The organism is Nocardioides sp. P5_E3 (genome assembly GCF_054049275.1).
Map to the genome: position 1 here is coordinate 1 of NZ_JBFUMR010000034.1, position 53,956 is coordinate 53,956.

The 53,956-nt window shown below is 72.6% G+C and carries 46 protein-coding genes; 38 read left to right on the forward strand and 8 right to left on the reverse strand.

Annotation, left to right across the window (positions count from 1 at the left end):
* The 10 genes from ACXJKB_RS18900 to ACXJKB_RS18945 all read left to right on the forward strand — a co-directional run.
* Positions 1–1,113: DAK2 domain-containing protein (locus ACXJKB_RS18900; protein ID WP_457191104.1), on the forward strand; the 1,113-nt coding region annotated here is incomplete at its 5' end.
* 16 nt (positions 1,114–1,129) lie between these two features.
* Positions 1,130–3,337, forward strand: coding sequence for an ATP-dependent DNA helicase RecG (locus ACXJKB_RS18905; RefSeq protein ID WP_457191106.1), 2,208 nt, complete (start codon positions 1,130–1,132; stop codon positions 3,335–3,337).
* Between the two features lie 10 nt (positions 3,338–3,347).
* A complete protein-coding gene (gene rsmD / locus ACXJKB_RS18910; protein ID WP_457191107.1) occupies positions 3,348–3,917 on the forward strand; it encodes a 16S rRNA (guanine(966)-N(2))-methyltransferase RsmD in 570 nt (189 codons plus the stop codon).
* A gap of 50 nt (positions 3,918–3,967) precedes the next feature.
* On the forward strand, positions 3,968–4,453 hold the full coding sequence (gene coaD, locus ACXJKB_RS18915; protein ID WP_300045828.1) for a pantetheine-phosphate adenylyltransferase: 486 nt from the start codon (positions 3,968–3,970) through the stop codon (positions 4,451–4,453).
* A 134-nt stretch (positions 4,454–4,587) separates the two neighbouring features.
* Positions 4,588–5,187: a YceD family protein gene (locus tag ACXJKB_RS18920; protein ID WP_457191109.1), complete on the forward strand. Its 600-nt coding sequence runs from the start codon at positions 4,588–4,590 to the stop codon at positions 5,185–5,187.
* A gap of 59 nt (positions 5,188–5,246) precedes the next feature.
* Positions 5,247–5,432, forward strand: coding sequence for a 50S ribosomal protein L32 (gene rpmF / locus ACXJKB_RS18925; protein ID WP_179617666.1), 186 nt, complete (start codon positions 5,247–5,249; stop codon positions 5,430–5,432).
* The gene (rnc, locus tag ACXJKB_RS18930; RefSeq protein ID WP_457191111.1) at positions 5,387–6,187 is read left to right on the forward strand and encodes a ribonuclease III; all 801 of its coding nucleotides are present in this window, start codon (positions 5,387–5,389) and stop codon (positions 6,185–6,187) included. The genes rpmF and rnc overlap by 46 nt, the downstream gene beginning before the upstream one ends.
* Positions 6,188–6,190: 3 nt before the next feature.
* Entirely contained in the window at positions 6,191–7,093 is a 903-nt protein-coding gene (mutM, locus tag ACXJKB_RS18935; protein WP_457191113.1) for a bifunctional DNA-formamidopyrimidine glycosylase/DNA-(apurinic or apyrimidinic site) lyase, read from the forward strand.
* An 89-nt stretch (positions 7,094–7,182) separates the two neighbouring features.
* The gene (locus ACXJKB_RS18940; RefSeq protein WP_457191115.1) at positions 7,183–7,359 is read left to right on the forward strand and encodes a hypothetical protein; all 177 of its coding nucleotides are present in this window, start codon (positions 7,183–7,185) and stop codon (positions 7,357–7,359) included.
* A 68-nt stretch (positions 7,360–7,427) separates the two neighbouring features.
* Positions 7,428–8,672 (forward strand): MFS transporter, encoded by a 1,245-nt coding sequence (locus ACXJKB_RS18945; protein ID WP_457191117.1) that lies wholly within the window; start codon positions 7,428–7,430, stop codon positions 8,670–8,672.
* 27 nt (positions 8,673–8,699) lie between these two features.
* Here the strand turns inward: ACXJKB_RS18945 and ACXJKB_RS18950 are convergent, their stop codons facing one another.
* Positions 8,700–9,770: a class I SAM-dependent methyltransferase gene (locus tag ACXJKB_RS18950; RefSeq protein WP_457191119.1), complete on the reverse strand. Its 1,071-nt coding sequence runs from the start codon at positions 9,768–9,770 to the stop codon at positions 8,700–8,702.
* 60 nt (positions 9,771–9,830) lie between these two features.
* Here ACXJKB_RS18950 and ACXJKB_RS18955 point away from each other — a divergent pair, with 60 nt between their 5' ends.
* From ACXJKB_RS18955 to ACXJKB_RS18965, 3 genes are read left to right on the forward strand one after another with little or no spacing between them, the layout of a single operon-like run.
* A complete protein-coding gene (locus ACXJKB_RS18955) occupies positions 9,831–11,192 on the forward strand; it encodes an FAD-binding oxidoreductase (protein ID WP_457191121.1) in 1,362 nt (453 codons plus the stop codon).
* A 39-nt stretch (positions 11,193–11,231) separates the two neighbouring features.
* Entirely contained in the window at positions 11,232–12,326 is a 1,095-nt protein-coding gene (locus ACXJKB_RS18960) for a pyridoxal-phosphate-dependent aminotransferase family protein (protein ID WP_457191123.1), read from the forward strand.
* The gene (locus tag ACXJKB_RS18965) at positions 12,319–12,792 is read left to right on the forward strand and encodes an N-acetyltransferase family protein (RefSeq protein ID WP_457191124.1); all 474 of its coding nucleotides are present in this window, start codon (positions 12,319–12,321) and stop codon (positions 12,790–12,792) included. The genes ACXJKB_RS18960 and ACXJKB_RS18965 overlap by 8 nt, the downstream gene beginning before the upstream one ends.
* A gap of 15 nt (positions 12,793–12,807) precedes the next feature.
* Here ACXJKB_RS18965 and ACXJKB_RS18970 read toward each other — a convergent pair whose 3' ends face one another.
* Complete coding sequence (locus tag ACXJKB_RS18970; RefSeq protein ID WP_457191126.1) at positions 12,808–13,446, reverse strand: hypothetical protein; 639 nt, start codon at positions 13,444–13,446, stop codon at positions 12,808–12,810.
* A 125-nt stretch (positions 13,447–13,571) separates the two neighbouring features.
* Here ACXJKB_RS18970 and smc point away from each other — a divergent pair, with 125 nt between their 5' ends.
* The 5 genes from smc (at position 13,572) to ftsY (ending at position 20,047) form a co-directional block, all read left to right on the forward strand.
* A complete protein-coding gene (gene smc, locus ACXJKB_RS18975; RefSeq protein ID WP_457191128.1) occupies positions 13,572–17,126 on the forward strand; it encodes a chromosome segregation protein SMC in 3,555 nt (1,184 codons plus the stop codon).
* Positions 17,123–17,626, forward strand: coding sequence for an acyl-CoA thioesterase (locus ACXJKB_RS18980; protein WP_457191130.1), 504 nt, complete (start codon positions 17,123–17,125; stop codon positions 17,624–17,626). Before smc ends, ACXJKB_RS18980 begins: the two co-directional genes overlap by 4 nt.
* 103 nt (positions 17,627–17,729) lie before the next feature.
* On the forward strand, positions 17,730–17,906 hold the full coding sequence (locus ACXJKB_RS18985; protein ID WP_457191132.1) for a hypothetical protein: 177 nt from the start codon (positions 17,730–17,732) through the stop codon (positions 17,904–17,906).
* Between the two features lie 68 nt (positions 17,907–17,974).
* Positions 17,975–18,889, forward strand: a complete 915-nt coding sequence (locus tag ACXJKB_RS18990) for a class I SAM-dependent methyltransferase (protein WP_457191134.1) — start codon at positions 17,975–17,977, stop codon at positions 18,887–18,889.
* Between the two features lie 12 nt (positions 18,890–18,901).
* Entirely contained in the window at positions 18,902–20,047 is a 1,146-nt protein-coding gene (gene ftsY / locus ACXJKB_RS18995; RefSeq protein WP_457191136.1) for a signal recognition particle-docking protein FtsY, read from the forward strand.
* Between the two features lie 141 nt (positions 20,048–20,188).
* Here the strand turns inward: ftsY and ACXJKB_RS19000 are convergent, their stop codons facing one another.
* Positions 20,189–23,179: a glycosyltransferase family protein gene (locus tag ACXJKB_RS19000; RefSeq protein WP_457191138.1), complete on the reverse strand. Its 2,991-nt coding sequence runs from the start codon at positions 23,177–23,179 to the stop codon at positions 20,189–20,191.
* Positions 23,169–24,113, reverse strand: a complete 945-nt coding sequence (locus ACXJKB_RS19005; RefSeq protein ID WP_457191140.1) for a rhamnan synthesis F family protein — start codon at positions 24,111–24,113, stop codon at positions 23,169–23,171. Before ACXJKB_RS19005 ends, ACXJKB_RS19000 begins: the two co-directional genes overlap by 11 nt.
* A gap of 212 nt (positions 24,114–24,325) precedes the next feature.
* On the opposite strand from ACXJKB_RS19005, the gene ACXJKB_RS19010 reads away from it, so the two are divergent.
* The 5 genes from ACXJKB_RS19010 (at position 24,326) to ACXJKB_RS19030 (ending at position 30,283) form a co-directional block, all read left to right on the forward strand.
* Positions 24,326–25,654 (forward strand): ammonium transporter, encoded by a 1,329-nt coding sequence (locus tag ACXJKB_RS19010; RefSeq protein ID WP_457191142.1) that lies wholly within the window; start codon positions 24,326–24,328, stop codon positions 25,652–25,654.
* Positions 25,651–25,989, forward strand: a complete 339-nt coding sequence (locus ACXJKB_RS19015; RefSeq protein WP_172259157.1) for a P-II family nitrogen regulator — start codon at positions 25,651–25,653, stop codon at positions 25,987–25,989. The genes ACXJKB_RS19010 and ACXJKB_RS19015 overlap by 4 nt, the downstream gene beginning before the upstream one ends.
* A gap of 37 nt (positions 25,990–26,026) precedes the next feature.
* Positions 26,027–28,249: a [protein-PII] uridylyltransferase gene (locus ACXJKB_RS19020; protein WP_457191145.1), complete on the forward strand. Its 2,223-nt coding sequence runs from the start codon at positions 26,027–26,029 to the stop codon at positions 28,247–28,249.
* Between the two features lie 103 nt (positions 28,250–28,352).
* Entirely contained in the window at positions 28,353–29,924 is a 1,572-nt protein-coding gene (gene ffh, locus ACXJKB_RS19025; protein ID WP_457191147.1) for a signal recognition particle protein, read from the forward strand.
* Complete coding sequence (locus ACXJKB_RS19030; protein ID WP_457191149.1) at positions 29,924–30,283, forward strand: hypothetical protein; 360 nt, start codon at positions 29,924–29,926, stop codon at positions 30,281–30,283. Before ffh ends, ACXJKB_RS19030 begins: the two co-directional genes overlap by 1 nt.
* A gap of 45 nt (positions 30,284–30,328) precedes the next feature.
* Here ACXJKB_RS19030 and ACXJKB_RS19035 read toward each other — a convergent pair whose 3' ends face one another.
* Together ACXJKB_RS19035 and ACXJKB_RS19040 are read right to left on the reverse strand one after the other, a co-directional pair.
* A complete protein-coding gene (locus ACXJKB_RS19035) occupies positions 30,329–31,402 on the reverse strand; it encodes a ScyD/ScyE family protein (protein WP_457191151.1) in 1,074 nt (357 codons plus the stop codon).
* 217 nt (positions 31,403–31,619) lie between these two features.
* Positions 31,620–39,347 (reverse strand): DUF4082 domain-containing protein, encoded by a 7,728-nt coding sequence (locus tag ACXJKB_RS19040; RefSeq protein ID WP_457191153.1) that lies wholly within the window; start codon positions 39,345–39,347, stop codon positions 31,620–31,622.
* 158 nt (positions 39,348–39,505) lie between these two features.
* Between ACXJKB_RS19040 and ACXJKB_RS19045 the strand changes: the two genes are divergently transcribed.
* On the forward strand, positions 39,506–40,591 hold the full coding sequence (locus ACXJKB_RS19045; RefSeq protein ID WP_457191155.1) for an amidohydrolase family protein: 1,086 nt from the start codon (positions 39,506–39,508) through the stop codon (positions 40,589–40,591).
* On the opposite strand, the gene ACXJKB_RS19050 is transcribed toward ACXJKB_RS19045, so the two are convergent.
* Positions 40,584–41,465, reverse strand: a complete 882-nt coding sequence (locus ACXJKB_RS19050) for a VanW family protein (protein ID WP_457191157.1) — start codon at positions 41,463–41,465, stop codon at positions 40,584–40,586. The two genes, ACXJKB_RS19045 and ACXJKB_RS19050, sit on opposite strands and share 8 nt — an antisense overlap.
* Before the next feature lie 101 nt (positions 41,466–41,566).
* Here ACXJKB_RS19050 and ACXJKB_RS19055 point away from each other — a divergent pair, with 101 nt between their 5' ends.
* From ACXJKB_RS19055 to ACXJKB_RS19115, 13 genes are all read left to right on the forward strand, one after another.
* Complete coding sequence (locus ACXJKB_RS19055; RefSeq protein WP_457191159.1) at positions 41,567–42,223, forward strand: GNAT family N-acetyltransferase; 657 nt, start codon at positions 41,567–41,569, stop codon at positions 42,221–42,223.
* A gap of 191 nt (positions 42,224–42,414) precedes the next feature.
* Positions 42,415–42,954: a 30S ribosomal protein S16 gene (gene rpsP, locus ACXJKB_RS19060; protein WP_457191161.1), complete on the forward strand. Its 540-nt coding sequence runs from the start codon at positions 42,415–42,417 to the stop codon at positions 42,952–42,954.
* A 5-nt stretch (positions 42,955–42,959) separates the two neighbouring features.
* Entirely contained in the window at positions 42,960–43,202 is a 243-nt protein-coding gene (locus ACXJKB_RS19065) for an RNA-binding protein (RefSeq protein WP_457191184.1), read from the forward strand.
* 120 nt (positions 43,203–43,322) lie between these two features.
* Positions 43,323–43,937: a ribosome maturation factor RimM gene (gene rimM / locus ACXJKB_RS19070; RefSeq protein ID WP_457191163.1), complete on the forward strand. Its 615-nt coding sequence runs from the start codon at positions 43,323–43,325 to the stop codon at positions 43,935–43,937.
* Positions 43,934–45,112 (forward strand): tRNA (guanosine(37)-N1)-methyltransferase TrmD, encoded by a 1,179-nt coding sequence (trmD, locus tag ACXJKB_RS19075; RefSeq protein WP_457191165.1) that lies wholly within the window; start codon positions 43,934–43,936, stop codon positions 45,110–45,112. The genes rimM and trmD overlap by 4 nt, the downstream gene beginning before the upstream one ends.
* Positions 45,113–45,309: 197 nt before the next feature.
* Complete coding sequence (rplS, locus tag ACXJKB_RS19080) at positions 45,310–45,660, forward strand: 50S ribosomal protein L19 (protein WP_300045758.1); 351 nt, start codon at positions 45,310–45,312, stop codon at positions 45,658–45,660.
* A gap of 147 nt (positions 45,661–45,807) precedes the next feature.
* Complete coding sequence (gene lepB, locus ACXJKB_RS19085; protein ID WP_457191168.1) at positions 45,808–46,575, forward strand: signal peptidase I; 768 nt, start codon at positions 45,808–45,810, stop codon at positions 46,573–46,575.
* Positions 46,576–46,616: 41 nt separating this feature from the next.
* Positions 46,617–47,318 (forward strand): ribonuclease HII, encoded by a 702-nt coding sequence (locus ACXJKB_RS19090; RefSeq protein WP_457191170.1) that lies wholly within the window; start codon positions 46,617–46,619, stop codon positions 47,316–47,318.
* Positions 47,315–47,623: a DUF2469 domain-containing protein gene (locus ACXJKB_RS19095; protein ID WP_172259171.1), complete on the forward strand. Its 309-nt coding sequence runs from the start codon at positions 47,315–47,317 to the stop codon at positions 47,621–47,623. Before ACXJKB_RS19090 ends, ACXJKB_RS19095 begins: the two co-directional genes overlap by 4 nt.
* 145 nt (positions 47,624–47,768) lie before the next feature.
* A complete protein-coding gene (locus ACXJKB_RS19100; RefSeq protein WP_457191172.1) occupies positions 47,769–48,170 on the forward strand; it encodes a YraN family protein in 402 nt (133 codons plus the stop codon).
* Positions 48,170–49,771 carry a YifB family Mg chelatase-like AAA ATPase gene (locus ACXJKB_RS19105; protein WP_457191174.1) on the forward strand — a complete coding sequence of 534 codons (1,602 nt, stop codon included), beginning with the start codon at positions 48,170–48,172 and terminating at the stop codon, positions 49,769–49,771. Before ACXJKB_RS19100 ends, ACXJKB_RS19105 begins: the two co-directional genes overlap by 1 nt.
* Positions 49,768–50,943, forward strand: a complete 1,176-nt coding sequence (gene dprA / locus ACXJKB_RS19110) for a DNA-processing protein DprA (RefSeq protein WP_457191176.1) — start codon at positions 49,768–49,770, stop codon at positions 50,941–50,943. Before ACXJKB_RS19105 ends, dprA begins: the two co-directional genes overlap by 4 nt.
* A 28-nt stretch (positions 50,944–50,971) precedes the next feature.
* Entirely contained in the window at positions 50,972–51,925 is a 954-nt protein-coding gene (locus ACXJKB_RS19115; protein WP_457191178.1) for a tyrosine recombinase XerC, read from the forward strand.
* Positions 51,926–52,054: 129 nt separating this feature from the next.
* Here ACXJKB_RS19115 and ACXJKB_RS19120 read toward each other — a convergent pair whose 3' ends face one another.
* Positions 52,055–52,642 (reverse strand): peptidoglycan DD-metalloendopeptidase family protein, encoded by a 588-nt coding sequence (locus ACXJKB_RS19120; protein WP_457191180.1) that lies wholly within the window; start codon positions 52,640–52,642, stop codon positions 52,055–52,057.
* A 430-nt stretch (positions 52,643–53,072) separates the two neighbouring features.
* Between ACXJKB_RS19120 and rpsB the strand changes: the two genes are divergently transcribed.
* The coding region (gene rpsB, locus ACXJKB_RS19125) for a 30S ribosomal protein S2 (RefSeq protein ID WP_457191182.1) at positions 53,073–53,956 on the forward strand (884 nt) is incomplete at its 3' end.

Sequence of the window (53,956 nt, forward strand, 5' to 3'; positions counted from 1 at the left end):
CCGGAGCAGCTCGCCGTGCTGGCCCAGGCCGGGGTCGTCGACGCCGGCGGCCGAGGCCTGTGCGTCGTGCTCGACGCGGTCGAGACGACGGCCACCGGGCGCCGGCCCACGCCGTGGTCGGCGCCGATCGGCACCCACCTCATCCCGGTCGCGGCAGCGCCCCCGGGCGACGACCTCACCGAGGACGGCCCGGGCTACGAGGTGATGTACCTCCTCGACGCCGACGACCAGCACGTCGCCGACCTCCGCGCGACGCTCGCCACGCTCGGTGACAGCCTCGTCGTGGTCGGCGGCGACGGCCTGTGGAACGTCCACGTGCACGTCGACGACGTCGGCGCCGCCATCGAGGCCGGGATCACCGCCGGTCGCCCGCACCGCGTCCGGGTCACCCACTTCGCCGACCAGGTCGCCGCAGGCCCGCAGCCCGGCTCGACCCGCGCCTCGACCCGCGTCGGTCGCAAGGTCGTCGCGGTCGCCGCGGGTCCGGGCCTGGCCGCGCTGTTCGAGTCGGCGGGCGCGGTCGTGGTGACCGGTGGGCCGGGGCAGCGTCCGTCCACCGGCCAGCTGCTCGAGGCCATCACCGGCTGCGGTGCGGCCGAGGTCGTGGTGCTCCCCAACGACGGCGACACCGTGCGCGCCGCGGAGATCGCGGCCCGCACGGCCGAGGTCGAGCACGACGTCTCCGTCGAGGTGATCCCGACCCAGGCGCAGGTGCAGGGCCTGGCCGCCGTCTCCGTGCACGAGCCCGGTCGCGCGTTCGACGCCGACGTCCGGGAGATGACCGCGACCGCCCGCCACGCCCGTCACGGCGCCGTCACCGTCGCCGCCCGCCGCGCGATCACGATGGCCGGTGCGTGCGAGCCCGGCGACGCGCTCGGCGTGATCGCCGGCGACTTCGCCGTCGTCGGCTCCGACCTCGAGGAGGTCGCCACCGACGTGCTCGAGCGGCTCCTGGCCGGTGGCGGCGAGCTGGTGACGATCGTGTCGGGCGAGGACGGCGTGGACCTCGCCCAGCGGGTCGCCGCCCACGTCGAGCGGCGCCATCCCCACGTCGACGTCGCCGTCCACGACGGCGGCCAGCCGCGCTACCCGCTGCTCGTCAGCGTCGAGTGACCGGCAGGATCTCCGCATGGTCGCGATCACCCCGGACAGCCCGATCGGCGTGGTGTTCGGCAACAGCCACAAGAAGCGCAAGCTCGCCGAGGAGGGCCTCGGACTGACGACGGTCGGTGACCTGCTGCGCCACTTCCCCCGTCGCTACGTCGCCGCCACCGAGCTCACCGAGGTCGCCACGCCCGTCGTCGGCGACCAGCTGACGATCGTCGGCGAGATCCGCTCGTGCGAGAGCGCCCCGTTCTTCAGCGGCAACCGCCGACAGTTCCGTACGACGGTGCGCGTCCGCACCGACGGCCCCGACTTCTCCATCACGCTGTTCAGCCCCTACGCCAGCCTGGCCGAGCGCCACGAGGCCGAGTTCCGTCCGGGCAGCCGGGCGATCTTCACCGGCAAGGTCAAGCAGTACCGCGGGAGCTGGCAGCTCGAGCAGCCCCACGGCTTCGCCCTCGACGGCGACGAGGCGGTCTCGATGAGCAAGCTCATCCCGATCTACCCCCTCACCGCCAAGCTCTACTCCTGGGACCTGCAGAAGGTCGTCGCCGCCGCGCTCGACCTGGTCACCGGCGTGCCCGACGTGCTCACCCCCGAGCTGCGCGAGCGGTTCGAGGTGCTCGACGTCATGCAGGCGCTGCGCTGGGTCCACGCCCCCGACGACTGGAAGCAGGTCGGCGCCGCTCTCAAGCGCTTCCGCTTCGAGGAGGCGCTGGTGCTCCAGCTCGTCCTCGCCCGGCGCCGTGCGGCGCACCGCGCCCAGGGAGCCCGTGCCCGCACCCGCCGCGACGACGGGCTGCTGGCCGCCTTCGACGCGCGGCTGCCGTTCGAGCTGACCGGTGGTCAGCGCGAGATCGGCGACCTGGTCGCCGACGAGCTGGGCGGGGACCATCCGATGAACCGCCTCCTGCAGGGCGAGGTGGGCTCGGGCAAGACGCTCGTCGCACTCCGCGCGATGCTCCAGGTGGTCGACGCCGGGGGGCAGGCCGCGCTGCTCGCCCCGACCGAGGTGCTCGCCCAGCAGCACCACCGCTCGATCTCCGCGATGCTCGGCGACCTCGCCCAGGGCGGCATGCTCGGCGGCGACGCCGACGCCACCCAGGTCGTCCTGCTGACGGGCTCGATGGGCAAGGCGGCCCGTCAGGAGGCGATGCTGCGCATCGTCACCGGCGAGGCCGGCGTCGTCATCGGCACCCACGCCCTCCTCGAGGACAAGGTGGAGTTCGCCGACCTGGGCCTGGTCGTCGTCGACGAGCAGCACCGCTTCGGCGTGGAGCAGCGTGCCGCTCTGACCGACAAGGCCGGCACGCCGCCCCACGTGCTCGTCATGACCGCAACCCCGATCCCGCGCACCGTCGCGATGACCGTCTTCGGCGACCTCGAGACGTCCGTCCTCGCCGAGCTGCCAGCCGGGCGGGCGCCCATCCAGACCAACGTCGTCCCGCTGGCCGACCAGCCGACGTGGATCGACCGCGTCTGGCAGCGGGTGCGGGAGGAGGTCGAGCAGGGCCACCAGGCCTACGTCGTGTGCCCGCGGATCTCGGGCGACGCGGGGGAGGAGGGCGAGACCGACCAGCTCGACTTCGACGAGGACGGCGCCGACATCACCCCCCGGCGCCCGCTCGCGGCCGTGGAGGACGTCCACGCCGAGCTGGTGGCGGGCCCCCTCGCCGGGCTCCGCACCGCCGTCCTGCACGGACGCATGGCGCCCGACGACAAGGACCGCACGATGCGTGCCTTCGCCGCCGGCGACATCGACGTGCTCGTGTCGACCACGGTCATCGAGGTCGGGGTCGACGTCCACAACGCCACCACGATGGTGCTCCTCGACGCCGACCGGTTCGGCGTCTCGCAGCTCCACCAGCTGCGCGGTCGTGTCGGCCGGGGCGGCCTCCCCGGGCTCTGCCTGCTGGTCTCCCACGCCGACCTCGGCACGCCCGCCCGCGAGCGGCTCGACGCCGTGGCGGCGACCACCGACGGCTTCGAGCTCAGCCGCGTCGACCTCGAGCAGCGTCGCGAGGGCGACGTGCTGGGCGCCAACCAGTCGGGCTTCCGCTCAGGTCTCGTCACACTTCGGGTATTGCGCGACGAGAAGACGATCGTCCGTGCCCGGAACGCCGCGGAGGCGCTACTCTCCGAGGATCCGGCGCTCGCACAGGCGCCCGCCCTGGCCGACGTCGTCGCCGAGGTGGAGCGCTCCGCGGCGTCGGAGTTCATGGAGAAGGGCTGACCACGGGGACATGACTCGCATCATCGGGGGCACGGCGGGGGGCCGCCGTCTGGAGACGCCGCGCGGTCAGACGACCCGTCCCACGAGCGACCGGGTGCGCGAGGCGTTGTTCTCGGCGATCGAGTCCCGCACCGGATCGCTCGACGGGCTGCGCTTCCTCGACCTGTACGCCGGATCCGGCGCCGTGGGGCTGGAGGCGTGGTCGCGGGGGGCCGGTGTCGTGACGATGGTCGAGCAGGACCGGCGCACCGCGGCGTTGATCGCCCGCAACGCCGCCACCCTCGGCTTCTCGCGCGCCCGGGTGGTCGCGACCTCCGTGGCGTCGTTCCTCGCCTCGCCGCCCGCCGCGCCCTACGACGTGGTCTTCGCCGACCCGCCCTACCCGATGTCCGACCAGGACGTCGACGCCGACCTTTTGGCGCTGGTGGACCACGGCTGGCTCGTGCCGGGTGCCTTGGTGGTCGTCGAACGGGCGGCCAAGCGCACCGTCGTCACGTGGCCGCCCGGCCTCGAGGAGGACCGCACGCGGCGCTACGGCGAGACCACGCTTTGGTACGGTCACGCCACCCCGGCCCCCTGATCCCGAGACGGGACCAGAGCCCCCAGTCCCAGCCTGAAGGAAGGACGCCCGTGCGTCGCGCTGTCTGCCCCGGGTCGTTCGACCCGGTGACCAACGGCCACCTCGACATCGTCGGTCGTGCCGCCAGGCTCTTCGACGAGGTCGTCATCGCCGTCGGCGTCAACATGAGCAAGAACCGGCTGTTCACGCCCGACGAACGGATCGCGATGCTGCGCGAGGCCACCTCGGGCATCGCCAACGTGCGCGTGTCCGGCTTCGACGGCCTCATCGTCGACTTCTGCCGCGAGATCGAGGCCGTGGCGATCGTCAAGGGTCTGCGCGGTGCCGGCGACTACGAGTACGAGCTGCCGATGGCGCAGATGAACTCGCACCTCACCGCGGTCGAGACCGTCTTCCTCCCCGGTGCCGTCGGCAACGCGTTCGTCTCCTCGAGCCTGATCAAGGAGGTCGCGGCGCTCGGGGGCGACGTACGCGGCCTGGTCCCCGAGCCCGTGCGCGAGCAGCTCGTCGCGCGGCTCGCCGAGCGCCGGGCCTGACGCCGTCTGACGCTGGGCCCGAGGCCCGCTCAGACCCCCCGGGGGAGACCCCACCCGTCACTCGTTTTGCCCCGTCGGTGGGGCGACGGATACGATTCCGAGGTTGTGTTGGTGTCCAGATGTGGGAGTTCGACGTGAGCAGCCTGGACCCGAAGGCGCCGCTTGTGCTTGATACGCGCGAGCTCGGCCGCCGTCCGGGGTCCCAGCGTGAGCTCGAGCTCTCCGTTCCGGCGCCAGCAGAACTTGGCATCGAAGTCCTCGCTGTCCCCGAAGGATCGCCGGTCGAGCTCGACCTGCGGCTGGAGGCGGTCATGGAGGGCGTGCTGCTCACGGGCACGGCCACGGCCGCGCTCGAGGGGGAGTGCGTACGCTGCCTGCAGCAGATCGAGGACGAGATCCACGTGACGCTGCAGGAGCTCTACGTCTACCCCGACCAGCACGACAAGGCCGCGGAGCACGACGACCGCGACCTCGACGACGAGACCAGCCGGCTCGAGGACGACCTGCTCGACCTCGAGCCCCTGCTGCGGGACGCGGTGGTGCTCGCACTACCGTTCCAGCCGCTGTGCATGGACGATTGCCCGGGATTGTGCACCGAGTGCGGTGCGCGACTCGCGGACGACCCGGACCACGCGCACGACGCGGCGATCGACCCGCGCTGGGCAGGGCTCCAGCAGCTCAGGCCGGACACGGCAGCAGACCCAGCACCGAAACAGCAGGACACCCAGAACTGAACTCCACCGGAAATCCCCGGCGGAGAAGCAAGCAAGCCACACGTTAGTAGGAGACCACCATGGCTGTTCCGAAGCGGAAGATGTCGCGCAGCAACACGCGTCACCGCCGTTCGCAGTGGAAGGCCGTCGCGCCGACCCTCGCGACGTGCGCCAACCCCGCCTGCGGCGCCAAGCACCTCCCGCACCGCGCGTGCGGCCAGTGCGGCCAGTACGGCGCCAAGGCCGACCGTCGCCAGGTCCTCTGACCACCGACGAGCTCCGCGCAGCGCTCGGTGATCCGGTCCTGGATCCCGAGCTGCTGCAGCGTGCCCTGACCCACCGCTCGTTCGCCTACGAGAACGGGCAGCTCCCGACCAACGAGCGCCTGGAGTTCCTCGGGGACTCCGTGCTCGGGGTCGTGGTCACGGAGACGCTCTACCGCGTCCACCCGGACTTCAGCGAGGGCCGCCTGGCCAAGCTGCGGGCCGCGGTGGTCAACGCGCGCGCCCTCGCCGACGTGGCCCGGCAGATCGGGCTCGGCCAGCACATCAAGCTCGGTCGCGGCGAGGAGACCACCGGCGGCCGCGACAAGGCCTCGATCCTGTCCGACACCGTCGAGGCGGTCATCGGGGCGATCCACCTCAGCGGTGGCATCGACGAGGCCGCCAAGGTCGTCCACCTCCTCTTCGACCCGGTGATGGAGGCCGCGGCGTCCATGGGCGCCGGCCTCGACTGGAAGACCTCGCTGCAGGAGCTCTCGGCCGACCTCGGGCTGGGCGTCCCCGAGTACCTCATCGAGGACGACGGCCCCGACCACATGAAGACCTTCGTCGCGCGCGTGCGCGTCGGCCAGCAGCTCCTCGGCAACGGCACCGGCCGCTCCAAGAAGGAGGCCGAGCAGGGCGCCGCCGAGACCGCCTACCGCGAGATCAAGGCTGCCCACGCCAACGGCCAGCCCGTGCCGGAGGCCGTTCCCGCGCCTGCCGTGGCACCGGCCACGGCCACCGGCCCCGACGCCTGAGACGTGCCCGAGCTCCCCGAGGTCGAGGTCGTCCGCGCCGGCCTCGAGCGTCACGTCGTCGGCGCGACCATCGAGGCCGTCGAGGTGCTCCACCCGCGGCCTGTGCGCCGCGACCACCGCGGGCCGACCGGCTTCGCCGCCGCCCTGACGGGCCAGCGCATCGAGGCCGTCCGCCGTCGCGGCAAGTACTTCTGGCTCGCCCTCGCCAACGGTGACGCACTGCTGGGCCACCTCGGCATGAGCGGGCAGATGCTCCTCCACGAGCCGGGTGCGCTCGACGAGCGCCACCTGCGGGTCCGGTTCACGCTCGCCGCCCCCGCACCCCTGGTCGAGGGCGCCCCGGCGCCCGGCACCAGACCCCTCGAGATGCGCTTCGTCGACCAGCGCATGTTCGGCGGCCTCGTGGTCTCGGCGGGCGGGGCCGAGCTGCCGTCCGAGATCGTGCACATCGCCCGCGACCCGATCGACCCGGACTTCGATGACGACGAGTTCGTGCGCCGCGCGCGGCGTCGTACGTCCGCGATCAAGCGGCTGCTGCTCGACCAGGGCCTCGTCTCGGGCGTGGGCAACATCTATGCCGACGAGGCGCTGTGGCGCGCCCGGCTGCACGGCGAGCGGCCGGGGGACCGGCTCACCGGTCCGGTGCTGCGCGACCTGCTCGGCCACGTCCGCGACGTGATGGGCCAGGCGCTCGCGCAGGGCGGCACGTCCTTCGACGCCCTCTACGTCAACGTCAACGGCGAGTCCGGCTACTTCGACCGCTCCCTCGACGCCTACGGCCAGGAGGGGGAGCCGTGCCGACGCTGCGGCACCCCCATCCGCCGCGTGGCCTTCATGAACCGCTCGTCCTTCTTCTGCCCGACCTGCCAGCGGCCGCCGCGTGCACGGCGCGCCGGTAGGCGTTGACCGGCCGCCACCTCGGTGGGACGCTTGGAGACGGCCGCTACGCGGTCCAGTACCCCCTTCTGGAAAGGCACCCCATGGCGAAGGCGCTGATGGGTCATGTGAACAACGACGTACGGACCGCCTCGGTCCTGGCAGTCGAGAACAGCCGGCTCCGCCGCCGGGTCGGGGACCTCGAGTCGCTCGTCCTCCGGCTGCAGGCCGAGAACGACCGCTTGGCCGCGGCCGCTCGTGACGAGCTGAAGGTGGAGGACCTCCAGCCCGCCTGACGCGACCCGCGTCACGTCACCGAAAACCTGCTGCACCCCGCCGACCCCCGGCGTAGGGTCTCGCGCTTGTGAGCCGCTTCGTCGAGACCGTCCTGCCGGCACGCCTCGGCCGGCGATTCCGGTGGCTGCTCGTCTCGTCGTGGACGACCAACATCGGCGACGGGGTCGCGATGGCGGCCGGGCCGCTGCTCGTCGCCTCGCAGACCGACGACGCACGCCTGGTCGCGATGGCCGGTCTGCTGCGCGGGCTGCCGTGGCTGCTGATCGGGCTGCACGCGGGCGCCATGGCCGACCGCCTCGACCGGCGTACGGTCGTGGTGACCGCGAACCTCGTGCGCACCGTCGTCCTCGCGCTGCTCTGCGCCTCGATCGCCACCGGTCACGTGTCCATCACGGTCGTGCTGGTCTCGGTCTTCGCGCTGGGAGTGGCCGAGGTGTTCGCCGACTCGACCTCGAGCACGCTCACCCCGATGTTCGTCGACAAGGCCGACCTCGGCATCGCGAACTCCCGGATGCAGGCCGGTCTCCTGACGGCCAACCAGCTCGTCGGACCGCCGGTCGGGGCGTTCCTGTTCGCTGCCGGGATGGTGTGGCCGTTCGTCAGCCAGCTCGTCTGCGTCCTGCTCGGCGTGGTCCTGGTGTCGCGCATCGGCTCGACCCGCGACCAGGTGCGCGACTCGGTGGACACCCACGTGCGCCAGGACATCGTCGAGGGGATCCGGTGGCTCTGGGGGCACGCGGCGATCCGCACCCTGGCCATCGTCATCCTGACCTTCAACATCACCTGGGGCGCCGCGTGGTCGATCCTCGTGCTCTGGTCCCTCGACCGGGTGCACATGGGGGAGGTGGGCTTCGGCCTGCTGACCACCGCCTCGGCGCTCGGCGGGATGGTCGGCACGTTCCTCTACGGTCGCCTCGAGCGCCGCTTCGACCTCGCGACGCTGATGAAGACCTGCCTCCTCCTGGAGGTCCTCATGCACCTGGCGCTGGCGCTCACCACCGTTCCGTGGGTCGCCCTGCTGATCATGTTCGGCTTCGGCGCCTACGCGTTCGTGTGGTTCAACGTCTCGCAGGTCGTGCGGCAGCGGGCCGTGCCGATGGAGTTCCAGGGCCGGGTGGGCTCGGTCTACCTGATCTTCGTCTTCGGCGGGATGGTCATCGGGCAGGGCATCGGCGGCGTGATCGCCCAGCACTGGGGGCTGGCCGCGCCGTTCTGGTTCGCCTTCGTCGGTTCGGGCCTCACCCTCGCGCTCGTGTGGTCGCGCTTGCCGAGCATCGCCCACGCCGACGAGCCCGCGACCGCGACCGCCTGACCGGCGTACGACGGCTCCGGAGCGACGTCAGGACCGCAGCCGGCGTCCCAGCCGAGCCACCAGACCGGTGCCGTCCCGTGGGGCCGGCTCCGTCGCCCCGGCACGCGCCCGGTCGCGCTCGCGGCGTGCCCGGTCGCGGGCCGACCGCACCTTCGCGAGACGTTCTCGCGTCTCCGCGAGCTGTTGCTCGAGGTCGGCGACGACGTGGGCCGGCACCAGGTCCGCGTCGCCGGACTGCGGCGACGGCGACTCGTCCGGGAGCTCGGCCCGGAGTCGTGCGAGGGCGGCTCGCGCCTCCTCGGTGGCCACCGCCGGTTCGCGCCGGCGGTCGAGCCGTCGCAGGGTCGCGTAGAACTCCTGGTCGCCCACCCGCGTCGCCGTGATCCGCTCGACGGCGAAGTCGACGTGGCCGAGGGCGAGCAGGTCGTCCAGCAGGCCGGCGAAGACCTGCGGCGTCAGGGGCCAGACGTGGCAGTCGACATAGTCGCCGGCCTGTTGCCGGGCGACGTGCCGGCGCACGTCGTCGATCGGGTGCGACCCCTGCGTCGGGGGCTCCTCCCCGGCCCATGCCTGCTCGGCGGAGTAGTCGACGGCCCGCATGAAGTGGTCGAGCACCGCGCGGATCGACGGCGTGCGGTCGCCGTCCAGGTGCGCCTGCACCACCTGGCCCACGGTCGCCGGGGTGCGGTGCACGTCGAAGCAGTAGCGGCGGTCCGGGACGGCCAGGAGCAGGGCGCCGTCCCAGGTGAGCACCTGGGCGACGTCGCGCAGCCAGCCGACCATGTCGGGCACGTGCTCGATGACGTGGCTGGCCACCACGTGCTGGTAGGGCGCGTCGGCCGCGACCGCCTCGGCGAGCGTCGACACGGTTCCGTCGGGCCGGGTGAGCCAGAAGTGCTGCTCGGGGATCGCGTCGGGGTCGACGGCCGGGTTGCCCTCGTAGTGGGCGACCAGCCCGGTCCGGTCGACGACGTCGACGTAGCGGACGTCGGCCACCTCGGCGCGGACGACGGGGTTGGCCAGTGGACCGATCTCGAGGCAACGCCCCTGTCGGAGGTCGGCGTCCCCCACGATCCGGGCACGGCGTGCGGCTCTCATGCCTGCCGACCCTAGGTCGTCACCCGGCCGGCGCCCCGCACCCCGTGCCACGATGGGCACGTGGATGCCCTCGCAGAGCTCGTGGAGTCCCTGCCCGCCGGTGTCGTCGCGACGGACCCCGCGACCGTCGAGACCTACCGCCACGACTGGTCGCGCGACGTCGGCGCCGGCACCCCGGTGGCGGTGGTCCGCGTCGAGGACGCCGAGCAGGTGCAGGTCGCGGTCCGCTGGGCGGCCCGGCACGGCGTACCGGTCGTGCCGCGCGGGGCCGGGTCCGGTCTCTCGGGCGGCGCCAGCGCCGTCGACGGCGGCATCGTGCTCAGCCTCGAGCGGATGCGCGCGATCGAGATCGACACCAGCTGCCAGGTCGCCGTCGTCGAGCCTGGCGCCTTCAACGCCGAGGTGAAGGCCGCGTCGCGCGAGCACGGCCTCTGGTACCCGCCGGACCCGTCGTCCTACGAGATCTGCTCGATCGGCGGCAACGTCGCCACCAACGCCGGCGGCCTGTGCTGCGTGAAGTACGGCGTCACCACCGACTACGTCCTCGGCCTCGACGTCGTCCTCGCCGACGGCACCCTCATCACGCTAGGCGGCAAGCGGATCAAGGACGTCGCCGGGTTCTCGCTGCTCAAGCTGTTCGTCGGGTCCGAGGGCACGCTCGGCATCGTCACCAGGGCGATCCTGCGGCTGGTGCCGCTGCCGCTCCCGCCCGCGACGCTGGTGGCGTCGTTCCCGTCGGTGGTGGCCGCGGCCGAGGCGGTCGTCGTCGTACGACGCTCGCTGCGGCCCTCGATGATGGAGCTGATGGACCGGGCCACCATCAACGCCGTCGAGGACTTCAGCCCGCGCGGCCTCGACCGCACGGCCGGCGCGCTGCTGGTCGCCCAGTCCGACGCACCGGGCGATGCCAGGACCGCGGAGATCGCCACCGTCGAGGCGGCCTGCGTGGCCGCCGGTGCGACCGAGGTCGTGGTCACCGACGACCCGGCCGAGGGCGAGATGTTCGTCGAGGCCCGGCGGATGGCCTTCCCTGCCGTGGAGGCGCGCGGCAGCCTGCTGCTGGAGGACGTCGGCGCCGCGGTGCCGCTGCTGCCCGACCTCCTCGCCGCGGTCGCGGAGATCGCCGAGCGCCACGACGTCGAGATCCCCACCGTCGCCCACGCGGGCGACGGCAACACCCACCCGATCATCGTCTACGACGCCGCCGACGCGGACTCCGAGCGCCGGGCCCGCGCCGCGTTCGACGACATCCTCCAGGCGGCGATCCGCCTCGGCGGGACCATCACCGGCGAGCACGGGGTGGGGCGCACCAAGAAGGCGGCGCTGCCCGACCAGCTCGGCGAGGACGTGATGGCGCTGTCGCGGCGGATCAAGGACGCCCTCGACCCGGCCGGCATCCTCAACCCCGGTGCTGTCCTGTGAAGCCGCGAGCTGCCGGGGTGGTCGTCTAACGTCGGTGCCATGATCCGCGAGCGCCACCTCTTCGGTCCCGGTCCCTCCAACCCCTACCCGGAGGCCACGCGTGCACTCGCCGAGCCGCTGCTCGGGCACCTCGACCCGGAGTTCCTCCGGATCATGGACGAGACATGCGACATGCTCCGCACCGTCTGGGGCACCGACAACGCCCGCACGCTGCCGCTCAGCGCGACCGGCTCGGCCGGCATGGAGGCGGCGTTCGTCAACACCGTGCACCCCGGCGACGTCGTCGTGGTCGCGGTCAACGGGCTCTTCGGTCAGCGCATGACCGACGTCGCGGCCCGGTGCGGCGCCGAGGTCGTCGCGGTCGAGCACGACTGGGGGCAGCCGGTCGACATCGACCGCGTGCTCTCCGCGCACCCGTCGCCCGCGATCATCGCCGCGGTCCATGCCGAGACCTCGACCGGCGTCCGCTCCGACATCGCCGCGCTGGGGGCCGGGAAGGGTGACGCCCTTCTTCTCACAGACGCCGTGACCTCGATCGGCGGCATCGAGCTGCGCGCCGACGACTGGGGCGTCGACATCGGCTACGCCGGCACCCAGAAGTGCCTCGGCGTCGCCCCCGGCCTGGCGCCGTTCACCATCAACGACCGCGCCTTCGAGCGCCGCGTCGAGACGCCGCGCTCGTGGTACCTCGACCTCGGCATGCTCGGCGGCTACGTCGGCGAGGCCGGCGTCAAGGGCGGCCAGCGGACCTACCACCACACCGCACCCACGGCGATGGTCGCCAGCCTCCACGGCGGTCTCAGCCGGATCCTCGAGGAGGGGCTCGAGGCCGTGTGGACGCGCCACCAGGAGGCCGGCGACGCGCTGCAGGCGGGGCTCCAGGAGATGGGCCTCGAGCTGTTCGCCGCCGAGGGCAGCCGGCTGCCGGAGCTCACGACGGTCAACGTGCCTGACGGCGTCGACTCCGCGGCCGTCCGCAAGCAGCTGCTCGACCGCCACGGCATCGAGATCGGCGCGGGCGCGGGGGCCTACGCCGCCACCGTGTGGCGCATCGGCCTGATGGGCCGCAACGCCCGCCCCGACGCCGTGCTGCTCGTGCTCGCGGCGCTGCGGGACGTCCTGGGTCGTGCCTGACGGCCTGGGGCTGCGTCCGATGACGCAGCAGGAGTACGACTCCTACCGCGCGCGGTCGGTGCAGGACTACGCCCGCGAGATCGCCGAGGCGCGCGGCCTGGACGACGCTGACGCCGTCGCCACCGCCGAGGGGGAGTTCGCCGAGCTGCTTCCCGACGGGCTGACCAGCCCGGGCATGCACCTGTGGACAGCCCACGTCGGCGACGAGGCGGTCGGCCTGGGCTGGCTCGAGCTGCGCCGCAAGACCTCCGCGGTGTCGGCCTGGGTCTACGACGTGCACCTCGACGCCGACCGACGTGGTCAGGGACTGGGCCGCCAGCTGATGGAGGCGCTGCACGAGCAGGCGCGCGACCTTGGCGCCACGACGATCGCCCTCAACGTCTTCGGGCACAACACCGCGGCGATCCGGCTCTACGACTCGCTCGGCTACGCCGTCACGGCGCAGCAGATGCGCCGCGACCTCTGACCTCGCCGAGGGGGCTCAGTCCAGCCGCGCGACCGCCAGCCGACCGAGCGCCAGCACGCCGCGCATGGGCGGGCGTACGTCGGTGAAGCCGACGTCCAGGACCGAGACCGTGCGGCCCGTCCGCACCACCAGCACCCGCCGCCAGTCGGCGAAGTCCGACTGGAACCACCCGATCAGCATCCCGGCTGACTCGTCACCGACGAGCGGCGGGAACCACGCGCGGTTCTTGAGGCGGACGTCGCCGCCCTCACCGTCGTCGGTGTCGACATCGCCCACGCAGCGCTTGCTGAAGTCGCGGTAGCGCTGCAGGAGGGCGCGGGCCTTGCGCACCGAGTCGAACCGGACGAGGTTCTGGTCGATGAGCGACACCGAGCGGCGCCGGCCGTCGGGCGAGACGCTGCCCTCGATCGCGCTGCTGCCGCGGACCGCGATGCCTTGGTCCTCGCATCCCCGCGGCGCGAAGACGGGGGACCGCATCACGGTCCGCAGCGGATCGCGCATGTCGGGGTAGACGACGACGTGGTCCTCGAGCGTGAGGAGGTGCGCCCGGGTCAGCCGCTCGGGCGGTGCCGGAGCGGCGACTGACGGTGACGGCGCGAGGAGCGCGGCGAGGACGGCCAGGGCCGCGGCAAGGGGGATGAGCGGGCTCCGCATCGCCCCAGCATGGCCCGGTGCCACGCCGCGTGCAACGGCCGCGAGCGGCGGCGGGTGTCGTAGGGTGAGCCGCGCTGAGCTTCCCCAGTTGTCAGTGGCCGTCTCGACCCGGTGAGGAGCCCGCGTTGTACCTGAAGAGCCTGACCCTCAAGGGGTTCAAGTCCTTCGCGTCCTCGACGACCATGCAGCTCGAGCCGGGCATCACCTGCATCGTCGGTCCCAACGGATCGGGCAAGTCCAACGTCGTCGACGCCCTCGCCTGGGTGATGGGCGAGCAGGGCGCCAAGAGCCTGCGCGGCGGCAAGATGGAGGACGTCATCTTCGCCGGCACGTCCGGCCGCCCTCCGCTGGGCCGCGCCGAGGTGCAGCTGACCATCGACAACTCCGACGGCGCGCTGCCGATCGACTACGCCGAGGTCACGATCAGCCGCACGATGTTCCGCAACGGCGGCTCGGAGTACGCCATCAACGGCACCGGGTGCCGGCTGCTCGACGTGCAGGAGCTGCTCAGCGACTCCGGCATCGGCCGCGAGATGCACGTGATCGTCGGGCAGGGACAGCTCGACTCGATCCTGCACGCCACCCCCGAGGACCGCCGCGGCTTCATCGAGGAGGCCGCCGGCGTCCTCAAGCACCGCAAGCGCAAGGAGAAGGCGCTCCGCAAGCTCGACGCCACCGACGGCAACCTGACCCGCCTCGCAGACCTGCTCTCCGAGATCCGTCGCCAGCTCAAGCCGCTCGGCCGGCAGGCCGAGGTCGCCCGGCAGGCGCAGACGGTGCAGGCCGACGTGCGCGACGCCCGCGCCCGCCTCCTCGCCGACGACCTCGTCACCGCGCGCACGGCGCTCGAGTCCGAGATGGCCGACGAGTCGCTGCTCGTGCAGCGGCGCGAGGAGGTCGAGGCGCAGGTCGCCGCCGGGCGCGAGCGGGAGTCCCGGCTCGAGGCCACCCTGCGTGACGACCTGCCCCGCCTGGCCGCGGCGCAGGAGACCTGGTTCGCCCTGTCCGGGCTCAAGGAGCGGCTGCGCGGCACCGCGTCCCTGGCCGACGAGCGGATCCGCAACGCGGCGGGCGCCGCCGAGGGCGACACGGTCGACTCCGGCCGCGACCCCGACGACCTCGAGGCCCAGGCCGAGCGCGTGCGCCGCCAGGAGGCCGAGATCGCCGAGCAGGTCGAGCATCAGCGCGCGGACCTCGACGCCGCCGTGGTCGCCAAGCGCGCGGCCGAGGAGGCCGCTGCCGAGGAGGACAAGCGCATCGCGGGGCTCCAGCGAGCAGCCGCCGACCGGCGCGAGGGGCTGGCGCGGCTCACCGGCCAGGTCAACGCCCTGACGTCCCGCTCCGAGGCTGCCGACGCCGAGATCCAGCGGCTCACCGACGCCCGCGAGGAGGCCGTGACTCGCGCGGAGCGGGCGCAGCGCGACTTCACCGCGCTCGAGACCCGGGTCGCCGGGCTCGACGCCGGCGAGGAGGGCCTCGACTCCGAGCACGAGGACGCCGTGGCGGACCTCGACGAGATCGACGAACAGCTCGCCCGGGCCCGTGAGGACGCCCAGCGGGCCGAGCGCGAGCGCGCCGGCCTCGTGGCGCGTCGCGACGCGCTCGAGATCGGCCTCAACCGCAAGGACGGCGCGGGTGCGCTGCTCGCCGCGACCGACGAGGTCGGCGGCCTGCTCGGTTCGGTGGCCGCGCTCCTCGACGTCGACCACGGCTACGAGACCGCGGTCGCCGCCGCGCTCGGTGCCGCCGCCGACGCGGTCGTCGTCTCCGACGCCGCCTCGGCCGTCGAGGCGATCGCCCACCTCAAGCACGACGACCTCGGTCGCGCCGGGATGCTGCTCGGCGGCGCACCGGCCGCCGACCGCCACTGGCCCGCGCTCCCCGACGGAGCGGCCTACGCCGTCGACGTCGTGTCCGCGCCCGACGACGTACGCCCTGCGGTGGCGCGGCTGCTCCACCAGGTCGCCGTCGTCGACGACCTCCCTGCCGCCCGGCGGCTTGTCGACGAGCACCCCGACGTCGTCGCCGTGACCCGCGAGGGTGACCTGCTCGGCGCCCACTTCGCGGCTGGCGGATCCACCAGCCAGCCCAGCCTGATCGAGATCCAGGCAGCCGTCGACGAGGCCGGCGCCAAGCTGGCCGAGGCGACCGCGTCCGCGGAACGGCTGGGCTTCGAGATCTCCGGCCTCGAGGCCGCCCGCCACGACGCCCTCAAGCGCGTCGACGTCGCCCTCGCCAAGCTGCACGAGTCCGACGCCACCCTGGCCGCGGTGGCCGAGGAGCTCGGGCAGTACGGCTCGCAGGCCCGCGCCGCCAAGGGCGAGGCCGATCGGCTCGAGCGCGCCATCACCACCGCCCGCGAGGCCCGGGAGGCCGACCTCGCCGGGCTGGTCGAACTCGAGGCCCGCCTCGCCGCGGCCCATGAGGTCACCGACGAGGAGCCCGACACCGCCGACCGCGAGCGCCTGGCCGAGGCGGCCCGGGAAGCACGGCAGGCGGAGATGGACGCGCGTCTCGCCCTGCGCACCGCCGAGGAGCGGGCACGGGCGCTCAACGGTCGCGCCGACTCCCTCCTGCGCGCCGCCCAGGCCGAGCGCGAGTCGCGCGCCCGCGCGGCCGAGCGCCGTGAGCGGCTGATCCGCGAGGGGGCCGCTGCGAAGGCGGTGTCCTCCGCGGTCCGCATCGTCCTCCACCAGCTCGAGCGCTCCGTCATGCTCGCCGCCGACGAGCGCGCCGCGGTGGAGGAGTCCCGCCGGGGGAGCGAGCAGGAGCTCATGGCCGTACGCACCCAGCTGCGCGACCTCGGCCGCGAGCACGACGAGCTCGTCAGCTCCGTCCACCGCGACGAGATGGCCCGCACCCAGCAGAAGATGCGCATCGAGCAGCTCGAGGAGCGCGCGCTCGAGGAGCTCGGCCTCGACCCCTCCGGCCTGGTCGACGACTACGGCCCGGCCACGCTCATCCCCTTCAGCGGAGAGGTGCCCGACGGCGAGGAGCCGCCGGAACCCACGCCGTTCGTGCGCGAGGAGCAGGCCAAGCGCCTGCGCGCCGCCGAGCGTGCCCTGTCGATGCTCGGCCGGGTGAACCCGCTCGCGCTGGAGGAGTTCTCCGCGATGGAGGAGCGGCACAAGTTCCTCACCGAGCAGCTCGAGGACCTCAAGCGCACCCGCAAGGACCTCCTCGACATCGTCCGCGAGGTCGACGCCCGTGTGGAGCAGGTCTTCACCGAGGCCTACGCCGACGTGGAGAAGGCCTTCGACTCCACCTTCGCGCGCCTCTTCCCGGGCGGTGAGGGGCGGCTGGTGCTCACGGCTCCCGACGACATGCTCAACACCGGCATCGAGGTCGAGGCGCGACCGGCCGGCAAGAAGGTCAAGCGACTCTCGCTGCTGTCCGGCGGCGAGCGCTCGCTGGTGGCCGTCGCGTTCCTGGTGTCGCTCTTCAAGGCGCGGCCCTCGCCGTTCTACATCCTCGACGAGGTCGAGGCAGCCCTCGACGACACCAACCTCGGCCGCCTGCTGGAGATCTACGAGGAGCTGCGCGAGAACTCCCAGCTGCTCGTGATCACCCACCAGAAGCGCACCATGGAGGTCGGCGACGCGCTCTACGGCGTCACCATGCGCGGCGACGGCGTCTCCGCCGTCATCAGCCAGCGCCTCCGCGACGCCGAGAGCGCATGAGCGACGAGTCGAGTGCGCAACCGGTCGTAGCCGACACGGGGCCGCGCACTCGACCTGCCCGACCCACGCGGGCCGACTACGTCGCGTGGCGCACCGCGACGACGCGGTGGCGCGACGACGACGCCTACGGCCACCTCAACAACGCGACCTACTACGAGCTGTTCGACACCGCGGTCAACGCCTACCTCTACGAGGCCACCGGTGTCGACGTCCGGGCGCTGCCGCAGATCGGCGTCGTCGCCGAGACGAGCTGCCGCTACTTCCGCGAGATCGGCTTCCCGGAGCCGATCGAGATGGGTCTCGTGGTCGACAAGGTGGGCACCAGCTCGATCGTCTACCGCATCGGCCTGTTCCAGGGAGCCTCGGACGAGGCGGCGGCCGAGGGCCGCTTCGTCCACGTGTACGTCGACAACGCGAACGGCGCCGGCGAGCGGCCGGTCACCCCGATGCCCGACGCCGTGCGCGCGGCCGTCGTACCCCTGCTCCGCCCGGAGGGGTGAGCGTCCTCACCCCGACGCGCCGGCGGCGGCCGTCGATGCGTGGGCGCCACCCGTCGTGTGCCACCGTGGAGGAGACCCGACCGGCCCACCTCGGAGGAACCCCGTGCTCGTGATCGTCCTGATGATGTCCCTCGGCGTGCTCGTCGCCGCGGCCGTGGCTGTCTACGTCGCCTACCCCCACCGTGGCGAGGAGATGCCCGTCGCGCCGCAGCTCGGTGACGCCATGCGCAAGGGCGTCGACGCCCTCCCGACCCTCGAGGACTCGGAGTCCCGCGTCTGATCCCACCGGGCGGGTAGCTCCCGGCGTGGCGCCTCGCGCCGACCCGCGCGCGCACTAGCGTGCGAGAGGTGACCGGCACCCGCCACGACGTCGCCAAGGGCTACTGCGCCGCCTGCGGCGCGACGGTGTCCCGCCAGTTCCGGCCCGGACCCGACGGCCGCCCCGACGCGGCCTGTCCCAGGTGCGGGAGCCTGGAGCGGCACCGGTTCCTCTCGCTGCTGCTCGGCGGACTCTCGCCCGAGCTGCGCGACCTCGACACCGTGGTCGAGATCGCGCCGTCGCGCCAGTCGAAGGTGCTGCTCGACCGGCTCGAGGCCCGGCGCCGGATCAGCCTGGACGCCGGCTACGACGCCCGCGACGTCGACGCGCTGGCCAGCCTGACCCACCTCCCGCTGCGGGACGGCTCGGTCGACCTCCTCGTCTGCTACCACGTGCTCGAGCACGTCCCGGACGACTGCGCGGCGATGCGCGAGATCGCGCGGGTGCTCAGCCCGCGCGGCATCGCGCTCCTCGAGGTGCCGATCAAGATGGGCGTGGCGACCGAGGAGGACCCGTCGGCGACCCCGGAGGAGCGCCTCCGTCGCTTCGGCCAGGTCGACCACGTGCGCTGGTACGGCGACGACTTCGATGCGCGCCTCGCGGACGCCGGCCTCGCCTCGGTGCGCGTCACGCCGCCGGCGCTCGTGGGGGAGTCCGCGGTGCGGTGGTTCCGGCTCATGCCCCACGAGGTCGTGTGGGTGGTGCACCCCGGCCGGGGGAGCGCGTCCCCGATGCTGGCGGGCGGCGCCGGCTCGGGCCTCACCGCCGCCTTCGACGCCGTGCTCGCCGACCTCGCGAAGGCGCAGGGCCGCCTGGCACGCGAGCGCGAGCGGGCCACCCGACTCGTCGCCCAGCGCGACGACCTGCGTGCCCGGCTGGCCGAGGAGCAGGCCCGCCGAGCGGCCGGGGTGCTCACCCGGCTTCGCCGCGCTGTGCCCCTCTGATTGGATTGGCCCATGGGTGACTGGCTGTATCTGATCATCGCCATTGCGGCCGTGGGGCTCCTCACGCTCGCCGGGCTGCTGACCTCCGGACGACGGCGGAAGGAGGTGCCGCCGCCGAGCGGCCGCACCGACGTCATCGCACCGCCCCCGACCGAGGGCGAGGTCGCGACCGAGGCGCCGCCGGAGCCGGCGGTCGACACCGCCGAGCCGGTCGTCGAGGCCCCGACGGTCGAGAAGCCCGAGGGCACGGCGTCGCGCCTCGTGCGCCTGCGGCAGCGGCTCTCCCTCTCCCAGGGCGGCCTCGGCAAGGGCCTGCTGGCCCTGCTCAGCCGCGAGCGCCTCGACGAGGACACGTGGGAGGAGATCGAGGACACCCTCCTGACCGCCGACATCGGCGTGGCACCGACCCAGGCGCTCGTGGAGCGACTCCGCACCCGCCTGCGGGTCGAGGGTGGCCAGCCGTCCGACGTACGAACGGTGCTGCGCGAGGAGCTGATCGAGCTCGTCGGCACCGACCTCGACCGACGCGTCCAGGTGACCGGCACCGACGGCAAGCCCGGCGTGGTCCTCGTGGTCGGCGTCAACGGCGCCGGCAAGACCACCACCGTCGGCAAGATCGCCCGGATCCTCGTCGCCGAGGACCTCTCGGTCACGCTCGGTGCCGCCGACACCTTCCGCGCCGCCGCCGTCGACCAGCTCGCCACGTGGGGTGAGCGCGTGGGTGTCGAGGTCGTGCGCGGCCCCGAGGGCGGCGACCCCGCCAGCGTCGCGTTCGAGGCCGTCAAGCACGGCGTCGACAACGGCGTCGACACGGTGCTCGTCGACACCGCCGGCCGCCTGCAGAACAAGGCCGGGCTGATGGACGAGCTCGGCAAGATCAAGCGCGTCATCGAGAAGCAGGCCGACGTCACGGAGGTGCTGCTCGTCCTCGACGCCACCACCGGCCAGAACGGCCTCATCCAGGCCCGCGTCTTCAGCGAGATCGTCGACGTCACCGGCATCGTGCTCACCAAGCTCGACGGCTCCGCCAAGGGCGGCATCGTGGTGCAGGTGCAGCGCGAGCTCGGCGTCCCGGTCAAGCTCGTCGGCCTTGGCGAGGGACCCGACGACATGGCGCCGTTCGACGCGGCCGCCTTCGTCGACGCGCTCCTCGGCTGAGCCTCTCGGGCCGCGCCCGGGCCGACATCTTCGGGAATCCCCGGCTGGCCGGGGATCGCTGAGCTTGTCAGGCCGTGCATGGGCCGACAAGCTCAGCGAGAGCCTGACAACCCCGTCCGGGGCGCGAGCACTTACGGCCGGTCAGCGGCGGGCGAGAAGGGCGCGCACGGCGTCGTCGATGAGGGTCTCGGCCCGCTTGTCGAAGCTGTGCTCGGCGATGATGCGCGTCGCGATCTCGCGGCGGGTCGCGTCGTCGGGGAAGGCGTCGTAGGGCGGCGTCACCAGGCGCGCGAGCTCGTGCTCGTTGTCGAAGGGGAGCACGAGGCCCGAGAAGATCTCCTCCAGGCCGTCGATGCGGTCGCTGAGGATGCGAGCCCCGCAGGCCGCCGCGTCGAAGAGCCGGTTGGAGGCGAAGCTGTCACGGCGCATGTCGAGGTGGTGGTCGTTGAGCACGATCCCCGCCGAGGCGTAGAGCGCGCCGACCTCGCGGTTGTCGACGCCGCCCGAGGCGATCTGGTCGCGCTCGACGAAGTCGGTCCAGTCGTTGCCGTGGAGGGTCAGGTCGGCGCCGATCGCGAGGGCGCTGCGGACGGCGTAGCGGTAGATCCCGCGTGAGTTGCCGACGAAGAGGAGCGCGGGCCCGGTGTCGGGCTCGGCCCGGTCGGGGTGGAACCAGCGCGTGTCGGTGCACTGCAGGAGCTGCGTGACGGGGGTGCCCCACTCGCGGCTCACCCGCTCCGACCAGCTGGTGCTGGCGGCGTAGACGAGGTCGAATCCGGCCACCTCGTCGGGCGTGATCATGTCGGGGTGGCTGATGATCCACTCCACGTTGAGCAGCCCCGGCCGGGGGGTGACGCGGTCGAGTCCGCGCAGCACCAGCAGCACGTCGTCGTGGTCACGCGAGTCACGGTGGCGGGCGTCGCGACGGTCGATGGCCACGTGCTGGCCGCGTCGTTCGAGGGCGTCGGCCAGGGACCGCGCGAAGTAGGTGTCGCCCCACCGGTCGCCGCGCTGGGCGGCGGGTGCGGCGATGTCGACGGCCCACCGCAGCCGCGGGGGCGACTCGCGGATGCCCTCGACGGCCCGCAGGACGAGCTCGGGCACCAGGACCGCCGCCGCGCTCCGGTCGGCGGGGTCGGCGCTCACCATCCGGCTGCGCTCGTCGGTCACCTCGAGCCCGGCAGCCCCGAGGTGCGCGTGGGAGTGGTCGGCGGGGGGCTGGGGGCCGGCGAGCACGGTCGCGCGCAGGGACGACATCGCGCCGATCAACGCCTCGGCGTCTGCGTAGGCGGTGCGGGAGGTGATCACCGCGCCGGGCACCAGCACCGATCCGCCGAGGCCGGCCCGCTGCGCCCGAAGGCCGAGGTCGGTCTCGGCGAGGACCGAGTGGTAGCGCGAGTCGAGACCGTGGAGCGCGAGCGCGGTCTCGGTGCGGAGCGCCACCAGGGGCGAGGCGGGCGCTGCGACCGCGCACTGGCCGATCCGTACGGCGTCGCTGGTGGGCAGGCCGGCGAGGAACAGCTCGGGGTGCGGGTTGTCGCTGGTGAAGCGGGCGCCGGCGCTGAGCACCACGCCGTCCAGGTCGACGACGAGCGGCTGCGCCACCCCCACCCCGGGCTCACGCAGCACCCCGGCGAGCTGCTCGGCGATCGGCTGGCGCGGCGGCATCGCCTCGGGCCGGACCAGCACCACGGTGCTCCCGGCGGCCTCCACGACGCCGACGTTGGTGGCGACCGACATCGAGACCGGCGCGGGGACCGAGACGAAGCGGGCGCCCGAGATGACCGAGGCGATGGAGGCGGCCAGGACGTGGTGCGCCCGGCGCATCCGGACGCCGACCAGCACCAGCTCCGAGCCCTCGCGCGGCACCGAGCCGAGCCACTCCACCGTCCGGCGGGGCTCCGGCCCCAGCGGCATGACGTGGCTGACCAGCGACTCGTCGGTCTCCCGGCGCGCGGCGGCGTCCCAGTCGACGAGCTGGCGCTCGAGGACGACGGAGTCCCAGTCGTCGTCGAAGCCCGGCGGCGGCGTGTCGGGCCGACGCAGGACGGGTACGTCGACGGCGAGCGGCTCGTGGTCGCGGGTGAGCCGCAGCAGCAGGTCGCGCTCCACCGCCCCGTCGAGGCCCTCGTCGAAGCCCCCGACGTCCTTGACGGCGTCTCGTCGCAGGAGCGCGGTCGCGAGGTCGACCGGGCGCCCGCCGAGCAGCTCGTGGCGCGATCGGCCGACAGCACCTGCGCCCGCCACCACGGCGGCAGCCCCGCTGTGGTGGGCGTGCGCCAGCAGGTCGCCGAGCATCTCAGGGAGCCACTCGCGCCCGAGCGGCAGGAAGGCCACGTGCTCCCCGGTGCCGTGCTCGAGGGCCACGTTGAGCGCGCGGGCGAGCCCGCACCGCGACTCGCGCACGACGGTGACACGGTCGTCGAAGGCCGCGACGCCCTGCAGCACGGCTGCGGTGTCGTCGACCGACCCGCGGTCGACGGCGACGAGGTGCCAGTCGGTGAAGGACTGGGCCTGCAGCGACGCCACCGTCTGGTGGACGAGCGGTCCGGCGTCCTGCGCGGCCATGACGACGGTCACCGCCGGGGAGGTGCCCAGCGAGGCGGGGAGCGCCGGCGTGGGGCCGACCAGCTGCGGACGCTCGCGGACGACCTCCTCGCGCCACTCGGTCGCGGCGGCGATGGCGGCGGCGCGGTAGGTGGACCAGGACACCTTGCGGGGCAGGATCCGCGTCGGCAGGGGGGTGCCCGGCCCGGAGGCCGAGAGCCAGTAGGACAGCGCACCGTAGGGGTGGTGCCGGGCCTCGGGGTAGGCCGCGAAGATGATCCGCGGGTCGACGAGCGGGTGCGGCGCGATGCGGTTGCGCCGCCGACGCTCGGAGACGTACCAGAGCACGGGGTGCTGGCCGACCCGCTGCCAGGAGCGGCGCCGCCCGATCCACTGGGCCTCGAAGAGCGGGTGGGGGGACACGTCGCCGGCGTCGACGACCGCGCGCGCCGCCTCGAGGGTCGACTCGAAGGTGGTGCCGAGCTGGGCGGCGACGTAGTCGGCGTCGACGAGGCCGGAGGCGACCATGACCTCGGCGGCGTCGTCGAGCCTCACCTGGCCCGGCCGCCGACGCTCACCGCGCATCGGAGTACCTCACCCGCGGGAAGAGGGGCTCGAGGGCCAGCGGCGTGGGCAGCAGCCGCTCGGTGTCGCGGAGGGGGTAGTACTGCGCGGTCTCCTCGAGGAACTCGCGCACGCCGTCGAAGCGCTGCGGGAAGCGCCGCTCGCACAGCTCGAGCAGCCGCTTGGCGTCGAGGTTGTAGGGGTCGTAGCGCAGGGTGTCGATCTTGACGTAGGGGAGCCGGGCGTTGTCGAGCACCCGGTCGGCCAGGCTCCGGGCGGGGTTCCACGGCTCGTTGGCCCGCTCGCGCCACTCGCGTACCTCGGCGCGGGTGCGCGGGAAGTGGGAGCGGTGGGCGGCCCACCAGCGCATCCGCTCGCGGGCGATGCGCCGGTCCTCGGGGGTCTCGACGAAGTAGGTGTCGGAGAGGAAGCCCGCCTCGTAGAGCCGGCGCGACATGCCCACCTCGTAGCGCCGGATGACCTGGCGGCGCTTGGAGATCGGCTCCATCTCCTCCCAGAACGTCGTGAACGCCCGCGAACCGACCACCCACGGGCGGAAGGCGATGAAGAAGGACTGGATGTGCGGCGCGACGCGCTCGGCGCCCGTCAGGCCCCAGAAGTCGCAGGGCCGCGTGGCCATCTCGGTGAAGACCGACTCGTAGGAGTCGAGGGCGAAGACGTAGGTGTCGTTGCAGACCACCACCTCGTCGTACGCCGTGAGGTCGCCGGCGGCGTCGAGGCCGACCTTGTAGCTGAAGAAGTCGTAGCCGTAGTTGGCCCGCTCGACGAGGACCGCCCGCTCGGTCAACCAGGCGCGCGCCGAGTCCTGGAGGTTGGCCGTCGTGCAGACCAGCAGGGTGTCGACCGACGCGGCCAGCGCCTCCACCTGACCGCGCACGTGGGGCCGCAGCTCCCCGGCGACGTCGTAGTGCGCCATCACGGCCAGTCTGGACACGGCCGAACACTAACAAGCGGCCTCCGGGGCCGATCCGTTCACACACCTGTAACACGAGGGCTCATTCCGTTGCGTGCGTGCAACATCCGTCGCGGCCCCGCGAAACCTCGTCCGCACAGGCTGCGGGTCATCACGTGGGCACCGCCATGACAGCGGCGTCATGGCCTGGGTGACCACCCCGTTTCGTTCGTGCTCGAGTTCCTGGAGGTCCTGTGGACGGCTATTACGCCTTCATGCTGGTGGCGACTGCCTTCGTCCTGATGATGACGGTGCCCGCGCTGGCCCTGTTCTACGGCGGCATGTCGCGGTCGAAGTCCGTGCTCAACATGATGATGATGTCGTTCATCGCAGCCGCCATCGTCGGCATCCTGTACGTCGCCGTGGGCTGGTCGATGGGCTTCGGCGGCAACGGCACCTTCTTCGCCAACCCGTTCGAGCTGTTCTGGCTCGACGGCGTCACCACCGACAACTACATCTACGTGATGTTCCAGATGACCTTCGCGATCATCACCGCGGCCCTGATCAGCGGCGCGGTGGCCGACCGGCTGAAGTTCTCCGCCTGGGTGGTCTTCCTCCCGCTCTGGGCGCTCATCGTCTACTTCCCGATGGCCCACATGGTCTTCAGCTGCACCCCCGACTCGCTCATCTGCGGCCGCATCGGCGCCCAGGACTACGCGGGCGGCACGGCCGTCCACATCAACGCCGGCGTCGCGGCCCTGGTGCTCGTGCTGCTCCTCGGCAAGCGCATCGGCTGGCCCCGCGAGCAGATGCGCCCGCACAACCTCACGCTGACCATGCTCGGCGCGGGCATGCTGTGGCTCGGCTGGTACGGCTTCAACGTCGGCTCGATCGTCTTCGGCACCAGCTTCGACGAGGACCCCGACGCCTTCCTCTCGCAGTTCTACTCCGAGACCGGCCGCACCTTCGCCAACACCACCCTCGCCACCATGGCCGCCATCCTCGGCTGGCTCCTGATCGAGCGGCTCCTGCACGGCAAGGCCACCTCGCTCGGTGCCGCCTCCGGCATCGTGGCCGGCCTGGTCGCGATCACCCCGGCGGCCGGAGCCGTCGACATCAGCGGTGCCGTGGCCATCGGCATCATCGCCGGTGGCGTCTGCGCCTGGGCCGTCGGCCTGAAGTACCGGCTCGGCTACGACGACTCGCTCGACGTGGTCGGCGTCCACCTCGTCGGCGGCATCATCGGCACCGTGCTGATCGGCGTCTTCTCCACCGCGGAGGGCGCAGGCGGCGTGAACGGGCTGCTCTACGGCGGCGGGTTCGCGTCGCTGGGCGACCAGACCCTCGGTGTCATCGTGGCCGTCCTCTACTCGGGCATCCTCACCACTGTCATCGCACTGGCGATCAAGTACACGATGGGCCTGCGCCTCGACGAGGAGGACGAGGTCAACGGCATCGACCTCGCCGCCCACGGCGAGACGGCGTACGACCTGCACAGCGGCACCAGCGGCGGCGGCAGCGTGCTGGCCGCCTCCACCGCCCCTGTCGCGACCACCACCAAGACCGAAGGAGCCAGCGCATGAAGCTCGTGACCGCGGTGATCAAGCCGCACAAGTGGGAGGACGTCCGCGAGGCGCTCGAGACCTTCGGCGTCGCCGGGATGACGGTCTCCGAGGTCAGCGGCTACGGCCGCCAGAAGGGCCACACCGAGGTCTACCGCGGGGCTGAGTACGACATCGCCCTCGTCCCGAAGATCCGCATCGAGATCGTCGTCGACGACGCCGACGCCGACGACATCGTCGGGATCGTGGTCAAGACCGCGCAGACCGGTCGGATCGGCGACGGCAAGGTCTGGGTCAGCCCCGTCGAGACCGTCGTCCGTGTCCGCACCGGCGAGCAGGACGCGTCGGCACTCTGATGACGTTCCCTCTTCTCGGGACTCGCAGGGACCCCGCGTGACCGCAGAACTGCGACAGACCAGGGCGACCTCGGCCGACGAGCTCTGCCGGGAGGCGTACGCCGCCTCCGGCGGGCCCGTCACCGGGGTGGCCCTGGTCGCGGTCGGGGGGTACGGCCGGGGCGAGCTCGCGCCGCACTCCGACCTCGACGTCGTCCTGGTCCACGAGGACGGCCTCGACCTGGGCGACCTGGGAGCCACCCTCTGGTACCCGCTGTGGGACTCCGGGCGGCGGCTCGACCACTCGGTCCGCTCGATGAGCGAGGTGCTCGAGGCGGCGACGGACCTCCGGGTCGCGCTCGGCCTGCTCGACGCCCGCCACCTCGCCGGCGACCCGGGCCTCAGCCTCCGGCTGCGCACCACGATGCTGGCCGACTGGCGCCGCCAGGCCCGGACCCGCCTGCCGGAGCTCAAGGCGATGACGCTCAAGCGCCACGACGTCACCGGCGAGCTGGCCCACGCCTCGGTGCCCGACGTCAAGGAGGCCGAGGGCGGACTGCGCGACGCCGGCGTGCTCAAGGCGATCGAGGCCAGCTGGCTCGTCGACGCCTCCACCCCCGCCCTCGAGGCGGCGCGACAGATGCTCCTCGACGTCCGCGACGAGGTGCAGGACCTCGCCGGCCGCCCGGCCGACCGCATCGCCCCCGAGATGTGGGGCCCGCTGGCCGAGCGCCTCGGGCTCCCCGACGCCGGAGCCGCCCAGCGCCACGTCCGCTCCCTCGGCCGCCGGATCGCCCACCTCTCGCGGCTGGCGTGGCGGCGTACGGACGCCGTGATGGCCCGGTCGACGGGGGAGCGGGGCCGCAGGACGCCCGCGCTCGAGCGGATCGCCCCCGGCATCGCGCTCTCGCGCGGCGAGGTCGTCCTCGACGCGGGCACCAAGCCCGGCGACGACCCGACCCTGCTGCTCCGCGCGGCGGCGGAGGCGGCGAGCCGTGACGTCGTGCTCGCGCCCACCACCGCCGCCCGGCTGGTGCGGGAGGGAGCCGAGCTCCCCGTGCCGTGGCCGGCCCCTGCCCGCGACGCGCTCGTCCGCCTGCTCGCCAGCGGACCCGCCCTGCTTCCGGTCTGGGAGACCCTCGACGAGGTCGAGGGCATCGAGACCTTCCTGCCCGAGTGGGAGCAGATCCGGCTGCTGCCCCACGCCTCGGCCATCCACCGCTTCACCGTCGACCGGCACGTCGTGGAGACCTGCGCCGAGGCGGGCGCCCTGATCCGCAGCGTCCGCCGGCCCGACCTGCTGCTCGTGGCCGCGCTGCTGCACGACATCGGCAAGGGGTCGCTGCACGACCACTCGGTGGCCGGTGAGCCCCTGGCCCGCAAGGTCGTGGCCCGGATGGGCTTCACCGACCTCGACGCCGAGGTGGTGGCCTCCCTCGTGCGCTGGCACCTGCTGCTGGCGGACCTCGCGACCACCCGCGACCCCGACGACCCCGCCACCACCGCCGAGCTGCTCACCCACGTCCCCGACGCGGCCAGCCTCGAGCTCCTGCGTGCGCTCACCGAGGCCGACGCCCGGGCGGCCTCGCCGGCGGCGTGGACGACGTGGCGGGCGTCCCTGGTCGACCGCCTCGTCTCCCGGGCCGGGCACGCGCTCGGTGCCGAGATCACGCACGTCGACCCGGCCGGGTCGCTGCCCGTCCCCGACGCCGTACGACGCGACCCGACCGCCGTGTCGGTCGAGATCGCCCCCCACGAGGTCGGCGCCACCCTCACCGTGGTCGCGGCCGACCGCGTCGGGCTGCTCGCCGACGTCGCCGGCGGCCTCGCCGCGCTGCGGGTTCCGGTGCACGCCGCCCGCGCCTGGTCGCAGGTCGACGCCGAGGGCGAGTGGGCCGTCAGCGCGTGGGAGGTCCCGGACGCCTACCTCGACGCCAGCGTCGTGCGGGACCGGATCCGCCGCGTCGTCGAGGGCACCCAGCGGCTCCCCGACCTGCCCGCGCGCCCGGACGGCGAGCTGCCGCCGATCGTCGAGGTCCGCCCGGACGCCTCGCGCGCCTCGCTGGTGCTGGAGATCCGCACCTCCGACCGGCCCGGTGTGGTCCACCGCGTGCTCACCACCCTCGCCGGGCTGGGGCTCACGGTGGCCTCCGCGCACGTCTCCACGCTCGGCCCCCAGGCGGTCGACGTGTTCTACGTCCAGGAGGTCGGTGGGGTGCGCCCCACGGAGGAGCGCGCCGCGGCGGCCGCCCACGCCGTACGCACGGCACTGGGCGGCTGAGCTCGGCGGATGAGCCCGGACGGGGTGCGGCCGTTAGTCTTGGTCGTCGTACCAGACTCTGATCCACCCTGATCCACCACCGATGCGAGGGACAGACCCAACCGTGTTCGCCACACTCTCCGACCGCCTTGCCGACACCTTCAAGAACCTGCGGGGCAAGGGCCGGCTCTCCGAGGCCGACATCGACGCCACCGCGCGTGAGATCCGCATCGCGCTGCTCGAGGCCGACGTCGCCCTGCCCGTGGTGAAGGAGTTCGTCGGGGCGGTGAAGGAGCGTGCCCGCTCCGAGGAGGTCAGCGGCGCCCTCAACCCGGCGCAGCAGATCATCAAGATCGTCCACGAGGAGCTCGTCACGATCCTCGGCGGCGAGACGCGCCGCCTGCGCTACGCCAAGAGCGGGCCGACGGTCATCATGCTCGCCGGCCTCCAGGGCGCCGGCAAGACGACGCTCGCGGCCAAGCTCGCGCTGTGGCTCAAGGACCAGGACAAGACGCCGATGCTCGTCGCGGCCGACCTCCAGCGTCCCAACGCCGTCCAGCAGCTGCAGGTCAACGGCGAGCGCGTCGGCGTCCCGGTCTTCGCCCCCGAGCCGGGCAACGGCACCGGAAACCCGGTCGACGTCGCCCGCGCGTCGATCGAGGAGGCCAAGCGCAAGCTCCACGACGTCGTCATCATCGACACCGCCGGACGCCTCGGCGTCGACGCGACCCTCATGCAGCAGGCCGCCGACATCCGCGACGCGGTGCAGCCCGACGAGGTGCTCTTCGTCGTCGACGCGATGATCGGCCAGGACGCGGTCACCACCGCGCAGGCCTTCCTCGACGGGGTCGGCTACGACGGCGTGGTGCTCACCAAGCTCGACGGCGACGCCCGCGGTGGCGCCGCGCTGTCGATCCGCTCGATCACGGGCAAGCCGGTCATGTTCGCCTCGAGCGGCGAGAAGATGACCGACTTCGACCTGTTCCACCCCGATCGGATGGCCTCCCGCATCCTCGACATGGGCGACATGCTCACCCTGATCGAGCAGGCCGAGAAGGCGTTCGACTCCGAGCAGTCGCTGAAGGCGGCCGAGAAGCTCGCCACCAAGGGCGGCTTCACGCTGGAGGACTTCCTCCAGCAGATGATGCAGATCCGCAAGCTCGGCTCGATGACCAAGATCATGGGCATGCTCCCCGGGATGGGTCAGTTCCGCGACCAGCTCGAGAACTTCGACGAGCGCGAGATCGACCGCATCCAGGCGATCATCCAGTCGATGACGCCCGCCGAGCGCGACAACCCGAAGATCATCGACGGCTCGCGTCGCGCCCGCATCGCCGCCGGCTCCGGCCGCCAGGTGTCCGACGTCAACCAGCTCGTCGACCGGTTCTTCGAGGCGCGCAAGATGATGGAGTCGATGGCCAAGGGCGGTGGCATGCCCGGGATGCCGGGGATGCCCGGGATGGCCGGCGGCAAGCGCTCCGGAGCGCGTCAGCCCGCCCAGGTCAAGGGCAAGAAGGGCAAGAAGCGCGTCTCGGGCAACCCGGCGAAGGCTGCCCAGCAGAAGGCCGCGCAGAAGACTGCCTCGGACGAGAAGGCCGCCAACCCCTTCGGCAACCCCGACGGCGCCGACGTCGACTACGAGAAGGCTGCCGAGCAGCTCAACCTGCCCAAGGACTTCTCGCAGTTCCTCAAATAGTGTCCACCCTCGTCGTCGACGGCGCCAACGTCGTCGGGTCCGTTCCCGACGGCTGGTGGAAGGACCGCGCGGGGGCGGCACGCCGCCTGCACGAGCGGCTCCTGGTCGCCGACACGTCGTACGACGAGATCGTGCTGGTGCTGGAGGGCCAGGCCAAGGGTGGCGTGCGGGCCGGCCGGGACGGCCACGTGCGCACGGTGCACGCGGCGCGTGACGGCGACGCCGAGATCCGGGAGCAGGCGCGCCGTGCGGGCGAGGCCGGCGGCCACGTCGTCGTGGTGACCGCCGACCGTGCGCTCGCTGCCAACGTGGCGCCCGCCCAGGTGCTGAGCCCGACCTGGCTGCTCGACCGGCTCTGAGCTCGTCGGCGCCCGTTCGCGGGCGTGCTGCGGGCCGCTCCTGCGCTATCCGAGCGGGATCCGGATGACCGACCCGCCGCCGGGGCACACCGAGCAGGTGGTCACGTAGGCGTCGTCGCCGGCGACCGCGATGCCGTACGGCGCGTTGAGCCCGCCTGCGACGACCTGGGGTGCCGCACCGGGCCGGACCCGCACGACGGACCCGGGACCGCCCTGCAGGATGCCGATCTGAACGGCGTAGAGCTCACCGTCGTGCCAGGCCAGGTCGGTCACGTTGGTCAGGCCCGTGGCCCAGACCGTCGGCGCCCGCCCCGGCACGACCCGGAGGATCCTCGAGTAGCCCGGGACGAACGGGAAGCCGGTCAGCTCGCTGACGTAGTAGGCGCCGTCCGGCCCCACGACGACCCCGGTGGGCACCGAGTCGACCGGGATCTGGAACGGCGGGAACGGCACGGCGGCGAGGCCCGGCGTGTCGAAGACCGCGAGGGTCGAGACGTGGCCGCCCTGCACCGAGAGGAGCGCGTTGCCGCCCGCGTCGGCGACCACGTGGCCGCCGCCGTTGCGCAGCAGGCCGGTCGGGTTGGTGTCGGGGCCCTGCCCGTCCGGATCGGCGGCCGTCTCGAACGCACCGATGTCGGTAGCGATCCTGGGGCCGGCGTTGGGGAAGGCGCCCGACACGAGCGTGCCGAAGTACGCACCGGCGGCACCGAGGTCGGCGCGCACCGCCGGGTCGTTGCCCAGGCCCATCGTGACGACGTACTTGTTCTGCCCGGTCACGACCACGTCGGCCGGACCGATGGCGCCGCCGCCGCTCTCGCCTGCGAGCGAGGGGAGGCCGGTCAGCACGCGCGCCTGCTGGCCGTTGCGGACGCGGGTGATCGCTCCGGTCATGCCCAGGCAGGCCGGTCCCTCCGCACCGTCGACGCACGGACCCGTGCCGCCCACGCCCGACTCGGCGACGTAGAGGGTGTCGCCGGTGAAGGACAGCTGGCGGGGGTTGTCGAGCCCGCTGGCGACGGTGGTCCACGGGGGATCGGCCGCGATGGCGGGGGTGGGGAGCAGCGGGACGGCCAGGGCCAGCCCGCAGGCGACGGCCGCAGGGCGGGAGAGACGGTGCATGGGGGACTCGCCTTCGGTGGGGGGATTTCGGCTGTCCCGGCGGGCGGCGACCGGACGACGACCGGCGCAGCGATCGGGGGCGCGCGTCGCCCGCGGGGCTGGTCCCCACGCTGGCACCGGCGGGCGCCGGCCGGCATCCACCGTTGTGGGTAAAGGACGTCGCCCGCCTGCGCGTGCATGTGCGCAAACGCGTGGGACGCCGGTTGGCGACTGCGCCCTACGTGGTGTGACCGCGGACCTCGCTGGGCCCGCCAGCCAGGTGTTGGTCGGGCGTACCGCTTCGCGTGAGACCGACGGCTCGCACGCTGGGCAGCCCACCCTGCGCCGCCGCGAGCGTCACGTCGTACTGGACGTAGCGTCCGGCAACCCCGGCGCGGCTGCCTGGCCTGGTGACGACCTTCCACCCCGACCAGGTGGAATCGGGCGTTGCCCGGTCGCCGGCGCGGACCCGCACCACGATCTCCGAGCCCGTGGGCAGGTGTGCGTCGAGCACCAGGCGCTGCCAGGTCGCCTTGCGTCCGGAGTCGACCACCCGTGAGGTGTAGCGGCCCCAGCCGCGCACGCCGAGAGTGAGACCGCCCAGCCCGGCTTCGTCGACCCGGAGGTCGCCGCGGAGCGTGCCGGTGCGGAAGTCCTCGGTCGTCATCATGGCGATGCCCACGCCCGGGGTGCGGAGCCGACTCGACCGCGGCGCTGCCGCATTGCCGGAGCCGTCCCGCGAGGCCGCCCGGACGGCGTACGACTTCCGCTGGAGCAGCCCCGTGACCACGATCGTGTGGCTCTTGGTCAGGCTCGAGTCGAACCCGCTCCGGTGCAGGGGACCCCCGACGCGCCCGAGGTCGACGACGGACGTCGCGGGCTCGCTCGTCCGCCAGGTGACCCGGGCCGAGCCGTCGGGCAGCGGCAGGACCCGCAGCCGGCTGATGCGCGGCGCTGTTCCGTCCACGGCCGGCGTCATGAACGACGCGGGTGCAGCGTTCGCTGCCGGCCACACGGTGGGGCGTCCGCCCGGCCCGCGCGACTCGACGCGGTAGTAGTAGCGGGTCGCGGGCCGCAGGCCCCCGAGGTCGGCGAGGTGGTCGGTGGTGCGACCCGCGAACGGGACCCGGGTGGCGAGCCGGGTGGGCGTGGTGCCGAGCAGCACGTCGCTCGTGCCGGGGTCCTCGGTCGTCCAGGCGGCCGTCGTGTCGCCGGTGTCGGACGTCGTGACGGCCACGCCCGAGACGCGGTTGGCGGCGCCGGCCCCACCCGCAGCGTACGTCGCCTGGTGGGCGCCGCCGACGGCGGGGAACACGGCGTACTGCTGGCCCTTGACCGTCATCGTCGTGAAGGGCACGGCGGTGCCGCCGCGCGTGACGGCGCTCAGCGTGGTGCCGCCCGGGCCCGTCGTCGGCAGCATCGCCGTCAGCCCCGTCGCGCCGACGCCGATGCCGACGGTGAAGGACAGGGTGTTGCCGCCCCATGAGATCCCGCTGAACGACGAGCCGTTGCGACCGTCGGTCCACGTCAGCAGCTGCCGGGCGGCGATGACCGGCACGCCACGCGACTGGGCAGAGGCCAGCACCTGGGTGTCCTCGAAGGTCGAGGCGCTGTCGGTGTGCAGGTTGGCGGTGAACGCGCCGTAGTAACCCAGGGGGCCGAGCGCCCGGTCGAGCAGCGTGTTCGGCGTGAACGGGTAGGTCTGTCCGGACTCGTCAGTCATGTTGGTGTTGGCCTGGAAGACGTCGATCAGGGAGCCGTCGGTGTCGGTGAACCGCATCGGCATGCCCGAGCCGTTCATGAAGCCGGGACGGTCGGCGATCCACGAGCCGGGGTAGTAGTAGTAGTTGGTGTCCAGCCGGATCCCCGAAGCGAGCTCGGCCCTGGCCTGGGAGACCCAGTCGCTCCACACGATGCAGTGGAAGCGGCTGGTGGTCGGCGACGGCACCGAGGCGTACGCCGCACGCCACTGCCCCAGCTGGGTCGTGTACATGTCCTGGAGGGACTGGTACGACGTGAAGTTGGCGCAGCCGCTCGTCGGGTGGAGTCCGACCTCGAAGCCCTGGCCGTTGAACGACGCAGCCTGCGTGTTGGTCATCGGTGTGCTCGGGTAGACGTACGACGTGAAGCGGGGGCACTCCCACCGGGCGACCGAGCAGCCCGACGGGCTGGCCGCGGCGTAGGTGCTGAAGCGGCCCGGCGTGCCGCCGGTGCCGTGGTCGTCGCCGGTGGCCACGACGACGGCCTTGGTCGTGCCGGGGAAGTACCAGAACCTTGGCACCGGGAACCGGTCGCGCGCCGTGACGGTCACCAGGTTGGCGAGCAGTCGCTGCTGCTCGTCGGCCTGCGGGATGTGCGCCTTGGAGAGGTTGACCCAGTCGGTCGCCGTGCTGCCGCCGAAGAAGAGGTCGTTCGACCGGTTCGGCGTCGCGGAGTCGCGGTCCTGCCCGGCCCACGCGAGGTTGCCCTGTCGGGTGGCGATCACCGAGCGCGCGAGGTCGAACGCGAAGGTTGCGACCTGGCCGCCGTTGGAGCCGACGCTCCGCAGTGTCACCGCGGGCAGGCTGGTGCTGGTGGTGGCGCTGGAGTAGAGCGTCGCCACGGTGGTGGCGCCGTTGAGCGTGTAGCGGTTGGCGGTGCCGTGGAACTGCATCGTGTCTGTCGTGATGCCGGCGCCGGGCTCCACGGCCGCGTTGACCGCGACATAGCCGTCGGCGACGGTGCCGGCCTGGGCGGCGATCCCGGCGAGGCTGTAGAGGCGGCTGTCGGGTCGCATCGCGACCAGGTTGCCGCCGGCGTTGACCCAGTCGGTCAGGGCCGTCACCTGGGCGTCGGTGATCGCCACGTCACCGAGGACGACCACGGCGTAGGGCGCAAGGGTGGTGGCGTTGAGCGTCGAGACCCGGATGTTGGCGAACTCGTTGAGCCCCTCCGCGCGGAGGATTTCCGAGAGGTAGGACGACGACGGGTTGCCGGTGCTGGTGACGACCGCGAGCGGCCCGCCCGGCCCGTCCTCGACGCCGGGCGGCGGGGGGGCGGACGTCTGGAAGCTCCACGACACCGGAGCCATGGTGTTGTTCGCCCCGTCCTTGGCCCCACTGGCCTCCACGGTGTACGACGTGGAGTAGCCCAGGTCGATGGTCGGCGTCAGGGTGGCGGTGCGGGTGCCGGCGTCGTACGACGTGGTGGACGGGACGACCTGGTTGGCCGGGCCACGCAGCACCATCGAGACGGTGGAGCCGGTGACCGATTCGCTGAAGGTCGCCTGCGGCCGGACGCTGACCGGCACGCCGGTCGTGTCTGGGGTCGGCACCCGGTTGTTGAGCGTCGGCGGCGTGGTGTCGGTGGAGTCCTCCTGGAAGACCACGTCCACCCAGTAGTTCTCCGACCCGAAGCTCAGGTTCGGGAAGGTGCTGGCCGTCGAGGTGTAGCGGTAGAGGCCGTTGCCGCCGTCGGTGCCGTTCTGCAGTGCCGTGAGCGGGCCGCGCGCGCTCGCCGCGGAGCTGAAGTAGCCGCTGTTGACGACGTACCTGCTCGGCGTGAAGTACGACGCGATGTACGTCGTGTTGGCCGTCACCGCGATCGGTGAGCTGAAGGTCGCTTCCTGCCACCCGCTGGCCGACCCTCCGGTGAAGGTGACCTGGCCGAGCCGGGTGCCGGTCGAGGTCCACAGGCTGCCGACGTGGGTGCCGGTGGCCTGGCTGGGCCGGTAGTAGCGGATCCCGGTGATGAAGCCCGGTGCGTCGGACCGGAACTTCACTCCGAGCTCGACGGAGCTGGTGTCCGGGTCGGTGCTGGCGGGGGCGGTGGTGGGCGGCCAGATCGTGCATGGGCAGCTCGAGGTGGTGGCGGCAGTGGTGAAGCTCCAGCTCACCGCGTCCATCTGGTTGCCGGCGGGGTCCCGCGCCCCGCTGACCGACGCGGTGTACGTCGTGCTGGGCGCGAGGCTCGCGGTCGGGTCCAGGGTCGCCGTGCGGCTCGTCGCGTCGTAGGTCGTCGTGCCGGCGACGAGCGCGTTGGCCGGCGTGCGCAGCTCGAACGCGATCGTGCCCGGCTGTACCGGCTCGCTGAAGGTCGCCGTCGCGTTGACCGCCGTCGAGACGCCGCCCGCCCCGGGCGCGGGTGCGCGGCTGCTGAGGGCGGGCTTGGTCGTGTCAGGCGTGTCGGTGGTGAACGCCCACGAGACCGGGTCGATCAGGTTGCCCGCCGTGTCGCGCACGCCGGTCACGGTCGCGGTGTACTGCGTGGTCGCCGTGAGGTTCGCCGTTGGGTCGAGGGTGGTTGTGCGGGTGGCGGCGTCGTACGTGATGGCTCCCGCAACGAGGGTGTTGCCGGGCCCGCGGAGCTCGAGGCCCAGCGTCGACTGCTGGATGGGCTCGGAGAACGTCGCGGTCACGTTGGCGCCCACGCTGACAGCGGTGGCACCGGACGCAGGGGTGCGTCCCGTGACGGTCGGCTTGGTGGTGTCGGGCCCGTCCTCGAAGACGACGTCCACCCAGTAGTTCTCGCTGTTGAAGCTCTGGTCGGGGAACGTGCTGGGCGTGGAGGTGTAGCGGTAGAGGCCGTTGCCGCCCGCGGTGCCGTTCTGCAGGGCCGTCAACGGTCCACGCGCGGTGGCGCTGGTGGCGAAGTAGGCGCCGTTGGCGACGTACCTGCTCGGCGTGTAGTAGGAGGCGACGTACGTCGTTCCCGCCGTGACGGGGATCGGCGTGGCGAAGGTTGCCTGCTGCCACCCGCTCGCCGTGCCACCGGTGAAGGTGACCTGGCCCAGGCGGGTCCCGGCTGCACTCCAGAGGCTGCCGACGTGGCTGCCGGTGGCCTCGGCGGGCCGGTAGTAGCGGATCCCGGTGACGAAGCCATCGGTGTTGGATGTGAACTTCACGCCCAGCTCGACGGAGCTGGTGTCGCCGTCGGTGCCTGCCGGCGTCGCCGCTGAGGGCCAGATCGTGCAGGGGCAGTCAGAGACCACGGCCGTCGTGGTGAACGACCACGACACCGGGTCCAGCTGGTTGCCCGAAGCGTCCCGGGCCCCACTGAGGTTGACCGTGTAGGTCGTGCTCGCAGCGAGGTCGGCGTTCGGGTTGACGGTGGCCGTGCGGCTGGCGGCGTCGTAGGTCGTGGCGGCGGGCACCAGCGTGTTGCCGGGGCCGCGGACCTCGAAGGCGACCGTGGCCTGCTGCACCGGCTCGCTGAACGTCGCCGTGGGTGACACCGCGCGCGCGACACCGGTCGCACCGACCGCCGGGGTGCGACCGGTCACCGTGGGCTTGGTCGTGTCCGGTGTGTCGGTGGTGAAGCTCCACGTGACCGCGTCCATCTGGTTGCCGGCCGGGTCGCGGGCGCCCGAGAGCGCCGCCGTGTAGGTCGTCGTGGCTGCGAGCGCCGCCGTCGGGTCGAGCGTCACCGTGCGGCTGACCGCGTCGTACGACATCGTGGCGGGTACCACGGCTCCGCCGGGCGCCCGCAGCTCGAACGCAACGGTCGCCTGCTGGACCGGCTCGGAGAACGTCGCGGTGACGTCGCTGCCCAGTGCGACCCCGGTGGCGCCGGAGGCGGGGGTCCGGGCGGTTACCGTCGGCTTCGCGGTGTCGTTGGCCTCGGTGTAGACGATGTCGACCCAGTAGTTCTCGGAGCCGAATGTCAGGTTGGGGAATGCGCCCGCGGTCGCGGTGTAGCGGTAGACGCCGTTGCCTCCGTCCGTGCCGTTCTGCAGCGCCGTGAGCGGGCCGCGAACGGTCGGTGCGCTCGTGAAGTAGCCCGAGCTGACGGCGTACCTGGCCGGGGTGAAGTAGGACGCGACGTACGTGGTGCCGGCGGTCACCGGGATCGGCGTCGCGAAGCTTGCCTGCTGCCACCCGCTCGCCGACTCGTTGGTGAAGGTGACCTGCCCGAGCCGGGTGCCGGTGCTACTCCACAGGGAGCCGACGTGGCTGCCGGTGGTCGTGGCGGGCTTGTAGTAGCGGATGCCGGTGATCAGGCCGTCGGCGCTGGCGCGGAACTTCACGCCGAGCTCGACCGGGCTCGTGTCGGGATCGGTGCCTGCCGGTGTCGCGGTCCCCGGCCAGATGGTGCACGGGCAGGTGGTCGGCGCGGTTCCGACGGTGACATTGGTGGTCGCCGCGGTGCCGAGGCGGGCGCTGTCGTCGACGGAGCGGGCGCGCAGGGTCAGGGCGCCGGACGACGACGGGGTGAACGTGTAGGTCCAGGACCCGCGGCCGGTGGCGCGGCGCCACGTCGCCCCGTTGTCGGTGGAGACCTCGACACCTGCGACCCGGCCACCTCCCGTGTCGGTGGCCGTGCCGCTCACCGTGACGGGGGTGCCGACCGGGAGCGTCGCGCCGGCCGCCGGCGCGGTGATGGTCGCGGTGGGCGCGGCCGTGTCGGTGGACGCGGAGGCAACGGTGAGGCCGGGGCGCAGGGTGTCCGGCTGGACCCCCATGTCGGCGAAGAGATTCACGGTCGCCTGCTGGGCCGCCGTGTCAGGGGCGGCCGAGCCGCGGTCGTGGTTGCCGTCGAGGGCCCAGGCCCACTGGATCGTCCCGGCGCTGAAGACGAGCGCTCCGCTGGGCGCACGGTAGGTCGTCATGGCATGGGTCGCCTGCCCCGATGCATAGCTGCTGCCGTAGTCCTGCAGCCGGTCGCCCGTGCCCGTCGTCTGGGAGACGCGGAAGGTGCCAGGTGGTCGGGATCCGTTGTCGGGGTCCTCGTCCCACTCGTAGCCGATGACGTTGGTGCCGATGGTCGTCGTCGCGTTCGGGCCCAGGGTGGCGACGCGGGTGTTGCGCCAGAAACGCATCTGACCGTCGGCCTGCCCGACGACCATGTTGATCGCGCAGCAGTTGATCGCGAACATCGTGCCCGTCAGCCCGTTCTCGGGGCGGCCGCCGTCTGCCGGCGGGCTGAACCGCGGGTCGCGCCACGTCCCGGTCCACGTGTTGGCGAGCGGGTCGATCTTGGCGTCGGCGTGCGTCTCCTTGTAGGACACCAAGGTGCGGTGCGAAGCGCCGGAGCCGTCGATGCTGTTCTCCCACCGGGTCTTCCAGAACACCTCGTTGCCGGAGAGGAACGCCAGGTTGACGCCCGCGTCGCGGGCGGCCTCGACGTTGGCCCGCTGGGTGCCCGACCAGTACTCGTCGTGCCCGACGCTCATGAACACCTTGTGCTCGAGCAGTTCGGCGCCCCGACGGTCGGTGTCGACGCCGGAGCTGTAGCTGACGTCGTACCCGTTGGACTCGAGGAAGCGCACCATCGGGTACTCGCTGTTGAAGACCCAGTCCTCCGGCGCGTTGCCGCGCGTGGTGAACGGGCGGTTGTAGCTGACCTTGTAGGCGCGCCCGGCCGGTGCTCCGGCGTACAGGCTGTTGCCGCCGTAGGTGTTGTAGGCCTGCCACGTGGTGTCCGAGGTCTGGAAGAGCATGTCCGAGCCACCGTCGTCGTCGCGCACCACGAAGAAGACGTGGCTCGCGCCGGCGGTGCCGTCGGTCCGGGTCAGCTTCGCGAAGTAGATCCCCGACACCGCGGTGCCCGGCACGGCCCATGACGCGTTCTGGGTCCAGTTGCCGCAGTCGACCAGGCCCGTCGCGACGGCGGTGAGGCAGTTGGGTTGGTTGTTGAGCACGGTCGGGGTCACGGTCGCGACTCGACGGGCCCCGTCCCCGCCGTAGTAGCCCATCCGGTAGATGTCGAGGCGGTACGACGAGGCGCTGGTGTCGACCTTGAACCCGATCGTCTGACCCTGGTCCACGCTCATGTCGGTCGCGTAGCCCTGGATCGTCGTGGACCCGGCGCCGGTGACGCCCCACTCGCTCTCGGGGCTGCCGGGAAGGGTGTTCTCGCAGGCGACCGGGTTGGTCACGGGTGGGTCGCACGGCGCGGCCGCCGCGGGCGTGGCCGCGGTGACGATGACGAGGGCGGCCGACGCGAGGATCAACGTCAGCAGCGCAGCCAGTCGTCCTCGTACGGGCATGGCACCACTCCTGTCCCCGGCCCACGGGACCTGTCCCTGAGCGACGACAGCCGCGGACACCGTGTCCTCCATCGTGGGTTTGGTGCCCGGCCGGCGTCATGCCCAGAACTGGGCATCGGGACGCGCCGAGGCCTCGCGGGTGGGGATAGCGTTCCGACATGCCCCTCGAGCCAGCGCAGCGCTTCCGTGGACCGGTCCTGCCCGACGGAGAGGCGCGCGACCTCTACGTCGTCGGCGGCCGCATCACCTACGAGCCGCAGGCGGGAGCCGACACCGTCGCCGAGGGCTGGATCGTCCCCGGCCTGGTCGACGCGCACTGCCACCTCGGGCTCGACGACTTCGGTGCCGCCGACGACGCGGCCACCGAGCAGCAGGCGATCGCCGACCGCGACGGCGGGGCGCTCCTGATCCGGGACGCCGGATCGGCCGCCGACACGCGCTGGATCCACGACCGCGACGACCTGCCCCGGCTGATCCGCTGCGGTCGGCACATCGCCGCGACGAAGCGCTACATCCGCGGCTACGCCCACGAGGTGGAGCCGGCCGACCTGGCGTCGTACGCCGCCCAGGAGGCCCGCAACGGCGACGGCTGGATCAAGCTGGTCGGCGACTGGATCTCGCGCGACGAGGGTGACCTCGCCCCGTCGTTCCCTGCGGAGGCCTTCGCCGACGCCATCGCCGCCGCGCACGCCGAGGGTGCCAAGGTGACGGCGCACTGCTTCGGCCACGGCGTGCTGCCCGGGCTGATCGAGGCTGGCATCGACTGCATCGAGCACGGCACCGGCCTCACCGAGGACCTCATCGACGCGATGGTCCACCACGGCACCCGGCTGGTGCCCACCGTCATGCAGCTCGACAAGTTCCCCGAGCACGCGGCAGCCGGGCAGGAGCGGTTCCCCGCCTACGCCGACACGATGGTCGGCCTCTACGACCGGATGCCCGCCACGATCATGGCGGCCTACGAGGCGGGGGTGCCGATCTACGCCGGCTCCGACGGGGGAGGCATCAGCCGCCACGGCAACATCGCGGGGGAGATCGAGGCGCTCGTCCGGATCGGGATGCCGGCCCACGATGCGCTCGGCGCCGCCAGCTGGCGGGCCCGGGAGTGGCTCGGGGTGGACGGCCTGGTCGAGGGCGCGTCGGCGGACTTCGTCGTCTACGACCGCGACCCGCGCGCCGACCTGTCCGTCCTGCGCACGCCCACCGCGATCGTGCTCCGCGGGGACCGGGTGGGCGTCAGCTGACGTCGATGACGTCCACGTCGGGCCCGGGCTCGTAGACGACCAGCGCACAGTTCTTCTTCACCAGCTCCTCGCCGACCTGGTCCCCGGTGCGGCGGTCGAAGACCCGGCGCCAGATCTGGTTGCGCCGGAACACGCGTCCGTCGTGCCGCAGGAACTGCTCGTGCCGGGCCTCGACCCGGTAGGAGTGGTCCGGTCGCTCGTCGGTGCGCAGCTGCCCGTGCAGGTAGCGCTGACCCACCCACGCCCGCAGCTGGAACGGGCGGTCGGTGTCGTTGCGCACGACCAGGTCGACGTAGTTGTAGACGATCGAGCAGCCGACGCCCCACGGCAGCACGCGACCCTGGTCGGGGAAGGGGTCGAAGGAGTGCTCGGATCGCTCGACCACGGTCAGCGGGGAGTGCAGGACCATCCAGTGCACGAGGTTGGCCAGCTGGCAGATCCCGCCACCGACGCCGGCCTCCGCCGACCCGTTGGACAGCCGCATCCCGTCGACGTACCCCTTGCGTCTCGTGCAGTTGCCGACGACCCGGTTGAACGAGAACGTCTCGCCGGGGGCGATGACGAGGCCGTCCACGCGCTCGGCGGCGAGACGCAGGTTGGTGACCTTGTTGTGCTGGAGGTGCATCCGGTCGGGGTCGAGCTCGCGCAGCAGCAGCGAGCCATGCTGCACGAGCCGCACCGGGAGGTCGGCGGAACCGCGGCGAGCGGCCCACACGACGCGGCCGGACCGCCCGTCCCGCACCCAGGTCGTACGACGTCGCGCGCGGTGCACCGCCATCGCGGCGGGCAGCAGCCACGGGTGGCGCTGGGTCAGGCGCGGGGGAGCGGTGAGGCGGGCCGGCAGCTGCAGCGGCTCGACGGGCGCGGCGGTCATGCTGGGGAGACGTCGCTCGGCGACCAGATGTTGCGCCGGCGCCGTGATCGATGTCGGAAACCGATTTGAGCGCCTGGCGGTGCAGGAGGTGGGATGGGGGCGTGAGCACCCTCGTCGACCTCTTCCCGCCTTTCGGCCTGCACGTGCAGGCCGGCCCGCTCGAGCTGCGCGGCCTGACCGACGAGCTCATCCTCGAGCTGTGCGACCTTGCCGAGAAGGGCATCCACGACCCGGCCGAGATGCCGTTCTACTTCCCGTGGACCGCCGCCGCGCCCGGTGAGCTCGCCCGCAACACCGCGGCGTACCACTGGGGCAAGCGGTCCACCTTCTCGCCCGAGGACTTCTGCCTCGACCTCGCCGTGGTCCTCGACGGCCGCGTGATCGGTGCCCAGGGGGTGGCCGCGAAGCACTTCCCGGTGACCCGGACCGGGGAGACCGGCTCGTGGCTGGGCCGCGAGTTCCAGGGCCGTGGGCTCGGCACGGCCATGCGCCGGGCGATGTGCGAGCTGCTCTTCGACCACCTCGGCTTCGAGGAGATCACCTCGGCGGCGTTCCTCGACAACCCGGCGTCGCTCGGCGTCTCCCGCAAGGTCGGCTACCGACCCACTGCGGTGAGCCGGATCAAGCGGCGTGAGGGCGAGCTGGCGCTCAACCAGGGTCTCGTCCTGACCCCGGAGACCTTCGTCCGGGACGCCGAGCCGATCCGCGTCACGGGGGCGGAGGCGGTGCGTTCGTTCCTCGGGCTGGACGCCGGCTGAGGCTGGACGGCCCTCCTCTGCCGTACCGGATTGGTCGAGCGCGGCCACCGTCTGGCAGACTCTTCCCTCGTGTCCTGCGTGCCCGGACCCTCTCATCCGAGCGACGCAGTGCCCTTCGAAGGACCAGCACCGGTGACCCCACCTGGGAACGGTCCCTCACCCACGACAATTCCTGAGGAGACACCACAAACGTGGCCGTCAAGATTCGTTTGAAGCGCCTGGGCAAGATCCGGGTGCCGCAGTACCGCATCGTCGTCGTCGACTCGCGCAAGAAGCGCGACGGCCGGGTGCTCGAGGAGATCGGCAAGTACCACCCGAAGGAGGAGCCCTCCTTCATCGAGGTGACCTCCGACCGGGCCCAGTACTGGCTCGGCGTGGGCGCGCAGCCCTCCGAGGCCGTCGAGGCGATCCTCAAGGTCACCGGCGACTGGCAGAAGTTCAAGGGCCTGCCGGGCGCCGAGGGCACCCTGAAGGTCAAGGAGCCCAAGCGCTCCAAGCTCGACATCTTCAACGAGGCCCTCAAGGAGGTGTCCGCCGAGTCGAAGGGCTCCGCGACCACCACCAAGAAGAAGGCTGACAAGGCCGAGAAGACCGAGAAGACCGAGAAGGTCGAGGAGCCCGCCGCGGCGCCTGCCGAGGTTCCCGCGGACGAGACCCCCGAGGGCGCGGCCGAGGCTGCCGAGGCCGCTGAGACGGTCACCGCTGAGGACGCCGGCAAGAGCGAGGCGTGAGCGACGTGCTCGCCGAGGCACTCGAGCACCTGGTGCGTGGCATCGTCGACCACCCCGACGACGTCGTGGTCCGCAACAAGGAGCTGCGTCGCGGCTCGATCCTCGAGGTCCGGGTGCACCCCGACGACCTCGGCAAGGTGATCGGACGCAACGGCCGCACCGCGACCGCCTTCCGCACCGTCGTCTCGGCCCTCGCCGGCCGTGGCGGTGCGCGGGTCGACTTCGTCGACACCGACCGTCGCCGCTGAGCCCAGCACCGTCCGTCGACGGGCGTCACCCCACAGGGGTGGCGCCCGTCGCGCATTGTGTGGCCCGTTCAGCGATCCCCGGTCGACCGGGGATCCATGGGGCGGCGATAACCTCGGCGGGTGAGTGATCAGGAACGGGCCGGCATCGAGGTCGTCATCGGCCGGATCGGCAAGCCCCACGGCATCCGCGGCGAGGTCACCCTCGACGTACGCACCGACGAGCCCGAGCGGCGCTTCGCCCCCGGTACGACGCTGCGCGCGGAGGCACCCGCCGGCGCCGACCGGCGCCCCTCCAGCCTGACCGTCGCCCGCGCCCGCTGGCACCAGACCACCCTCCTCGTGACCTTCGAGGAGCTTGCCGACCGCAACGCCGCCGAGGCCGCGCGCGGCACCGTCCTGCACGCGACCATCGCGCACGACGAGACGCCCGAGGACCCCGAGGAGTACTACGACCACCAGCTCGTCGGGCTCGACGTGGTCGACCTCGATGGCTCGCCGCTCGGCACGGTGAAGGCCCTGGTCCACGGGTCGGCGCAGGACCTCCTGACCGTCCGCACGCCCGACGGGCGCGACACGCTGGTGCCGTTCGTGTCCGCGCTCGTGCCCGAGGTGGACCTCAGGGCCGGCCGCATCGTGGTCGCCGACCGGCCGGGCCTGGTGTCGCCGTTCCCCGACGACGCACCCGACGAAGCCGCCGACGAAGCGCCCGAGGGCGCAGGCGAGCCGCAGTCGTGAGGATCGACGTCGTCACGATCTTCCCCGACTACCTCGCGCCGCTGGAGCTGAGCCTGCCGGGCAAGGCCCGCGACAAGGGGCTGCTCGACATCGAGGTCCACGACCTGCGCCAGTGGGCGGACGACCGTCACCGCACCGTCGACGACACGCCCTACGGCGGCGGCGCCGGCATGGTCATGAAGCCGGAGCCCTGGGGCCAGGCGCTCGACGCGGTGGCCGCGGGAGCGACGATCGTCTTCACCACGCCGAGCGGTGAGCCGTTCACGCAGGCGCTCGCCCACGAGCTGAGCGAGCAGGAGCACCTCGTCTTCGCCTGCGGGCGTTACGAGGGCATCGACCAGCGGGTCGTCGAGCATGCCGCCACCCTCGGCACGGTGCGGGAGGTGTCGCTCGGCGACTACGTCCTCAACGGTGGGGAGGTCGCCGCGCTGGCCATCACCGAGGCGGTCGTACGCCTGCTGCCCGGCTTCATGGGCAACGCCGAGTCGTTGGTCGAGGAGTCGCACGCCGACGGCCTGCTGGAGTACCCCGTCTACACCAAGCCGGCCTCGTGGAACGGGCGCGACGTCCCCGAGGTGCTGCTGTCGGGCGACCACGCGCGGATCGCCGCGTGGCGTCGCGAGCAGGCGGAGCGCCGCACGGCCGACCGCCGTCCCGACCTGCTGCCGGGGACAGCGCTCGTCGCCGCGCTCGCGGACCTCGACGTGCGCCCCGCGGTCCCCGCCGACGCCGGGGAGCTCTACACGCTGCAGCGTGCCTGCTGGCTGCAGGAGATGGAGGCCAACCCGGGGGTCGACATCCCGGCGCTGCGCGAGACGCTCGACGACGTACGCCGTGGGGTGGGGGAGTGGACCGTGAGGGTCGCCCGTGAGCCGTCGTCCGACCGCCTCGTGGGCGCCGTCCGCGGGCGGCTCGACGCGCACGGCGAGTGGGACATCGGGCGGATCATGGTGGCGCCCGACCTGCAGGGCCGCGGCCTGGGCCGGGCGCTCCTGGAGCTGGTCGAGGACCTCGCTCCCGCGGACGTCACGACCTACGTCCTGTTCACCGGCGCCGGGTCCGTGGACAACCAGCGGATGTACAAGAAGGCCGGGTTCCGGCTGCGGCCGGACCGGAAGGCGCCGCCGGGTGCCGTCGTGATGACCAAGCAGGCCCGACGTCGGATTTCACGCTGACGTCACGCTCTGGCAGACTTCACCCTTGGTCCGCTCGAGGCCAGGGTCGCCCGGATGCATCACTGATGCGCCGCGCCGGGGTCCCGCCGTACCGCACCTGCCACAGGGGGCGCGCCGGCCGGCCGCACCGAGCACCAGCCAATTCCATCACCACCTGAATCCGCGGCTGACCTGTGGCACTCGCGAGGAGCAACGTCATGACCAATGTCATCGCCGACCTCGGCACCGCCCTCAAGCGCGACGACGTCCCGGCCTTCCGCGCCGGCGACACCGTCAAGGTCCACGTCAAGGTCATCGAGGGCAGCCGCTCGCGTGTCCAGGTCTTCCAGGGCGTCGTGATCCGCGTCCACGGCTCGGGCATCGGCCGCACCTTCACCGTTCGCAAGGTCTCCTTCGGCGTCGGCGTCGAGCGCACCTTCCCGGTCAACTCCCCGATCTTCGAGACGATCGAGATCGTGACCCGCGGTGACGTGCGTCGCGCCAAGCTCTACTACCTGCGCAACCTGCGCGGCAAGGCTGCCAAGATCAAGGAGCGCCGCGAGGCGTGATCTGTCGCACCGCGCCGCAAGGCGTGGGTTCGACCAGGGACTGGTTAGTCTCTGCGAGTGACTTCTGACGACCGCGGTTCCTCGTCCCTCTCAGCGGGTGAGGAACCGCGGTCGTCGCGTCTTGGCGAGCAGTCGGAGGATGACGCGATGAGTGGTCGCACCCAGCACGAACCGGAGCCGAAGACCGGCCGGAGCAAGCGCAAGCAGCTGCCGCTGTGGCAGGAGACGATCCTGCTGCTCGGCGTCGCGCTGGTGCTCGCGATCGTCATCAAGACGTTCTTCGTCCAGGCCTTCTACATCCCCTCGGAGTCCATGGAGCCGGGGCTGATCCTCAACGACCGGATCCTCATCCAGAAGGTCTCCTACTGGGGCGACGGCGAGCCCGAGCGCGGCGACGTCGTGGTCTTCAAGGACCCGGGTGGCTGGCTGCCGCCGATCGACTCCGCGGGCCCCACCAACCCCGTAGCCAAGGTGATGGCCAAGGTCGGCCTCTACCCGACCGGCGGCCACCTCGTGAAGCGCGTGATCGGCGTCGCCGGCGACACCATCGAGTGCTGCGACGCGCAGGGCCGCCTCATCGTCAACGGGCATCCCCTCGACGAGTCCGACTACGTCAAGCGCGGCGGCGCGACCTGCAACGGCCCGATGCCCACCAACGGCGCCTGCGACGAGAAGTGGTCCGTGGGGCCCATCCCCGGCGGCCACATCTTCGTGATGGGCGACAACCGCTCGCGCTCGGCCGACAGCTCGCAGAAGATGTGCCAGTCCGACGAGACCGAGTGCGTGCCCGGCGACGAGTTCGTCCCGGTCGACCTGGTCGTCGGCAAGGTCTTCGTGCTCCTGTGGCCCGCCGACCGCTTCCGCTGGAACACCCGTCCGGACACGTTCGAGGACGTGCCGGACCCGTCCCCGTGACCGTGTCCACCCAGCTGCCGCCCCAACCCCTCCCCGGAGGCGTGACCGTCCGTCGCGACGCCGGGATCTACGGCTACGAGCGCGCCCTGCGCCGGGCCGGGCTGGAGCCGATCGCGGGGGTCGACGAGGCGGGACGCGGAGCATGTGCCGGCCCGCTCGTCGCCGGCGCGGTGATCCTCCCACCGGGCAAGGCCGGCATCGTGCCGGGGCTGGCCGACAGCAAGCTCCTCACCGAGGCCGCGCGCGAGCGGGTCTACGCCCAGGTCGTGCGCCGGGCGCTGGCGTGGTCCGTCGTGGTCATCGACAACGACGAGTGCGACCGGCTCGGCATGCACGTCGCCAACCTCGAGGCGCTCCGGCGCGCGGTCGCCCGCCTCGGGACGCGTCCGTCGTACGTCCTCACCGACGGGTTCCCCGTCGACGGCCTCGGCGTCCCCGGCCTCGCGGTCTGGAAGGGTGACCGGGTCGCCGCGTGCATCGCCGCCGCCTCGGTCATCGCCAAGGTGACCCGCGACCGGTTGATGGTCGGGCTCCACGACGAGTGGCCTGACTACGACTTCCGTACCCACAAGGGCTACATCACCGCCGACCACGAGGCGGCGCTGGCGCAGCACGGTCCGTGCCCGCTCCACCGGATGCGGTTCGTCAACGTGCGGCGCGCGGCGGGTCTCGAGCCGGTCCCGGGGGCAGAGGTGGCTAGTCTCGGCCCCACGCCGGACAGCACCACCGAGGAGGACAGATGAGCGCCGAGGACCTCGAGAAGTACGAGACCGAGATGGAGCTCACCCTCTATCGCGAGTACCGCGACGTCGTGGGCATCTTCAAGTACGTCGTGGAGACCGACCGCCGCTTCTACCTCTGCAACCAGGTCGACGTGAAGGCGCGTTCGGAGAGCGGTGACGTGTTCTTCGAGGTCTCGATGACCGACGCCTGGGTCTGGGACATGTACCGCCCCGCGCGGTTCGCGAAGAACGTGAAGGTGCTGACGTTCAAGGACGTCAACGTCGAGGAGCTCGCGCCGCAGGACATCGACCCGCCCAAGGACTGAGGTCCGCCCGCGGACCTGGCCACGGATCGTCCACAGGCGACCTCCTCCGGCCGATCTCCACAGGCCGCCGCCCGGACCGTCGAGGGCGTCGGTGGGGCGCGGTGTGCTGGTTCCTCCCGAACCTGCCCACCGGAAGGCACCCACGATGGCCCGACGAGCTGCCGCTTCCCCCTTCGCCCTCGACCCCGGCGCCGAGCACCGCCGCCGGCTGGGGGAGCGCGGCGAGACGATCGCGGCGCGACACCTCTGCCGGCTCGGGCTGGTCCTGCTCGACCGCAACTGGCGCTGCGACGCGGGCGAGATCGACCTGGTGCTGCGTGACGGCAACGTCCTGGTGATCTGCGAGGTCAAGACCCGCACCTCCACCGACTACGGCGCACCGCTCGAGGCGGTCGACCGACGCAAGGCCGACCGCCTGAGGCGGCTCGGCGCGCGGTGGCTGCTCGTGCACGACTGCCATCCCGACGACGTCCGCATCGACCTGGTGGGCGTGCTGGCCCCACGCGGTGGACCGGTCGAGGTCGAGCACGTCGAGGGGGTCTGCTGATGGCCTTCGCGACCGCTCGCTCGTTGGCGCTCAAGGGCGCCGACGGCCACGTGATCGACGTCCAGGTCGACGTCTCCCCGGGCCTGGTCAACACCACGATCGTCGGCCGGGTGGACAAGACCCTGTCCGAGGCGCGCGACCGGGTGCGGATGGCGATCAACAACGACTGCGGACGGTGGCCGGCGACCAAGCGGGTGACGATCCTGCTCGCGCCCGCCGACCTCCCCAAGAGCGGCACCCACTACGACCTCGCGATCGCGATGGCGGTCATGGCGGCCGACAAGAAGCACGAGGAGCTGACGCCCGACCTGCTGGAGGGGTGGGCGTTCATCGGCGAGCTGTCCGTGGCCGGGGCCCTGCGACCGGTGCCGGGGGTGCTGCCCATGGTCATCGCCGCTGCCGCCCACGGCATCACCCGCGTCTTCGTGCCCGAGCCCCAGGCCGGCGAGGCCGGCCTCGTCCCGGGGATGACGGTCTTCGGTGTCCGCTCGCTGGCCCAGGTGTCGGCCGTGCTCCGCGGCGCCGAGGTGCCCGAGGCCGACCCGGTCGTCGGTCCCTCGTCCAGCCCGTTGTCGACGTGGCGCGGCGAGGACCGCCTGGCCGACGTCGACCTGCGCGACCTCGACGGGCTCGAGGACGTCCGCTACGCCGTCGAGGTCGCCGCGGCGGGCGGCCACCCCACGATGCTGATCGGCCCCCGCGGGACCGGCAAGACGTCGATCGCCGAGCGGATCCCGACGATCCTCCCCGACCTGACGACCGAGCAGGCGCTCGAGGTCACCGCGCTGCACTCCGTCGCCGGCGTCCTCCCGCAGGGAAGCGGGCTGGTGCGGCGGCCACCGTGGTTCGCCCCGCACCACTCGGCGACCGCGGCGAGCGTGCTCGGCGGCGGCACCGGCCGGGTGCGGCCCGGGCAGGTCAGCCTCGCGCACCACGGCGTGCTGTTCCTCGACGAGTTCCCGCACTTCCGCGCCGACGTCGTCGAGGCGATGCGGCAGCCGCTCGAGTCGGGGGAGGTGACGATCGCCCGCGGGGAGGAGTCCGCCACCTACCCGGCCCGCTCGCTGGTCGTCCTGGCGGCCAACCCCTGCCCGTGCGGCAACTTCCACGGCCTCTCGGGAGGCAGCTGCGAGTGCACCGAGCTCCAGCGCTCCCACTACCGCCGCAAGCTCACCGGCCCGATCCTCGACCGGGTCGACATCTGGATGGAGGTGCGACCCCAGGGCCGCCGGCGAGGGGTGTCCTTCGGGCCGGAGCCGGAGTCCTCCGCCGACGTCCGAGCCCGGGTGGTCGAGGCCCGGCTGCGCCAGGCCCGCCGCTACCGCGACTGCTCGTGGCTCCTCAACGCCTCGTGTCCCGGTCCGGTCCTGGTCGAGCGGTGGCCGCTGGAGCCCGACGGCCAGCGACTCGTCGACAAGGAGCTGTCCGACGGCAAGCTCACCCGGCGTGGGCTGACCCGCGTGCAGCGCCTGGCCTGGACCGTGGCGGACTGCTCGGGGGTGCCGAGGCCGGGGGAGCGCGAGGCCGAGATCGCGTTGGCGCTGCGGTCCGACGACTCCGCGCGCTCGCTGCCGGCGAGCGTGGTTCGAGTGGCGTCATGAGTGCCGCACGCGTGCGGTCAGCGCCGCCCGGCACGGAGCCGGTGGGTCAGGTGCCCGAGGCCGAGCGCCTCGCCCGGGTGGCCCTGAGCTGTGCGGTGGAGCCCGGTGACGGCACGACGTCGTCCTTCATCCGCCAGATGGGCGCGGAGCGCGCGCTGGCGAAGGCGCGGTCCGCGACCGAGGGCGAGCCCGGGGAGATGCTGGCGCAGCGGCTGGCTGAGATCGACCCGGTCCGCCAGCTCGACCAGGCCGCCCGCTGCGGCATCCGCTTCCTCGTCCCGGGCGACCCCGAGTGGCCCACCAGCCTCGACGAGCTCGACGACGCCATCACCGTGGAGGGGTTCGGAGGCACGCCTCCGGGCCTGTGGGTGAAGGGTCCGATGCCGCTCACCGAGCTCGCCACCTCGGTCGCGGTGGTCGGCTCACGAGCCGCCTCGGTCTACGGCGTCGAGCTGGCCCGCGCGGTGTGCGAGCACCTCGCGCTCTCGGGTGTGCCCGTCGTCTCGGGCGGGGCTCTCGGCATCGACTTCGAGGCTCACAACGCCACGCTGTCCGCCGACGGCGTCACTGCCGCGGTCCTGGCCTGCGGGGTGGACCGGGTCTATCCCCAGCAGAACCGACCCCTGCTCCAGCACCTCGCCGCCGAGTTCGCCGTCGTGTCCGAGCAACCGCCCGCGTCGGCGCCGACGCGACCGCGCTTCCTGGCGCGCAACCGGTTGATCGCCGCCATGACCAACGGCACCGTGGTGGTCGAGGCGGCCCTGCGCAGTGGCGCCCTCAACACCGCAGGGTGGGCCGAGAGCCTGAACCGCCACGTGATGTGCATGCCGGGCCCGGTCACCAGCTACACCTCGCAGGGCGTCAACAACTTCCTCCGGGAGGGCCGGGGCACCGTGGTCACCCACGGCGCCGAGGTGCTCGAGCTGGTCGGGGCAGCGGGGCAATACCTGGTCGACCCCCCGCGGGGCGAGCACCGGCCGCGCGACGCGCTCACCCCGACCGAGCAGACCGTCGTGGAGTGGGTTCCGGTCAGCGAGTCGGCGGGGGTCGAGTCGATCTCACGCCTGTGCGGGCTCGCGCTCCGCACCACCGAGGGCGCGTTGCGCCGGCTGAGGTCCAAGGGGTTCGTCCAGCTGACCGATGAGGGGTGGCGCCTCGTGCCTGACGTGTGAGCCGTCTCCGCCCGCCTACGCTGCGGGGGTGAGCAAGCCGGAGGCGTCCGACCAGGAGCAGGGGGAGGGACTGCCCGAGTCCTTCGTCCGCCTGCTGGGTGACTACGAGCGCCACCTCGTCTCCGAGCGCGACCTCGCCCCCCACACCGTGCGCGCCTACCTCGGCGACGTCGCCGGACTGCTCGACCACTGCCAACGGCTCGGGGTCACCGACGTGACCGACCTCGACCTCCGCGCGCTGCGCAGCTGGCTGGCGCGGCTCCAGACCACGGGCCGCAGCCGGACGACGATCGCACGGCGCGCCACGGCCGCACGGGTGTTCACGGCCTGGCTGCACCGGACCGGCCGGCTGCCGACCGACCCGGGCGCTGCGCTCGGCTCGCCCAAGAAGCACAAGACCCTCCCGCCGGTCCTGCGCGCCGACGAGGCCGAGTCGCTCATCCGGTCGGCCGCCGACCTCGCCGACGACGGCAGCCCCGTCGGGCTACGCGACGTCGCGATGCTCGAGCTGCTCTACGCGACCGGCATCCGGGTGGGCGAGCTCGTCGGGCTCGACATCGACGACGTCGACGACGAGCGCCGGGTGGTGCGCGTCTTCGGCAAGGGCCGCAAGGAACGCTCCGTGCCCTACGGCACGCCGGCCGGCCGGGCCGTCGACCGCTGGCTGGCCACCGGCCGGCCCCACCTGCGCGTCGAGGGCTCCGGCCCGGCACTGTTCCTGGGTGTGCGCGGTCGGCGGATCGACCAGCGGGCGGTCCGCGATCTCGTGCACCGCCGCATCGCCGACGTACCGGGAGCGCCCGACATCGGGCCGCACGGCCTGCGCCACACCGCCGCCACCCACCTGCTCGAGGGAGGGGCCGACCTCCGCTCGGTCCAGGAGTTGCTCGGCCACGCCTCGCTCGCCACCACCCAGCTCTACACCCACGTCACGACCGACCGGCTGCGTCGGGCGTACCAGCAGGCCCACCCCCGCGCCTGAGCGACCGGCCCAGCCTCCGGATGGGTGCGGCTGCGTCATACGAACCAGCACGTATGGGTTCGGGTCTGCATGACGCCGCGAGCGGGCGTCGACGGGAGCGAGGGGCCAGCGGGCGTGCGGACGGGCCGGTCAGGCGACCCACTCGACGGGGCGGTGCCAGCCCGAGAGCGGCGGGCTCCACGGGAGCCGGACCGTGACCGGGTCGTCGCGCCACAGCGGCAGCAGCCGCACCGGGCCGCCGCCGACGAGCGACAGCGGGTCGAGGTACGTCCGGGCGTCGCCGTCGCCCTCGACCAGGCCCCAGTGCAGGCAGGCGGCGGGGAAGCAGTGGCTGTCGGCGACCACCAGGCGCCCCAGCACGTCACCGGCGGCCACCACCTGGCCGCGTTCGACGGACGCGACGACCGGCTCGTACGTCGTACGACGACCGTCGTGCAGCACGGTGACGACCGGCTTGCCACCGATCGAGCCCGCGAAGCCGACCGTGCCGGCCAGCGCCGCGCGGACCGCCTGGCCGGGCGACCCGGCGAGGTCGACGCCTCGGTGCCCGGCGGCGTAGGGGTTCGGCGGCGGCTCGAAGTGGCGGACGACGTCGGGTCGGGGATCGAGGGGCCACACGCCGACGGGGTCCTCGGGACTCGCGTGTGCCGGTCCGGCGACGCCGGAGAGGATCAGGTGGACCAGCGCCAGGAGGACAGCTCCGAGAACGGCTCGCATCGGCCGATCCTCACCCGGTCCGCGACGCCGGACGAGCGGTGACGACGCCGCCTGTGGAGGGGCTCCCGGAGCCCCCGGTTGTGGACGACTGGCGGCCACCGGATCCACGCTCGGTCCACGCTCGGAGGAGGGGGCGACAGTGATTCGCCTCGCGGGGAGCCTCTGGCCTACGATGTGCGGAGCAGTCCACCCGGACTGACTTCGCACGCTCGCCGACCGTGCCCGGGATGCTCCTCGATCCCGGACCACCCGCGGGCGTCGGTCCTCAGTTCCCACCAGCTCCACCGGTGCGGATCGGACCGGCGTGTGAGCGTCAGGGCTCCCGGCTCCCGCCGGGCGCATCAACTGTAAACAACAGGAGCTCGCTCCCGGTCCGACCTGCCGAAGGTCGGGCATGTCGGTGAGCGTCTCCGTCACAACAGGAGAACCCATGGCAGTCGTCACCATGCGCCAGCTGCTCGAGAGCGGCGTCCACTTCGGTCACCAGACCCGTCGTTGGAACCCCAAGATGAAGCGCTTCATCATGACCGAGCGCAACGGCATCTACATCATCGACCTGCAGCAGTCGCTCGCCTACATCGACCGCTCCTACGCCTTCGTCAAGGAGACCGTCGCCAAGGGCGGCGTCATCATGTTCGTCGGCACCAAGAAGCAGGCCCAGGAGGCCATCGCCGAGCAGGCGACGCGCGTCGGGATGCCCTACGTCAACCAGCGTTGGCTCGGCGGCATGCTCACGAACTTCCAGACCGTGCACCAGCGGATCAACCGCCTCAAGGAGCTCGACGAGATCGACTTCGACGACGTCGCGGGCTCCAACCGCACGAAGAAGGAGCTCCTCCAGATGCGCCGCGAGCGCACCAAGCTGGACAAGACGCTCGGCGGCATCCGTGACATGACGAAGGTCCCCTCCGCGGTGTGGATCGTCGACACCAACAAGGAGCACCTCGCCGTCGAGGAGGCGCGCAAGCTCCGGATCCCGATCATCGGCATCCTCGACTCCAACTGCGACCCCGACCTGGTCGACTTCCCGATCCCGGGCAACGACGACGCCATCCGCGCGGTCGGCCTGCTGACCCGCGTGGTCGCCGACGCCGTCGCCGAGGGCCTCATCGCCCGCTCCGGTGTCAAGGCCGGCGACACTGACGAGTCCGTCGGTGCCGAGGAGCCCCTCGCCGAGTGGGAGCGCGAGCTCCTCGGTGGCGACGCCGAGAAGGCCGCCGCGGCCGCCACCGGCGACGCCGCTGCCGAGACCCCGGCCGCCGAGGCCACCGGTGCCGCGTCCGAGGCCCCGCAGGCCGACGCCGCTGCCGACGC

Bases quoted from the DNA above. Each gene is read 5' to 3' on its own strand.
- ACXJKB_RS18905 (WP_457191106.1), top strand. From the start codon at position 1,130: ATGGTCGCGATCACCCCGGACAGCCCGATCGGCGTGGTGTTCGGCAAC.
- rsmD (WP_457191107.1), top strand. From the start codon at position 3,348: ATGACTCGCATCATCGGGGGCACGGCGGGGGGCCGCCGTCTGGAGACG.
- rpmF (WP_179617666.1), top strand. From the start codon at position 5,247: ATGGCTGTTCCGAAGCGGAAGATGTCGCGCAGCAACACGCGTCACCGC.
- ACXJKB_RS18940 (WP_457191115.1), top strand. From the start codon at position 7,183: ATGGGTCATGTGAACAACGACGTACGGACCGCCTCGGTCCTGGCAGTC.
- ACXJKB_RS18950 (WP_457191119.1), bottom strand. From the start codon at position 9,770: ATGAGAGCCGCACGCCGTGCCCGGATCGTGGGGGACGCCGACCTCCGA.
- ACXJKB_RS18960 (WP_457191123.1), top strand. From the start codon at position 11,232: ATGATCCGCGAGCGCCACCTCTTCGGTCCCGGTCCCTCCAACCCCTAC.
- ACXJKB_RS18970 (WP_457191126.1), bottom strand. From the start codon at position 13,446: ATGCGGAGCCCGCTCATCCCCCTTGCCGCGGCCCTGGCCGTCCTCGCC.
- ACXJKB_RS18980 (WP_457191130.1), top strand. From the start codon at position 17,123: ATGAGCGACGAGTCGAGTGCGCAACCGGTCGTAGCCGACACGGGGCCG.
- ftsY (WP_457191136.1), top strand. From the start codon at position 18,902: ATGGGTGACTGGCTGTATCTGATCATCGCCATTGCGGCCGTGGGGCTC.
- ACXJKB_RS19000 (WP_457191138.1), bottom strand. From the start codon at position 23,179: ATGCGCGGTGAGCGTCGGCGGCCGGGCCAGGTGAGGCTCGACGACGCC.
- ACXJKB_RS19015 (WP_172259157.1), top strand. From the start codon at position 25,651: ATGAAGCTCGTGACCGCGGTGATCAAGCCGCACAAGTGGGAGGACGTC.
- ACXJKB_RS19035 (WP_457191151.1), bottom strand. From the start codon at position 31,402: ATGCACCGTCTCTCCCGCCCTGCGGCCGTCGCCTGCGGGCTGGCCCTG.
- ACXJKB_RS19040 (WP_457191153.1), bottom strand. From the start codon at position 39,347: ATGCCCGTACGAGGACGACTGGCTGCGCTGCTGACGTTGATCCTCGCG.
- ACXJKB_RS19045 (WP_457191155.1), top strand. From the start codon at position 39,506: ATGCCCCTCGAGCCAGCGCAGCGCTTCCGTGGACCGGTCCTGCCCGAC.
- ACXJKB_RS19050 (WP_457191157.1), bottom strand. From the start codon at position 41,465: ATGACCGCCGCGCCCGTCGAGCCGCTGCAGCTGCCGGCCCGCCTCACC.
- rplS (WP_300045758.1), top strand. From the start codon at position 45,310: ATGACCAATGTCATCGCCGACCTCGGCACCGCCCTCAAGCGCGACGAC.
- lepB (WP_457191168.1), top strand. From the start codon at position 45,808: ATGAGTGGTCGCACCCAGCACGAACCGGAGCCGAAGACCGGCCGGAGC.
- ACXJKB_RS19095 (WP_172259171.1), top strand. From the start codon at position 47,315: ATGAGCGCCGAGGACCTCGAGAAGTACGAGACCGAGATGGAGCTCACC.
- ACXJKB_RS19100 (WP_457191172.1), top strand. From the start codon at position 47,769: ATGGCCCGACGAGCTGCCGCTTCCCCCTTCGCCCTCGACCCCGGCGCC.
- ACXJKB_RS19105 (WP_457191174.1), top strand. From the start codon at position 48,170: ATGGCCTTCGCGACCGCTCGCTCGTTGGCGCTCAAGGGCGCCGACGGC.
- dprA (WP_457191176.1), top strand. From the start codon at position 49,768: ATGAGTGCCGCACGCGTGCGGTCAGCGCCGCCCGGCACGGAGCCGGTG.
- ACXJKB_RS19120 (WP_457191180.1), bottom strand. From the start codon at position 52,642: ATGCGAGCCGTTCTCGGAGCTGTCCTCCTGGCGCTGGTCCACCTGATC.